The organism is Kitasatospora sp. NPDC002965 (genome assembly GCF_040611255.1).
Classification (GTDB): Bacteria; Actinomycetota; Actinomycetes; order Streptomycetales; family Streptomycetaceae; genus Kitasatospora.
Window position 1 is genome coordinate 1 of record NZ_JBEXNT010000026.1, and the last position, 56726, is coordinate 56726.

At 72.7% G+C, this 56726-nt stretch carries 50 protein-coding genes and 5 pseudogenes (1 of these 55 running past the window's edge); 40 read left to right on the forward strand and 15 right to left on the reverse strand.

Features of this window, described 5'->3' with window-relative positions; translation table 11 throughout:
* Positions 1 to 319: 319 nt before the first annotated feature.
* The 23 genes and pseudogenes from dop (at position 320) to ABZY91_RS13725 (ending at position 21787) form a co-directional block, all read left to right on the forward strand.
* The gene (dop, locus tag ABZY91_RS13615) at positions 320 to 1831 is read left to right on the forward strand and encodes a depupylase/deamidase Dop (RefSeq protein WP_329949752.1); all 1512 of its coding nucleotides are present in this window, start codon (positions 320 to 322) and stop codon (positions 1829 to 1831) included.
* Between the two features lie 173 nt (positions 1832 to 2004).
* A complete protein-coding gene (locus ABZY91_RS13620) occupies positions 2005 to 2223 on the forward strand; it encodes a ubiquitin-like protein Pup (protein ID WP_329874959.1) in 219 nt (72 codons plus the stop codon).
* A 144-nt stretch (positions 2224 to 2367) separates the two neighbouring features.
* Positions 2368 to 2445 (forward strand): annotated as a pseudogene (locus ABZY91_RS13625) (recombination endonuclease VII); the annotation flags it as partial.
* Positions 2442 to 3236, forward strand: coding sequence for a proteasome subunit beta (gene prcB / locus ABZY91_RS13630; RefSeq protein WP_329875040.1), 795 nt, complete (start codon positions 2442 to 2444; stop codon positions 3234 to 3236). The pseudogene ABZY91_RS13625 and the gene prcB, both read left to right, overlap by 4 nt.
* Positions 3237 to 3271: 35 nt before the next feature.
* The gene (gene prcA / locus ABZY91_RS13635; protein WP_329874961.1) at positions 3272 to 4039 is read left to right on the forward strand and encodes a proteasome subunit alpha; all 768 of its coding nucleotides are present in this window, start codon (positions 3272 to 3274) and stop codon (positions 4037 to 4039) included.
* Positions 4040 to 4162: 123 nt separating this feature from the next.
* Positions 4163 to 5524, forward strand: coding sequence for a Pup--protein ligase (gene pafA, locus ABZY91_RS13640; protein ID WP_329874963.1), 1362 nt, complete (start codon positions 4163 to 4165; stop codon positions 5522 to 5524).
* 168 nt (positions 5525 to 5692) lie between these two features.
* Positions 5693 to 6682, forward strand: a complete 990-nt coding sequence (locus tag ABZY91_RS13645) for an FKBP-type peptidyl-prolyl cis-trans isomerase (RefSeq protein WP_329874965.1) — start codon at positions 5693 to 5695, stop codon at positions 6680 to 6682.
* 219 nt (positions 6683 to 6901) lie between these two features.
* Positions 6902 to 8215, forward strand: a complete 1314-nt coding sequence (locus tag ABZY91_RS13650) for an FKBP-type peptidyl-prolyl cis-trans isomerase (RefSeq protein ID WP_355402190.1) — start codon at positions 6902 to 6904, stop codon at positions 8213 to 8215.
* 147 nt (positions 8216 to 8362) lie between these two features.
* Positions 8363 to 8743 (forward strand): FKBP-type peptidyl-prolyl cis-trans isomerase, encoded by a 381-nt coding sequence (locus ABZY91_RS13655; RefSeq protein ID WP_329874968.1) that lies wholly within the window; start codon positions 8363 to 8365, stop codon positions 8741 to 8743.
* A 169-nt stretch (positions 8744 to 8912) separates the two neighbouring features.
* Positions 8913 to 9893 carry a WYL domain-containing protein gene (locus ABZY91_RS13660; RefSeq protein WP_329949753.1) on the forward strand — a complete coding sequence of 327 codons (981 nt, stop codon included), beginning with the start codon at positions 8913 to 8915 and terminating at the stop codon, positions 9891 to 9893.
* Positions 9890 to 10846, forward strand: coding sequence for a WYL domain-containing protein (locus ABZY91_RS13665; RefSeq protein WP_329949754.1), 957 nt, complete (start codon positions 9890 to 9892; stop codon positions 10844 to 10846). Before ABZY91_RS13660 ends, ABZY91_RS13665 begins: the two co-directional genes overlap by 4 nt.
* 3 nt (positions 10847 to 10849) lie before the next feature.
* Positions 10850 to 11083, forward strand: coding sequence for a hypothetical protein (locus ABZY91_RS13670; RefSeq protein WP_329874972.1), 234 nt, complete (start codon positions 10850 to 10852; stop codon positions 11081 to 11083).
* A 95-nt stretch (positions 11084 to 11178) separates the two neighbouring features.
* Complete coding sequence (locus tag ABZY91_RS13675; RefSeq protein WP_329949755.1) at positions 11179 to 11358, forward strand: hypothetical protein; 180 nt, start codon at positions 11179 to 11181, stop codon at positions 11356 to 11358.
* Positions 11359 to 11701: 343 nt separating this feature from the next.
* Complete coding sequence (gene tatA / locus ABZY91_RS13680) at positions 11702 to 12013, forward strand: Sec-independent protein translocase subunit TatA (protein WP_329874977.1); 312 nt, start codon at positions 11702 to 11704, stop codon at positions 12011 to 12013.
* A 101-nt stretch (positions 12014 to 12114) separates the two neighbouring features.
* A complete protein-coding gene (gene tatC, locus ABZY91_RS13685; protein WP_329874979.1) occupies positions 12115 to 13056 on the forward strand; it encodes a twin-arginine translocase subunit TatC in 942 nt (313 codons plus the stop codon).
* A gap of 137 nt (positions 13057 to 13193) precedes the next feature.
* A complete protein-coding gene (locus ABZY91_RS13690; protein ID WP_355402194.1) occupies positions 13194 to 14366 on the forward strand; it encodes an FAD-binding oxidoreductase in 1173 nt (390 codons plus the stop codon).
* Positions 14367 to 14464: 98 nt separating this feature from the next.
* Positions 14465 to 14779 (forward strand): (2Fe-2S)-binding protein, encoded by a 315-nt coding sequence (locus ABZY91_RS13695; RefSeq protein WP_329874983.1) that lies wholly within the window; start codon positions 14465 to 14467, stop codon positions 14777 to 14779.
* 73 nt (positions 14780 to 14852) lie between these two features.
* On the forward strand, positions 14853 to 16271 hold the full coding sequence (locus ABZY91_RS13700) for an NAD(P)/FAD-dependent oxidoreductase (protein ID WP_355402250.1): 1419 nt from the start codon (positions 14853 to 14855) through the stop codon (positions 16269 to 16271).
* A 73-nt stretch (positions 16272 to 16344) separates the two neighbouring features.
* The gene (locus ABZY91_RS13705; RefSeq protein ID WP_329874985.1) at positions 16345 to 17253 is read left to right on the forward strand and encodes a dihydrodipicolinate synthase family protein; all 909 of its coding nucleotides are present in this window, start codon (positions 16345 to 16347) and stop codon (positions 17251 to 17253) included.
* A gap of 97 nt (positions 17254 to 17350) precedes the next feature.
* Positions 17351 to 18355 (forward strand): proline racemase family protein, encoded by a 1005-nt coding sequence (locus ABZY91_RS13710; protein WP_329874987.1) that lies wholly within the window; start codon positions 17351 to 17353, stop codon positions 18353 to 18355.
* A gap of 44 nt (positions 18356 to 18399) precedes the next feature.
* Positions 18400 to 19764, forward strand: a complete 1365-nt coding sequence (locus ABZY91_RS13715; RefSeq protein ID WP_329874989.1) for an aldehyde dehydrogenase family protein — start codon at positions 18400 to 18402, stop codon at positions 19762 to 19764.
* Positions 19764 to 20801: a proline racemase family protein gene (locus tag ABZY91_RS13720; RefSeq protein ID WP_329949758.1), complete on the forward strand. Its 1038-nt coding sequence runs from the start codon at positions 19764 to 19766 to the stop codon at positions 20799 to 20801. The genes ABZY91_RS13715 and ABZY91_RS13720 overlap by 1 nt, the downstream gene beginning before the upstream one ends.
* A gap of 113 nt (positions 20802 to 20914) precedes the next feature.
* Positions 20915 to 21787 (forward strand): ornithine cyclodeaminase family protein, encoded by an 873-nt coding sequence (locus tag ABZY91_RS13725; protein ID WP_329875044.1) that lies wholly within the window; start codon positions 20915 to 20917, stop codon positions 21785 to 21787.
* A gap of 265 nt (positions 21788 to 22052) precedes the next feature.
* On the opposite strand, the gene ABZY91_RS13730 is transcribed toward ABZY91_RS13725, so the two are convergent.
* The gene (locus tag ABZY91_RS13730; RefSeq protein WP_355402198.1) at positions 22053 to 22631 is read right to left on the reverse strand and encodes a TetR/AcrR family transcriptional regulator; all 579 of its coding nucleotides are present in this window, start codon (positions 22629 to 22631) and stop codon (positions 22053 to 22055) included.
* 107 nt (positions 22632 to 22738) lie between these two features.
* Between ABZY91_RS13730 and ABZY91_RS13735 the strand changes: the two genes are divergently transcribed.
* Entirely contained in the window at positions 22739 to 23683 is a 945-nt protein-coding gene (locus ABZY91_RS13735) for an NAD(P)-binding domain-containing protein (protein ID WP_355402200.1), read from the forward strand.
* 165 nt (positions 23684 to 23848) lie between these two features.
* Complete coding sequence (locus ABZY91_RS13740; protein WP_329874995.1) at positions 23849 to 24562, forward strand: GntR family transcriptional regulator; 714 nt, start codon at positions 23849 to 23851, stop codon at positions 24560 to 24562.
* 345 nt (positions 24563 to 24907) lie between these two features.
* Here the strand turns inward: ABZY91_RS13740 and ABZY91_RS13745 are convergent, their stop codons facing one another.
* Together ABZY91_RS13745 and ABZY91_RS13750 are read right to left on the reverse strand one after the other, a co-directional pair.
* Complete coding sequence (locus tag ABZY91_RS13745; protein WP_329949761.1) at positions 24908 to 25588, reverse strand: ABC transporter ATP-binding protein; 681 nt, start codon at positions 25586 to 25588, stop codon at positions 24908 to 24910.
* On the reverse strand, positions 25585 to 26661 hold the full coding sequence (locus tag ABZY91_RS13750) for an ABC transporter permease (protein ID WP_355402203.1): 1077 nt from the start codon (positions 26659 to 26661) through the stop codon (positions 25585 to 25587). The genes ABZY91_RS13745 and ABZY91_RS13750 overlap by 4 nt, the downstream gene beginning before the upstream one ends.
* A 165-nt stretch (positions 26662 to 26826) precedes the next feature.
* On the opposite strand from ABZY91_RS13750, the gene ABZY91_RS13755 reads away from it, so the two are divergent.
* The 3 genes from ABZY91_RS13755 (at position 26827) to ABZY91_RS13765 (ending at position 29803) form a co-directional block, all read left to right on the forward strand.
* Positions 26827 to 28044, forward strand: a complete 1218-nt coding sequence (locus ABZY91_RS13755; protein WP_329874999.1) for a sensor histidine kinase — start codon at positions 26827 to 26829, stop codon at positions 28042 to 28044.
* Positions 28041 to 28691, forward strand: a complete 651-nt coding sequence (locus tag ABZY91_RS13760; protein WP_355402205.1) for a response regulator transcription factor — start codon at positions 28041 to 28043, stop codon at positions 28689 to 28691. Before ABZY91_RS13755 ends, ABZY91_RS13760 begins: the two co-directional genes overlap by 4 nt.
* A 65-nt stretch (positions 28692 to 28756) precedes the next feature.
* Positions 28757 to 29803 (forward strand): nitronate monooxygenase, encoded by a 1047-nt coding sequence (locus tag ABZY91_RS13765; protein ID WP_355402207.1) that lies wholly within the window; start codon positions 28757 to 28759, stop codon positions 29801 to 29803.
* Here the strand turns inward: ABZY91_RS13765 and ABZY91_RS13770 are convergent.
* Together ABZY91_RS13770 and ABZY91_RS13775 are read right to left on the reverse strand one after the other, a co-directional pair.
* A complete protein-coding gene (locus ABZY91_RS13770; protein ID WP_329949765.1) occupies positions 29763 to 30173 on the reverse strand; it encodes a MerR family transcriptional regulator in 411 nt (136 codons plus the stop codon). The two genes, ABZY91_RS13765 and ABZY91_RS13770, sit on opposite strands and share 41 nt — an antisense overlap.
* Positions 30174 to 30316: 143 nt before the next feature.
* Positions 30317 to 31792, reverse strand: a complete 1476-nt coding sequence (locus ABZY91_RS13775) for an aminopeptidase P family protein (RefSeq protein ID WP_329949766.1) — start codon at positions 31790 to 31792, stop codon at positions 30317 to 30319.
* 274 nt (positions 31793 to 32066) lie between these two features.
* On the opposite strand from ABZY91_RS13775, the gene ABZY91_RS13780 reads away from it, so the two are divergent.
* Genes ABZY91_RS13780 through ABZY91_RS13800 form a run of 5 tightly spaced genes read left to right on the forward strand, consistent with a single transcriptional unit; the run spans position 32067 to position 37749 of the window.
* On the forward strand, positions 32067 to 33818 hold the full coding sequence (locus ABZY91_RS13780) for an ABC transporter substrate-binding protein (protein WP_355402210.1): 1752 nt from the start codon (positions 32067 to 32069) through the stop codon (positions 33816 to 33818).
* Between the two features lie 13 nt (positions 33819 to 33831).
* Positions 33832 to 34791, forward strand: coding sequence for an ABC transporter permease (locus ABZY91_RS13785; RefSeq protein WP_329875011.1), 960 nt, complete (start codon positions 33832 to 33834; stop codon positions 34789 to 34791).
* The gene (locus ABZY91_RS13790) at positions 34788 to 35774 is read left to right on the forward strand and encodes an ABC transporter permease (RefSeq protein ID WP_329875013.1); all 987 of its coding nucleotides are present in this window, start codon (positions 34788 to 34790) and stop codon (positions 35772 to 35774) included. The genes ABZY91_RS13785 and ABZY91_RS13790 overlap by 4 nt, the downstream gene beginning before the upstream one ends.
* On the forward strand, positions 35774 to 36775 hold the full coding sequence (locus tag ABZY91_RS13795) for an ABC transporter ATP-binding protein (protein ID WP_329949769.1): 1002 nt from the start codon (positions 35774 to 35776) through the stop codon (positions 36773 to 36775). Before ABZY91_RS13790 ends, ABZY91_RS13795 begins: the two co-directional genes overlap by 1 nt.
* A complete protein-coding gene (locus tag ABZY91_RS13800) occupies positions 36772 to 37749 on the forward strand; it encodes an oligopeptide/dipeptide ABC transporter ATP-binding protein (protein WP_355402213.1) in 978 nt (325 codons plus the stop codon). Before ABZY91_RS13795 ends, ABZY91_RS13800 begins: the two co-directional genes overlap by 4 nt.
* A gap of 190 nt (positions 37750 to 37939) precedes the next feature.
* Here the strand turns inward: ABZY91_RS13800 and soxR are convergent, their stop codons facing one another.
* Complete coding sequence (soxR, locus tag ABZY91_RS13805; protein ID WP_355402215.1) at positions 37940 to 38800, reverse strand: redox-sensitive transcriptional activator SoxR; 861 nt, start codon at positions 38798 to 38800, stop codon at positions 37940 to 37942.
* Between soxR and ABZY91_RS13810 the strand changes: the two genes are divergently transcribed.
* Positions 38779 to 40233, forward strand: a complete 1455-nt coding sequence (locus ABZY91_RS13810) for an MFS transporter (RefSeq protein WP_355402217.1) — start codon at positions 38779 to 38781, stop codon at positions 40231 to 40233. The two genes, soxR and ABZY91_RS13810, sit on opposite strands and share 22 nt — an antisense overlap.
* Positions 40234 to 40331: 98 nt before the next feature.
* Here ABZY91_RS13810 and ABZY91_RS13815 read toward each other — a convergent pair whose 3' ends face one another.
* Positions 40332 to 42689: an immune inhibitor A domain-containing protein gene (locus ABZY91_RS13815; protein ID WP_355402220.1), complete on the reverse strand. Its 2358-nt coding sequence runs from the start codon at positions 42687 to 42689 to the stop codon at positions 40332 to 40334.
* A 127-nt stretch (positions 42690 to 42816) separates the two neighbouring features.
* On the opposite strand from ABZY91_RS13815, the gene ABZY91_RS13820 reads away from it, so the two are divergent.
* Both ABZY91_RS13820 and ABZY91_RS13825 read left to right on the forward strand, forming a co-directional pair.
* Positions 42817 to 43290, forward strand: coding sequence for a MarR family winged helix-turn-helix transcriptional regulator (locus ABZY91_RS13820; protein WP_329949773.1), 474 nt, complete (start codon positions 42817 to 42819; stop codon positions 43288 to 43290).
* 86 nt (positions 43291 to 43376) lie between these two features.
* Positions 43377 to 44465 carry an LLM class flavin-dependent oxidoreductase gene (locus tag ABZY91_RS13825; RefSeq protein WP_355402222.1) on the forward strand — a complete coding sequence of 363 codons (1089 nt, stop codon included), beginning with the start codon at positions 43377 to 43379 and terminating at the stop codon, positions 44463 to 44465.
* Positions 44466 to 44532: 67 nt separating this feature from the next.
* Here the strand turns inward: ABZY91_RS13825 and ABZY91_RS13830 are convergent, their stop codons facing one another.
* Complete coding sequence (locus ABZY91_RS13830) at positions 44533 to 46626, reverse strand: prolyl oligopeptidase family serine peptidase (RefSeq protein WP_355402224.1); 2094 nt, start codon at positions 46624 to 46626, stop codon at positions 44533 to 44535.
* A 95-nt stretch (positions 46627 to 46721) separates the two neighbouring features.
* Here ABZY91_RS13830 and ABZY91_RS13835 point away from each other — a divergent pair, with 95 nt between their 5' ends.
* Positions 46722 to 47891, forward strand: coding sequence for an aminotransferase class V-fold PLP-dependent enzyme (locus tag ABZY91_RS13835; protein ID WP_355402225.1), 1170 nt, complete (start codon positions 46722 to 46724; stop codon positions 47889 to 47891).
* Positions 47892 to 48090: 199 nt separating this feature from the next.
* Here ABZY91_RS13835 and ABZY91_RS13840 read toward each other — a convergent pair.
* Together ABZY91_RS13840 and ABZY91_RS13845 are read right to left on the reverse strand one after the other, a co-directional pair.
* Positions 48091 to 48408: pseudogene (locus tag ABZY91_RS13840) on the reverse strand (metalloregulator ArsR/SmtB family transcription factor); the annotation flags it as partial.
* Between the two features lie 35 nt (positions 48409 to 48443).
* Entirely contained in the window at positions 48444 to 48818 is a 375-nt protein-coding gene (locus ABZY91_RS13845; RefSeq protein WP_329875033.1) for a hypothetical protein, read from the reverse strand.
* Between the two features lie 263 nt (positions 48819 to 49081).
* On the opposite strand from ABZY91_RS13845, the gene ABZY91_RS13850 reads away from it, so the two are divergent.
* The gene (locus tag ABZY91_RS13850) at positions 49082 to 51937 is read left to right on the forward strand and encodes a DEAD/DEAH box helicase (protein WP_355402252.1); all 2856 of its coding nucleotides are present in this window, start codon (positions 49082 to 49084) and stop codon (positions 51935 to 51937) included.
* A gap of 279 nt (positions 51938 to 52216) precedes the next feature.
* Here the strand turns inward: ABZY91_RS13850 and ABZY91_RS13855 are convergent, their stop codons facing one another.
* From ABZY91_RS13855 to ABZY91_RS13865, 3 genes and pseudogenes are all read right to left on the reverse strand, one after another.
* Positions 52217 to 52489 (reverse strand): hypothetical protein, encoded by a 273-nt coding sequence (locus ABZY91_RS13855; protein ID WP_355402256.1) that lies wholly within the window; start codon positions 52487 to 52489, stop codon positions 52217 to 52219.
* Positions 52486 to 52755, reverse strand: coding sequence for a hypothetical protein (locus ABZY91_RS13860; RefSeq protein WP_355402258.1), 270 nt, complete (start codon positions 52753 to 52755; stop codon positions 52486 to 52488). The genes ABZY91_RS13855 and ABZY91_RS13860 overlap by 4 nt, the downstream gene beginning before the upstream one ends.
* Before the next feature lie 151 nt (positions 52756 to 52906).
* Positions 52907 to 54334: pseudogene (locus tag ABZY91_RS13865) on the reverse strand (reverse transcriptase domain-containing protein); the annotation flags it as partial.
* Positions 54335 to 54377: 43 nt separating this feature from the next.
* On the opposite strand from ABZY91_RS13865, the gene ABZY91_RS13870 reads away from it, so the two are divergent.
* Positions 54378 to 55174, forward strand: a protein-coding gene (locus ABZY91_RS13870) for an IS5 family transposase (protein ID WP_355402254.1) whose coding sequence is annotated in 2 segments (ribosomal slippage) — positions 54378 to 54714 and positions 54714 to 55174 — 798 coding nt in all. Because the reading frame shifts where the segments join, the coding sequence is not laid out codon by codon here.
* An 11-nt stretch (positions 55175 to 55185) separates the two neighbouring features.
* Here ABZY91_RS13870 and ABZY91_RS13875 read toward each other — a convergent pair.
* Positions 55186 to 55536, reverse strand: a pseudogene (locus ABZY91_RS13875) (maturase); the annotation flags it as partial.
* A gap of 420 nt (positions 55537 to 55956) precedes the next feature.
* The gene (locus ABZY91_RS13880) at positions 55957 to 56412 is read right to left on the reverse strand and encodes an ATP-binding protein (RefSeq protein ID WP_355402227.1); all 456 of its coding nucleotides are present in this window, start codon (positions 56410 to 56412) and stop codon (positions 55957 to 55959) included.
* Between the two features lie 117 nt (positions 56413 to 56529).
* Here ABZY91_RS13880 and ABZY91_RS13885 point away from each other — a divergent pair.
* Positions 56530 to 56726: pseudogene (locus tag ABZY91_RS13885) on the forward strand (DUF5753 domain-containing protein) (its annotated part continues 196 nt past the right edge of the window); the annotation flags it as partial.

The following is a 56726-nucleotide window of genomic DNA, read 5'->3' on the forward strand; positions in this document are numbered from 1 at the left end:
GCGGATCGTCTTCATCCGGACCCTGGTCACCGGGAAGCAGGGTGCCGAGTCCGGCCGCTCGATCGACACTGTCGCCAACACCGGGCAGTACCTGTAACCGATCCGGTCCGGACCGTCGGCGGTCCCGGAACCCGCGCCCCGTCCGGCTGTGGTGCCTCGTGGCCCCGCAGCCGGACGGCGCGTCTCGGGGCCCGCCGGTCGGTGCCGCGTTCTAGGCTCGACCCACCGTTCGCAGGCAGACGGCCGGCGCCGGTGTTGCACAGCGGTACGTCAGCGTGTTCCGCCCGTCGGGGGCGGTACACCGGGCAAGGAGGGCCGCATGACCGTACGGCGCGTGATGGGCATCGAGACCGAGTACGGGATCTCCGTGCCGGGGCACCCCAACGCCAACGCCATGCTCACCTCGTCCCAGATCGTCAACGCGTACGCGGCGGCGATGCACCGGGCACGGCGGGCCCGCTGGGACTTCGAGGAGGAGAATCCGCTGCGCGACGCCAGGGGCTTCGACCTCGCACGGGACGTCGCGGACGCCAGCCAGCTGACCGACGAGGACATCGGCCTCGCCAACATCATCCTCACCAACGGCGCGCGGTTCTACGTGGACCACGCGCACCCCGAGTTCAGCTCGCCCGAGGTGACCAACCCGCGCGACGCCGTGCTCTGGGACAAGGCCGGCGAGCGGATCATGGCAGCCGCCGCACAGCGCGCCCTGGAACTGCCCAACGGGCAGAACATCCACCTGTACAAGAACAACACCGACAACAAGGGCGCCTCCTACGGCACCCACGAGAACTACCTGATGAAGCGGGCGACGCCGTTCGCCGACATCGTCCGCCACCTCACCCCGTTCTTCGTCTCCCGCCAGGTGGTCACCGGCGCCGGCCGGGTGGGGATCGGCCAGGACGGCTCGGCCAACGGCTTCCAGATCAGTCAGCGGGCCGACTACTTCGAGGTCGAGGTCGGCCTGGAGACCACCCTCAAGCGCCCGATCATCAACACCCGCGACGAGCCGCACGCCGATGCCGAGAAGTACCGCCGGCTGCACGTGATCATCGGGGACGCCAACCTCTCCGAGATCTCCACCTACCTCAAGCTCGGCACCACCTCCCTGGTCCTGGCGATGATCGAGGACGCCTTCATCGCCTCCGACCTGGCCGTCGACCAGCCGGTCCGCACCCTGCACCGGGTCTCCCACGACCCCACGCTCAAACACCTGATCACGCTGCGCAGCGGGCGCAGGCTCACCGCCGTCCAGCTCCAGCTGGAGTACTTCGAGCTGGCCCGCAAGTACGTCGAGGACCGTTTCGGCACCGACGCCGACGAGCAGACCGTGGACGTGCTGGCGCGCTGGGAGGACGTGCTGGGGAGGCTGGAGCGCGATCCGATGTCGCTCTCCCGCCAGCTGGACTGGATCGCCAAGCGGGAGATCCTGGAGGGCTACCGCAGCCGGGACGCCCTGGAGTGGGACAGTCCGCGGCTCCAGCTGGTCGACCTCCAGTACAGCGACGTGCGCCCCGAGAAGGGCCTCTACAACCGTCTGGTGGCCCGCGGGCGGTTCGACCGGCTGGTCACCGAGGACGAGGTCACGCGGGCCGTCACCAAGCCGCCGGAGGACACCCGGGCGTACTTCCGCGGGCGGTGCCTCGACCAGTACGCGGAGCACGTCGCGGCCGCCTCCTGGGACTCGGTGATCTTCGACCTGCCGGGGCGGGACTCGCTCCAGCGGGTCCCCACCCTGGAGCCGCTGCGCGGCACCCGGAACCACGTCAAGGAGCTGCTGGACCGCTGCCGCACCGCGGAGGACCTGCTCCGGGTCCTCTCCGGCGGGTAGTTTTCCGATCACCACGGGTGAACGCCCGGCGAATGGGAATCATCCGGGGTGGCAGCGGGTGTTGGACAGGATGCGCCCCGGCAAACCGGAAGCGGGTAGTCGCACCTTGTGTATAGGGTCGGTGCAGCAAGCAACGACCAAACCGTGCCAGACGATCGAGCGGGGTGAGGGAAATGGCGAGCAAGGACACCGACGGCGGCCAGCAGCGGGCGAACCGCTCCTCCGAGGAGGTCGAGGAGCAGGCCGCGGAAACGCAGAATTCCGACGAGCTCAAGGAACGCCAGGAAAAGCTGAGCGACGACGTCGACGCGGTTCTGGACGAAATCGACGAGGTCCTGGAGTCGAACGCCGAGGATTTCGTGCGGCAGTTCGTGCAAAAGGGCGGGCAGTAAGCCCGGCACCCCTCCGCGGGTATTCCGGAATTTCGCGGTTGCGACCGAGAACGGCGGGCGGGCGGCGTGAGCCGTCCGTCCGCCCCGGTCCGGCCCTCCGCCGCACTGGACAGTGATCGTCCGGCGGGTAGGGTGCGGGCAGCGCGCGCTTCAAGCTACCTGGAAGGAATCGTGTGGAAGCCAACACTCGTGGCACCGGGCGTCTACCGGCTGCCTTCCTGACCCCGGGGTCCTCGTCGTTCCTCGACTTCCTCGCCGACCACCAGCCGGAGCTGATCCCGGGCCGGCGCGGCCTGCCCGAAGGCATCGTCCAGGCCCCGCACGGGACGACCATCGTCGCGGCGGTGTTCGACGGCGGCGTGGTCCTCGCGGGTGACCGCCGGGCCACCATGGGCAACGTGATCGCCCAGCGGGACATCGAGAAGGTCTTCCCGGCCGACGAGTACAGCGCGGTCGGCATCGCCGGCACCGCCGGCCTCGCGGTGGAGATGGTCCGGCTGTTCCAGCTGGAGCTGGAGCACTACGAGAAGATCGAGGGCACCGTGCTCTCGCTGGAGGGCAAGGCCAACCGGCTCACCACCATGATCCGGGGCAACCTGGGCATGGCGATGCAGGGCCTGGCCGTCGTCCCGCTCTTCGCCGGCTACGACCTCGACCTCGGCCGCGGCCGGATCTTCAACTACGACGTCACCGGCGGCCGCTCCGAGGAGCGCGGCTTCGCCGCCACCGGTTCCGGCTCGGTCTTCGCCCGCGGTTCGCTGAAGAAGCTCTACCGCGACGACCTCACGGCCGAGCAGGCCTCCACCGCCGTCGTCCAGGCCCTGTACGACGCGGCCGACGACGACTCCGCCACCGGAGGCCCGGACCTCGCCCGCAGGATCTTCCCGATCGTGTCGCTGATCACCGAGGACGGCTTCCGCCGGCTCACCGACGCCGAGGTCTCCGACATCGTCGTCTCCATCACCGACCACCGCCTGGGCCGCCCCAACGGCCCGCAGGCCCCGCTGCTCTAGCCGCGCCACACCTACCAAGGAAGGGACGACCGCCGGTGTCGACACCGTTCTACGTCTCGCCCCAGCAGGCCATGGCGGACCGCGCCGAGTACGCCCGCAAGGGCATCGCGCGCGGTCGCAGCGTGGTCGTGCTCACCTACGCCGACGGCATCGTCTTCGTCGCCGAGAACACCTCCCGGGCGCTCCACAAGGTCTCCGAGATCTACGACAAGATCGCCTTCGCCGCGGTCGGCCGCTACAACGAGTTCGAGAACCTGCGCATCGGCGGCGTCCGCTACGCCGACCTGCGTGGCTACTCCTACGACCGGGCCGACGTCACCGCGCGGGGTCTGGCCAACGTCTACGCCCAGACGCTCGGCACCATCTTCTCCTCGGTCGGTGAGAAGCCCTACGAGGTGGAGCTCATCGTGGCCGAGGTCGGCCGCACCACCGACGAGGACCAGATCTACCGGCTCACCCCGGACGGCTCGGTCGTCGACGAGCAGAACTACGTGGTGGTCGGCGGCAACGCCGACTCCATCGGCAACTACCTGGGCCAGCGCCACCGCACCGGGCTCTCGCTCACCGACGCGGTGAAGGTGGCCGTGGACTCGCTCGCCCGCGACCCCAACGGCGGCAGCCCGCGCACCCTCACCCCCGAGCAGCTGGAGGTGGCGGTGCTGGACCGCCAGCGCTTCCAGCAGCGCAAGTTCAAGCGGATCCTGGGCGGCCAGCTCGCCCGGCTCCTCGACGGCGACGAGTCCGCCGAGACCGACGACGAGGAGAAGCCGGCGGCCACCCCGCCGGCCGCCTCCGACCAGTAGTGCCTGCGGGGTCCCCGCGGCGGCCGGCGAACGACCGCCGCAGGGACCCCGGTGCCCCTGCGGCGGCCCGGACGGCGCCGCGGAGGCGGTTTCGGACAGCTCCCATCAGAGAATGGATGGCCCATGGACCGCCGAATTTTCGGGCTGGAGAACGAGTACGGCGTCACCTGTACGTTCCGCGGGCAGCGCAGGCTGTCCCCGGACGAGGTGGCCCGGTACCTCTTCCGCCGCGTAGTCTCCTGGGGCCGCAGCAGCAACGTGTTCCTGCGCAACGGTGCCCGCCTCTACCTCGACGTCGGATCCCACCCCGAGTACGCCACCCCCGAGTGCGACGACGTCGTCGAGCTGGTGACGCACGACAAGGCGGGCGAGCGCATCCTCGAAGGACTCCTGGTCGACGCCGAGCGGCGGCTGCACGAGGAGGGCATCGCGGGGGACGTCTACCTCTTCAAGAACAACACCGACTCGGCGGGCAACTCCTACGGCTGCCACGAGAACTACCTGGTGGCCCGGCACGGCGAGTTCTCCCGGCTGGCCGACGTGCTGATCCCGTTCCTGGTGACCCGGCAGCTGATCTGCGGCGCCGGCAAGGTGCTGCAGACCCCGCGCGGCGCGGTCTACTGCGTCAGCCAGCGGGCCGAGCACATCTGGGAGGGCGTCAGCTCGGCGACCACCCGCTCCCGTCCGATCATCAACACCCGCGACGAGCCGCACGCCGACGCCGAGCGGTACCGGCGCCTGCACGTCATCGTGGGCGACTCCAACATGTCCGAGACCACCACCCTGCTCAAGGTGGGCTCCACCGACCTGGTGCTCCGGCTGATCGAGGCCGGCGTGGTGATGCGCGACCTCACCCTGGAGAACCCGATCCGGGCGATCCGCGAGGTCAGCCACGACCTCACCGGGACCCACCAGGTCCGGCTGGCCAACGGCCGGGAGGCCAGCGCGCTGGACATCCAGGAGGAGTACTACACGAAGGCGCTGGAGTTCGCCGACCGCAAGGGCATCAACACCGGCACCATCGCGCGCGTCCTGGAGCTGTGGGGCCGCACCCTGGAGGCCGTGAAGACCGAGCGGCTGGACGACGTGGCCACCGAGATCGACTGGATCATGAAGTACAAGCTCATCGAGCGCTACCGCGAGAAGCACCAGATGAGCATGAGCAACCCGCGGGTCGCCCAGATCGACCTCGCCTACCACGACATCCACCGCCGGCGGGGCCTGTTCTACCTGCTCCAGGCCAAGAACCAGGCGCTCCGGGTGACCACCGACCTCAAGACCTTCGAGGCCAAGTCGATCCCGCCGCAGACCACCCGGGCCCGGCTGCGCGGGGACTTCATCCGCCGGGCGCAGGAGCAGCGCCGCGACTTCACCGTCGACTGGGTGCACCTGAAGCTGAACGACCAGGCGCAGCGGACGGTGCTGTGCAAGGACCCGTTCCGGTCGGTCGACGAGCGGGTGGAGAAGCTCATCGCGGGGATGTGAGCGCGGGGCGGTGAGGTGAACGGGGGCGCCGCCGGGGTGCGGCGTCCCCCGCCGGTGTGATCTTTGCGGCGCCCGGGCCCGGTGGTGTCTACCGGGGCCGGGCACCGTCGGGGAATACGCTGTCCGTCGAGTCCGGAGAGCCGACTTTGACCGACAGTTAGGAACACCGTGCGCCGCACCGCCGGGTTGCTTCTCACCCTGCCCCTGCTGCTGGCGGTGGCCTGCAGCAGCTCCACCCGACCCGCCAGCCCGGCCACGCCCACGGCGTCGCCCAGTGTCGCCCCCACCGTGCCGACCCCGGTGAACGAGGCTTCGCCGATGCCGACGCTGTCCGGCGGCGGGTTCGGGAGCAAGGCCACCATCACCCTCCCCGAGGGCCAGCCGAGCGGCCAGTTCGTGGTGAACACCGTCAGCGAGGGCGACCGGTCGACGGTCAACAAGGGCGACTGGGTCACGGTCAACTACACCGCGAAGGACTGGTCGTCCGGCAAGGACCTGCCCAGCTCGTACGACGCGGGCGGCAAGCCGCAGCTCTACCAGGCCGGCAGCGGGCAGCTGGTGCCCGCCTTCGACCAGAGCGTGATCGGCAAGAAGGTCGGCAGCCGGCTGCTCGTGGTGGCCCCGCCGGCCGCCGCCTTCGGCACCCAGGGCAGCACCCAGCTCGGGGTGGGCCCGGGGGACACCGTGGTCTTCGTACTGGACATCATGGAGAGCCTGCCGCCGGACGCCACGCTCTCCGGCACCATGACGCCGCCGCCGGCGACCATGCCGCAGGTCAAGGACAACGGCAAGGCCGCGGTGACGATCACCGTGCCGCCGGGGCAGGCCCCGCCGACCGAGCTCCAGCAGGCGGTGCTGATCAAGGGCGAGGGCAAGCAGGTGAAGGAGGGACAGACCCTGGTGGTGCAGTACACCGGGGTGCTGTGGAGCAACGGCCAGCAGTTCGACTCCTCCTGGAGCCACGGGGGTGCCCAGGCGCTGCAGATCGGCACCGGCAGTGTGATCGAGGGCTGGGACAAGGGCCTGGTGGGCCAGACCGTCGGCAGCCGGGTCGAACTGGTGGTGCCGCCGGCCCTGGGCTACAAGGACCAGGCGCAGGGCGCGGTGCCGCCGAACTCGACGCTGGTCTTCGTGATCGACATCCTGGAGGCCGTGTAGCCTCCGCCGCGGCCTGGGAAAGGCCGCGGCGATTCCGTACGCTTGGGCGGGCGCTCGCACAGGGAAGCGCCCGCCCTCATCCTGACCTGTCATACTGCCCTCGCACTGTGGTAGGCGCCGCCGGCGTCCGGGGTCCGGGCGCGCAGTGCGACAGCACTCCGGCGCCCACCACGCCGGCCGTAGACCTCGAAGACCTCGTGGCGAGATGGATGGGGAGTCATGTCTGAGAAAGCGTCGAGCCCGGGCGGAGCCGGCACCGCGAACGGAAACTCCGCCGGTGACCCGGCAGACTCGCGGCCCGGCGGCCCGCTTCCGGGCGACGGCGAGTCGATCGTCGTACCGCCGTCGATCCTGAAGCAGCAGGCCGGCTGGGCCCAGCCCGGCGATGCCCCGCGGCCGACGGGCGCGACGAAGACCGACGAGACCCCGCAGATCTTCGCGTCGACCGTGCGCCGCCAGGACACCTCCGAGGCCGGGTACGACGAGAACCCGGGGAACGTCGGCAAGCTGGGCGTGATCCTCGGCACCGTGCTGTCCGTGCTGCTGATCGGCAGCGCCGTGACGCTGTACCTGGTGAACAAGGACGACGACTCGTCGGACAGCGCCGCCGCCAAGCCGGACGCCGCCAAGAGCGCCCCGGCCACGCCGACCGCCGACCCGGTCCCGCCGATCAAGGACACCGCCAAGGTGCTGCCGACGGTCACCGGCGATTTCGGCAAGAAGGCCACCATCGAGGTGCCCGCCGACCAGTCGGACGGCAACTTCGTGGTCAAGGTCCTCACCGAGGGCACCGGCCCCAAGGTCGAGAAGAACTCCTGGACCTCGGTCGACTACACCGGCAAGGACTGGAACACCGGCAAGGACATCCCCTCCTCGTACGACGAGAAGGGCAAGCCGCAGATCTTCCAGGCCGGCACCGACGCGCTGATCCCGGCGCTCGACCAGGCCGTGGTCGGCAAGAAGGCCGGCAGCCGGCTGCTGGTGGTGGCCCCGCCGGCCGCCGCCTTCGGGGCCCAGGGCAACCCGAGCATGTCGATCGGGGCGAAGGACAACCTGATCTTCGTCATCGACATCCGCAACAGCAACGCCCCGGACGCCGTGGTCAGCGGCACCGTGACCCCGCCGCCCGCGGACTTCCCGCAGGTCAAGGACAACGGCAAGAAGCCGGCCGACATCACGCCGGTGGCCGGCGCGGCCGACCCGACCGAGCTGAAGTCCCACGTCCTGATCAAGGGCGAGGGCCGCAAGGTCGAGAAGGGCGAGAAGATCCTCGTCCAGTACACCGGCGCGCTGTTCAAGGACGGCAAGATCTTCGACTCCTCGCTCAGCAAGGGCCAGGCGTTCTCCTTCCCGCTCGGCGGCGGCCAGGTCATCGCCGGTTGGGACCAGGGCCTGGAGGGCCAGACCATCGGCAGCCGCGTCGAGCTGGTCATCCCGGCGTCGCTCGGCTACAAGGACCAGGCCCAGGGCGACATCCCGGCCAACTCCACGCTGGTCTTCGTCGTCGACATTCTCGACGCCGGTCAGGGCTGATCCACTTTCGGGTGACAATGGTGTGCGTGTGACCTTCGGGCCGGGCCGCGTGGCCCGTGCCCGGACGGGCGGCGGGCGCCCGTACCGTGGTCCGGGAACGGACCGGGGGTGCGGGCGCCCGCCGCTTGGTCATGGACCGAACCAACCGTGAGAAGAGGCACAGTGAGCAAGCCTGAGATCGACTTCCCGGTCGGCGACCCGCCGGCCGAGCTCAAGATCCGCGACATCGTCGTCGGCACCGGCGAGGAGGCCAAGCCCGGCCAGGTCGTCGAGGTCCACTACGTCGGCGTGACCTTCGCGACCGGCGAGGAGTTCGACGCCAGCTGGAACCGCGGCTCGACGTTCAAGTTCCCGCTCGGTGGCGGCCGCGTCATCAAGGGCTGGGACCAGGGCGTCGCCGGCATGAAGGTCGGCGGCCGTCGCGAGCTGGTCATCCCGCCGCACCTGGGCTACGGCAACCAGTCGCCGACCCCGGCCATTCCGGCGGGCTCGACCCTGATCTTCGTGGTCGACCTGATCGGCGTCTGAAACCGGTCGTGACGCAGGGCCGCACCCCGGGAACGGGGTGCGGCCCCACGCGTTTCCGGACTCGGCTTTTGCACTGCGTACCGCTACCGGTACGGTCGGTCCCGCCGGGTCCCACGACGGCCCGGCGGGCACACCCCGCGCGCGGCGCGGCACACCGGAAGGGTCAGCGATGGCGATCGCCAAGGCAGAGCGGCTGATGAATCTCGCCCTGTGCCTGATGAACACCAGACGTCCGCTCTCCAAGAAGGAGCTGCGGGAATCCATCGAGGCGTATCGCGAGGCCTGGCAGAACAGCAGCGAGGAAGCCTTCAACCGGATGTTCGAGCGGGACAAGGACGACCTGCGCGAGCTCGGACTGGTCATCGACGTCGACGAGAACGCCCTCGACGGCGAGCTCGGCTACCTCGCCCGCGCCGACCGCAACCGGCTGCCGGAGATCGCCCTCGACGCCGAGGAGGCCGCCGCGCTCACCCTCGCGGCACGCGTCTGGCAGCAGGCCAAGATGTCCGGCGCCGCCAGCGGCGCGCTGCAGAAGCTCCGCGCGGCCGGCGTCCCGTTCACCGAGACCGAGGGCCGGCCGGCCCTGGAGCCGCGGATCCCGGCCCGGGAGGCCGCGTTCGAGCCGCTGCTCACCGCCGCCCGCGACCGCCGCCCGGTCACCTTCGAGTACCGCAAGGCCGGGGCCGCCGCCGCCGAGCAGCGCAGCGTCGAGCCGTGGGCCCTGGAGTGCTGGCGCGGCCACTGGTACCTGGCGGGCTGGGACCGCGACCGCGAGGACGCCCGGGTCTTCCGGCTCAGCCGGATCACCGGCAAGATCCGCGCCCGCTCCGGCGCCTTCCTGGGCACCGTGCCCGAGCACGTGGACGTCCGGGCCACCGTCGCCAAGTTCGCCGGCGAAGGGGCCACCGCCACGGCCGTGGTGAGGATCCGCCGCGGCGCCGGGTTCCCGCTGCGCACCAAGGCGCTCTCCACCCGGCGGTCCGACGAGGGCTGGGACGAGCTGGAGATCCCGTACGGCAACGGGCTCGGCGCCGACCTGGCGGAGTTCGGGCCGGACGTCCTGGTGGTCGGGCCGGAGGAGCTGCGGGCCGACGTGATCGACCGGCTGCGCGCGGTGGCCGGCACTGTGGTGGAGGGTGTGCGGGCATGAGCAACGCGATCGACCAGACCCGGCGGATGCTCTCGCTGGTCACCTACCTGCGCGAGCGCCCCGGCGCGGAGGTGGCCGAGGTCGCCCGTGCGTTCGGCATCACCGAGCGCGAGCTGATCGGCGACCTCAACGTGCTCCCGATGTGCGGCACCAGCTTCCGCGGCGGCGACCTGCTCGACATCGACACCGACGGCGAGCGGATCTGGTGGCACAACGTCGACGACGTCGCGCAGCCGCTGCGGCTGGCCGCCGACGAGGCGACCGCCCTGCTGGTCGCCGCCCGCGCGGTGGCCGGGCTGCCCGGCCTGCGGGCCGGTGACCGGGAGGCGCTCACCCGGGCCGTCGCCAAGATCGAGAACGCGGCCGGGGAGAACGCCGAGGGCAGCGCCCGGGTCGGCGTCACCTTCGAGGCCGAGAGCCACGTCTTCGCCGACATCGACCGCGCGCTCAGCGAGGGCCGACGGCTCTGGCTGCGCTACTACTCGCACGGGCGCGGTGGCATGACCGAGCGCGAGGTCGACCCGATCCGGCTGCTCACCGAGGGCCACACCTACCTGGAGGCCTGGTGCCGGACCTCCGAGGACCACCGGATGTTCCGGCTCGACCGGGTCGCCGAGATCCGGGTGCTGGACGTCCCCGCCGATCCGCCCAAGCGGGAGCCGCGCGACCTCTCCGGGGGGCTGGTCAACCCCTCGGCCGACGACCCCGAGGTGGTGGTCGAGGTGTCCTCCGGCGGTCGCTGGGTCGCCGAGTACTACACCCACGACCGGGCCGAGGAGCTGCCCGACGGCGGGCTGCGGATCACCCTGCGCAGCGCCGACCCCTCGCAGCTGCGCCCGCTGGCGCTGCGGCTGGGCCGGGACGGGCGGATCGTCTCCCCTCCGGAGCTCGCCGGGCAGGCACGGGCGGCGGCGCTGGAGGCCTTGGCCCACTACGGGGAGGGGCTGGTCTGAGCCGTGGAGCCCGCCGGTACCAGATTCAAGGTCTACTGCTCGGAGTGCCGGGAGAAGGTCGAGCTGCCCGCCGAGCAGTTCCGCCTCACGTTCGGCCGGACTCCGGCCCAGGCGCACTACAGCTTCGGCTGCCCGCTCTGCGGGGCGGCCGTGCGCAAGCCCGCGGGGGAGAAGATCGTCGCGGCGCTGACCGTGGCCGGGGTGCGCACCATGCGGCTGATGCCGGCCGAGGGCTGAGCGGGCAGCGGGGCGGCGCGCGCCCGGTGCCCGCACCGGGCGGGGCGGGGCCGAGCGGGGGAGGCGCGGCCCGCGGCGGCGGATAGGGTGGGGCCATGTCCTGGATGCTCGTCGCCGCCGTCCTCGTCGCCACCGCCGGCCTGCTGGTGCTCGGCGTCCTCGCGGTCCGGCTCTGGCTGGACGTGCGGGCGCTGGCCGAGGGAGTGGACACCGCCTCCCGGGCACTCGCCGAGGCGGCCGGCGACCTCGCGGCCTCGGCACCGGGACGTCCCTGACCCCGCGCCGTCGCGGATCGGCCCCGGCGCCCTCCCGGCGGCGGTGCCGGCTCCCGTCCGCGCCGTCCGTCCGGTCCCGCCCGCTCCGCTCCGCGCCGTCCGTCCGGTCCCGCCCGCGGTCGTCCGACCTCTTCCGGACCGGGCCGACCTGCCGGGATCGGCGGTCGGGGGTGCCGGGGGGCTGCTGTACGGGGGTACCGGCGCGTTACGCTCTCAGCAGGCTCCTGAGTGCGAGGGGGCCGCTGTCCTGTTCGGGCGGCCGTCGTCACGGTGTCATCCGCAGCGGTTACCATCCCCGCAGCGGGCGGCCCGCCGGTGCCGCCGAGACTGAAGGTGGTCGAGCATGCGGATCTCGCCGATCGCGATTCTGGTGGTCGTGGTCCTTGCCATTCTCCTCTTCGGGGCCAAGCGCCTGCCCGACCTGGCGCGTTCGCTCGGCAAGTCGATGCGGATCCTGAAGAGCGAGACCCAGGCGATGCGTTCGGAGGGGGCGGCGGACGCCTCGGCCCCGCCCGCGCCGGCGGTGGCCGACGACGTCGCCGCGAAGACCATCCAGTCCGCGCCGGGGGCGTCCGCGACCTCCCGGCCGGTGAGCGAGCAGCCCTCGGGACGGTCCGCCGGTGCTGCCGCGTCCGACGGCGGCCGGGCGCACTGAACACGTCCCGCCGTGAAGACGCGCACGCGGGGCACGCGACGCACGCGACCACTGGAGGCCCGCCGACCGGCGGGCCTCGACGCACGAGTTGAGGACCGGGGTTGAGCAAGCTCACCAAGGCGCAGAAGGCGCCCAAGGATCCCGAGGGGCGGATGGCCCTCGCCGACCACCTGCGGGAACTGCGGAACCGCGTGGTCAAGTCGGTCCTGGCGATCGTGGTGTTCACGATCGTCGCGCTGATCTACCACAAGCAGATCGAGTCGTTCCTGCTCAAGCCCCTGCCGCAGTGCACCCCCGAGGTCATCCTCGAATCCGAGGGCCGTTGCGCACAGGTCTCCACCATCGGCCTGACCGCGGGCTTCAACTGGATGCTGAAGGTCGCCCTGACGGCGGGTGTGGTCGCCACCGTGCCGGTCTGGCTGTACCAGCTCTGGGCGTTCGTGGCGCCCGGCCTGCACAAGCACGAGCGCAAGTACACGGTCATCTTCATGGTGTGCGGTGCGCCGCTGTTCCTGGCGGGTGTCGGGCTGGCGATCCTGCTGCTGCCGATGACCGTCGAGGTGCTGATCTCGTTCACCCCGAACGACACCACGCCGATCCTGCCGCCCGCGGACTACTTCGACATCGCGACCAGGCTGGTGCTGGTCTTCGGCCTGGCCTTCGAGTTCCCGCTGCTGCTGGTGATGCTCAACCTGGTGGGCGTCGTCACCGGTAAGCGGCTGCTCGGCTGGTGGCGCGGCATGGTGATGGGCATCACCGTCTTCGCGGCCTTCGCCACCCCGAGTGCGGACCCGCTGAGCATGCTGGCGCTGGCCGCGCCGATCTGGGCGCTGTACTTCGTCGCGGTGGGTATCGCGATGATCAACGACCGTCGCCGGGCCCGCCGCAACCCGGACCTGGAGCTGAGCGACGAGGAGGCGTCCCACGTCGACCTCACGGTGGCGCCGGTCTCCGGGGCCGAGGCGATCGAGGCCTCCGGCACGCCGACCGCCTCCGCGTCGGTGCCCGCGGCCCGGCACGAGCAGATGGACGACATCACCTGATCCGACCGGGCCGAGCGTCCCGGAAGCCCCGACCTGCCGCATCGCGGCGGGTCGGGGCTTTTTCGCGGGCGGTCCGCTCCCGGCGCGGCGGGGCGGGCGGTCTTGGCACGATGCATGGCATGTGACATATTACTGCCGTGTCCCACTCCCAGAGACTCCTCCCCGACGTCGTGGTGGTCGGCGCCGGTGTCGTCGGCGCCGCCTGCGCGTACTACGCCGCGTCCGCCGGCCTCGCGGTCGCCGTCGTCGACCGCGGCCCGGTCGCGGGCGGAACCACCGGCGCCGGCGAGGGCAACCTGCTGGTCTCCGACAAGGAGCCCGGTCCCGAGCTCGACCTCGCCCTGTACTCCACCCGGCTCTGGCGCGAGATCGCCGAGGAGCTCGGCACCGCCGTCGAGTACGAGCCCAAGGGCGGGCTCGTGGTCGCCTCCACGCCGGCCCGGCAGGACGCGCTGCGCGCCTTCGCCGCCGAGCAGACCGCCGTGGGCGTCACCTCCGAGGAGATCCCCGGCGAGCGGCTGCAGGAGCTGGAACCGCACCTCGCGCCCGGACTGGCCGGCGGGTTCCTGTACCCGCAGGACGCCCAGGTCCAGCCCGCGCTGGCCGCCGCCCACCTGCTGCGGGCCGCCCGGGCGGCCGGCGCCCGGCTGTACACCGGCGAGACCGTCCGGGCGGTGCGCCTGGCGGCCGACGGCACCGTGCGCGGCGTCGAGACCGACCGGCGGCGACTGGACGCGCCCGCGGTGGTCAACGCCGCCGGCACCTGGGGCGGCGAGCTGGCCTCGCTGGCCGGCGTCCACCTCCCGGTGCTGCCCCGGCGCGGCTTCGTGCTGGTGACCGAGCCGCTGCCGCGGATCGTCCGGCGCAAGGTGTACGCCGCCGACTACGTCGCCGACGTGGCCAGCGGATCGGCCGCGCTGCAGACCTCGGCCGTGGTCGAGGGGACCCCGGGCGGGCCGGTACTGATCGGCGCCAGCCGGGAGCGGGTCGGCTTCGACCGGACGCTCTCGGTGGAGGTGCTCCACCGGCTGGCCGTGCAGGCGGCGGCGCTCTTCCCGGTGCTGGCCGGAGTGAGCGTGATGCGCGCCTACCGGGGGTTCCGTCCGTACCTGCCGGACCACCTGCCCGCGATCGGCGCCGATCCGCGGGTGCCCGGGCTCTACCACGCCTGCGGCCACGAGGGCGCGGGCATCGGGCTGGCCCCGGCCACCGGGCTGCTGATCGCCCAGCAGCTCGTCGGCAAGGGACCCGAACTGGACCTCACGCCGTTCCGCGCCGACCGCTTCCCGGTCGCCGGCGGCCCCTCGTGACCTGCGCGGAGCGCTGACCGCAATCCGCACGGTGCCCGCACGCACCGGGACGACGGCGCTCGCGCGCCCCAGGATGAGCTGAACGGAGAACCCCACCCATGCGCCGTACCCCCGCCGACCTGGTCCGGGCCGAACCCGGGCCCGCGCACACCATCGAGTTCGACGGCCGGTCCGTGCCCGCACTGCCCGGGCAGACGATCGCCGCCGCGCTCTGGGCCGACGGCGTGCTCGCCTGGCGCACCACCCGGGTCGGCGGGAAGCCGCGCGGGGCGTTCTGCGGGATCGGCGTCTGCTACGACTGCCTGGCCACCGTCGACGGGCAGCCCAACCGGCGCACCTGCCTGCTGCCGGCCGAGCCCGGCACCACCGTCACCACCCAGGAGGGCCACGGCCGTGCCGACCTCGCCGTCTGAGTCCGCCGGAGCCGCGGGATCCCCCGCGGGCACCGGACCCGCCGAAGCCGCGCGGGCGCCGTACGACCTCGCGGTGATCGGGGCCGGGCCGGCCGGCCTGGCCGCCGCCGTGACCGCCGCTGACCTCGGGCTGCGCTGCGCCCTGCTCGACGCGGGAGAGCGCACCGGTGGCCAGTACTACCGCCACCCCGCGCCCGGTCTCGGCGCCGCCCGGCCGGACCGGCTGCACCACGGCTGGTCCGTCTACACCGGCCTCGCCGACCGGCTCGACGCCCACCGGGCGGCCGGGCGGGTCGAGCTGCTGGCCGGCCACCAGGTCTGGGCGCTGGAGCGGGCGGGGGACCGGGACTGGCGGCTGCACGCCACCACCGGACCCGCCGCCGACGACCGGGCCACCGTGCGGTCCGCGGCCGTGCTGCTCGCGACCGGCGCCTACGAGCGGCAGCTCCCCTTCCCGGGCTGGACGCTGCCCGGAGTGGTCACCGCCGGTGGTGCGCAGGCCATGCTCAAGGCCGGTCTGGTCCTGCCCGGCCGGCGGATCGTGGTGGCCGGCAGCGGTCCGCTGCTGCTCGCCGCGGCGTCCTCGCTCGTCACCGCCGGGGCCGAGGTGCCCGCGGTGGTCGAGGCCACGAACTACCTCGGCTACGCCCGGCGCCCCGGTGTGCTGGCCGCCGTCCCGGCCAAGCTGGTCGAGGGCGCCGGGCACGGTTCCGCACTGCTGCGGCACGGCGTTCGGCTGCGCCGCAGCAGCGCGGTGGTCGAGGCGCACGGCACCGACCGGGTCACCGCCGTCACGGTGGCCCGGCTGGATGCCGAGTGGCGGCCGGTGCCCGGCACGGAGCGGCGGATCGCGTGCGACGCGCTCGCCGTCGGCCACGGGCTGCTGCCGCAGATCGAGCTGGCCACCGAACTGGGGGCGGCGACCCGGACCACCCCCGACGGGACCGCCGCGCTCACGGTCGACGCCCGGCTGCGGACCACCGTGCCCGGCCTCTGGGCGGCCGGCGAGGCCTGCGGCGTCGGCGGCGCCGACCTCGCGATCGCGGAGGGCGAGCTGGCCGCGCACGCGGTGGCGGACCGTCCGGTGCGCACCGCGCTGCTGCGGCGGCGGACCCGGCTGCGGGCCTTCGCCGAGCTGATGGCCGCCTCCCACCGGCCCGGCCCGGGCTGGACCGGCTGGCTGCGGCCGGACACCGACGTCTGCCGCTGCGAGGAGGTGCCGGCCGGTGTCATCCGGGAGGCGGTGGAGGAGCTGGGCGCGGGAGACGCCCGCACCGTGAAGCTGCTGACCAGGGCCGGGATGGGCTGGTGCCAGGGCCGGATGTGCGGTCCGGCGGTGGCCTGCCTCGCCGGTGCCGGTGGTGGCGCCGGTGCCGGTATCGGCGAGGAGGAGGTGCGGCCGGACAGCCGCCCGTTCTCCTGCCCGGTCCCGCTCGGGCAGCTCGCGGCCGAACTGCACGGGGACGGGCCGCAGGGCTCGGACCTGGACTGAACTCGCCGGTCGGGGACTCTTGTCTCCACCGCGCGATCTCTAATAAAATGTCACACCTCACCAAGGAGAAGCTGTGTCCCACACCCCGCACGACACCACCCGCCCCTGGCGCGGCATCATGGTCGCCACCACGATCCCGCTGCGCGAGGACCTCTCCGTCGACTACGACGCCTACGCCGACCACGTCCGCTGGCTGATCGAGTCGGGCTGCGACGGCGTCGTCCCCAACGGCTCGCTCGGCGAGTACCAGACCCTGACCGCCGAGGAGCGCGCCCGGGTCGTCGAGGTCGCCGTCGAGGCCGCCGGTGACGGCTCCCGCGTCATGCCCGGTGTGGCCGCCTACGGCAGCGCCGAGTCCCGCCGCTGGGCCGAGCAGGCCGCCGAGGCCGGCGCCGGCTCCGTCCTCCTGCTGCCGCCCAACGCCTACCGGGCCGACCACGACGCCGTCCGGGCGCACTACGCCGAGGTGGCCAAGGCCGGCGTCCCGATCGTGGCCTACAACAACCCGATCGACACCAAGGTCGACCTCGTCCCCGCGCTGCTCGCGCAGCTGCACGGCGAGGGCTCGATCGTCGCGGTCAAGGAGTTCAGCGGCGACGTCCGCCGGGCCTACGAGATCGCCGAGCTGGCCCCGGGCCTCGACCTCCTGATCGGCGCCGACGACGTGCTGCTGGAGCTGGCCCTCGCGGGTGCGGTCGGCTGGATCGCCGGCTACCCGAACGCGCTGCCCGCGGCGAGCGTCGCGCTCTACCGGGCCGCCGTCGCACGCGACCTGGACACCGCGCTGCCGCTCTACACCTCGCTCCACTCGCTGCTGCGCTGGGACTCCAAGACCGAGTTCGTCCAGGCCATCAAGCTCTCCATGGACATCGCCGGCCGCCCCGGCGGTCCGGTCCGCGCCCCCCGCGGGCCGCTGACCCCGGAGGTCGAGGCGGCCGTCCGTGCGGCCACCGAGAAGGCCCTGGCCGAGGGCCACGCGTAACCGCCGCTCCGAACGTCCGGTGTCCGGGACGGCCGGCTGCGGGGGCAGCCGGCCTCCGGCCCCACCACTCACCCCCACCCCCACGGAGCTCCGCCAGATGCGCACCCGCCACGTCTTCCACGCCGTCGACTCGCACACCGAGGGCATGCCCACCCGGGTCGTCACCGGCGGGTTCGGCGTCATCCCCGGTGCCACCATGGCCGAACGCCGGGTCCACTTCCAGCAGCACCTCGACCACTTCCGCACCCTGCTGATGTACGAGCCGCGCGGCCACGCCGCGATGAGCGGCGCCGTCCTCCAGCCACCGACCCGGCCCGACGCCGACTTCGGGGTGCTCTACATCGAGGTCTCCGGCCTGCTGCCGATGTGCGGGCACGGCACCATCGGCGTCGCCACCGTGCTGGTCGAGACCGGGATGGTGCCGGTGGTCGAGCCGGTCACGACCGTCCGGCTGGACACCCCGGCCGGCCTGGTGATCGCCGACGTCGCGGTCGAGGACGGCGCGGCCACCTCGGTCACCATCCGCAACGTGGCGTCCTACTCCGTGGCGCTGGACCGCACGATCGAGGTGCCCGGGTACGGCACCGTCGGCTACGACCTCGCGTACGGGGGCAACTTCTACGCCATCCTGCCGCTCGCCGAGTTCGGGATCCCCTTCGAACGCGAGCGCAAGCAGGACATCCTGGACGCCGGCCTGGCGCTGATGGAGGCGATCAACGGGAGCCCGGACCGGCCGGTGCACCCGGAGGACCCGTCCATCCACAGCTGCCACCACGTCCAGCTGCTCGCCCCCGGCTCCACCGCCGAGCACTCCCGGCACGCCATGGCCATCCACCCCGGCTGGTTCGACCGCTCGCCCTGCGGCACCGGCACCTCGGCCCGGATGGCGCAGCTGCACGCGCGCGGAGAGCTGCCGCTCGGCCGGGACTTCCGCAACGACTCCTTCATCGGGACGACCTTCACCGGGCGCCTGGTCGAGGAGACCGAGGTGGCCGGACGGCCCGCGGTCGTCCCCACCGTCACCGGGCGGGCCTGGATCACCGGCACCGCCCAGTACTTCCTCGACCCCAGCGACCCGTTCCCGGCCGGCTTCCTGCTCTGAAGCCCGCCGCCTCATCCGCCGACCCCCCTGAAGGGCTTGTTGCCGTGACGATCCGTTCGTACAACCCCGCCGACCCCGCGGACCTCGTCGCCGAGGCGCCCGCCCCCGGTGCCGAGGCCGTCGAGGCCACCGTCGCCCGCGCCCGTGCCGCGCAGCCCGGTTGGGTCGCGGCCGGCGCCGGCGGTCGCTCGGCCGCGCTCACCCGGATCGCCGAGGTGGTCGAGGCGCACGCCGAGGAGCTGGCCGCGCTGATCGTGCGCGAGGTCGGCAAGCCGGCGGCCGAGGCACGTGGCGAGGTGGCCCGCACCGCCGCGATCTGGCGGTACTACGCGCAGGCGCCGTACGCGGCGTCCGGCTCCGTGCACGAGACCGCCGCCGGGCCCGGGCTGCTGCTCACCCGCCGCCGCCCGTACGGCGTGGCCGGGCTGATCACGCCGTGGAACTTCCCGCTGGCGATCCCCACCTGGAAGGCCGCACCGGCGCTGGCCGTCGGCAACACCGTGGTGCTCAAGCCGTCCTCGGAGGCGATCGGCTGCGCGAAGCGCCTCGCCGAGCTGGTCGCCGAGGCCGGGCTGCCGGACGACGTCTTCACCGTGCTGCCCGGCGGCGGGGCCGAGGGCGGGACGCTGGTCGGCGCCGCGGACGTGGTCTCGTTCACCGGCTCCACCGGGGTCGGCAAGCAGGTCGTCCGGACCGCCACCGAGCGGGGCACCCCGGTCCAGGCCGAGCTCGGCGGGCTGAACGCCGCGCTGGTCCTGCCGGACGCCGACTTCGAGCAGGCCGCCGCCCACCTGGCCGCGGCGATCGCCGGGTACGCCGGGCAGAAGTGCACCGCCACCAGCCGGGTGATCGCCGTCGGCGAAGCCTACGAGCCGCTGCGCGCCGCGCTGGTCAAGGCGCTGGCGCAGGTCGACGAGACGGCCTGCGGGCCGGTCATCAACGCCGCCTCGCGCGACCAGATCACCGAGGCCCTCGCCTCCGCCCGGGAGGCCGGCGCCGAGGTGCTGGCCGGCGGCGGCGTCCCGGACCGGGCCGGCTGGTACCTGGACCCGACCCTGGTCGCCGGGGTGCCGGACGGGCACCCGCTGCGGCGCGAGGAGTTCTTCGGCCCGATCGCCGTGCTGCACGCCGCGGCCGACCTGGACGAGGCGGTCGCGCTCGCCAACGACACCCCGTACACGCTGGCCGCCTCGGTGCACACCCGCAGCCTGGACGTCGCGCTCGCCGTCGCCGACCGGCTGGACGCGGGCATGATCCGGGTCAACGCGCCGTCCAGCGGCGTCGACTTCCACCTGCCGTTCGGCGGCGCCAAGGGCGCCAGCCACGGTGCGCGGGAGCAGGGCGAGGCCGCGCTCGACTTCTACACCCAGGGCCGCACGGTCACCCTGCTGCCGGCGGGCGGTGCCTGATGCGGGTCGATCACGTCGACACGGTCGACTACCACACGGCCGGCGAGCCGTTCCGGATCGTGGTCGGTGGCGCCCCGGTCGTCCCCGGGGACACCGTCGCCGAGCGGCGGGCGATCGCGATCGGCGCGGGCGGCACCGCCACCTCGCCCCGGCCCGGCCCGCTGGACGAGGTGCGCCGGCTGCTCACCCGCGAACCGCGCGGGCACGCCGGGATGTACGGCGGGTTCCTGGTGCCGCCGGACGACGACGAGGCCGACCTCGGCGTGCTCTTCTGGCACAAGGACGGCTACTCGACCGCCTGCGGTCACGGCACCATCGCGCTCGGCGCCTGGGCGGTGGACTCCGGGCTCGTCCCGGCGCCGGAGTTCGGCGTCGCCCGGGTGCGGATCGACGTCCCGTCCGGCCGCGTCACCGCGCTGGTCCACCGGAGCGGCGGGCGCACCACCGGGGTGACCTTCCGCAACGTCCCGGCCTGGGTCGGCGACCTCAAGGTCCCGGTCGCGACCTCGCGCGGGACCGTCGAGGTGGCCGTCGCGCACGCCGGGGCCTGCTACGCCTCGGTGCCGGCCGCCGCCCTGGGGCTCTCGGTCAGCCTCGACCGGCTGCCCGAGCTCACCGCGGCCGGGCGGGAGATCCAGGCCGCGCTGGCCGACGAACCCGCGGTCCAGCACCCGGTGGACCGCCGGCTGTCGGGCGTCTACGGCGTCATCCTGTACGACGAACTCCCCTCCGCCGACGGCGGGTTGAACCAGCGGAACGTCACCGTCTTCGCGGACGGGCAGATCGACCGCTCGCCGTGCGGCTCCGGCACCTCGGCCCGGCTCGCCGTGCTCGCCGCCGAAGGCAGGCTCCTGCCCGGGCAGGAGCTGCGGCACGAGTCGATCGTCGGAACGGTCTTCGGCGGCCGGGTCCTGGCCGGCGGCGACCCGTGGGGCGACGGGGTGGTCACCGAGGTGACGGGCCACGCCTACCGCACGGGGGAGCACCGGTTCCTGCTCGACCCCCGGGACGAGCTCGGCGTGGGGTTCCTGCTGTGACGGGCGAGCTCCGGGGCGGCCTCGGGCCGGTCGGCGCGGACGCCCCGCCGCCGCCCGCCGCGCCGGTCGGTGAGGTCGGTCAGGTCGGTGAGGTCGGGCAGGGCGCCGTCGGGCTGACCCCGGCCGAGGCCGTCGCCGCGATCGAGCAGGTGCTCCTCGACGGGCTGGACCCGGAGGCCGGGCCCGCCCGCTCGGCGATGCCGGTGCCGGCCGGCGAACTGCTGCTGATGCCGGCCGCCTCCGCCGCGTACACCGGGGTCAAGATCGCGGGAGTCGCGCCCGCCAACCCGGCGGCCGGGCTGCCCCGGATCACCGGCAGCTACCTGCTGCTCGACGGTCCCACCCTGCAGCCCGTCGCCCTGCTCGACGGCGCCGCGCTCACCGCGCTGCGCACGCCGGCCGTCACCGCGGCCGCGCTGCGCCGGCTGGCCGCGCCGGACGCCGCGCACCTGGTCCTCTTCGGGGCCGGCCCGCAGGCGTACGGGCACCTGGACGCGCTGCTCGGCGTCCTGCCGCTGACCCGGGTGACGGTGGTCGCCCGCAGCGAGCGGCCGGCCGAGGCGCTGGCCCGGTACGCCCGGGCACGCGGCCTGGCCGCGGCCCTCGGCACGCCGGCCGACGTGGCCGACGCCGACGTGGTGGTCTGCTGCACCACGGCGCGCACGCCGCTGTTCGACGGCTCGCTGGTGCCGGACCGCGCGGCGGTGGCGGCGGTCGGCTCGCACGAGGTGGACGCCCGCGAGGTGGACGAGCTCCTGGTCGGCCGGTCCGCGCTGTACGTGGAGGCGCGGTCCGCCGCGCTCCGGGAGGCCGGCGACCTGCTGATGGCGGGCGTCACGGCCGCCGACGAGCTGTGGAACCTGGCCGAGCTGGTGCGCGGCGAGGCGCCGGTGCCGGCGGACCGCCCCCGCTTCTTCAAGAGCGTGGGGATGGCCTGGCAGGACCTTGCCGTGGCGGCGGAGGTGCATCGGCGCGGTCTGCGCTGATCTTCCGCCGGGGTGCCCGGGCCGGCGGCCCGGGGCCCGGAGGTCCGGCACGTCGAGTGCGCCCGGTGCGGCCGGCGCGCTCGGCGTGCCGGGCGTCAAGTCCGTTTCCTCGGACACTGGTTGGTCGTTGGAGGGGTGGGCCGGAGCTGCGGCCGACGTACCGGGAGGGATCCCCGGTCGCGTCGGCCGCTTTCGCGTGTCCGGGCCGGTCGGCGGTGCGGTGCCTCGGCGGTGGGGTGCCCGGGTGTCGGGGGCCGGGGGCGTCCTACCGGTAGGTGGCGATCAGACGGGCCAGGTGGCGGCCGGTGAGGTGGAGCGGGTCCTCGCTGCGGGCCACCTGGGCGGCCAGCTCCGCACCCTCCAGGGTGTTGATGACGGTGGCGGCGAGTTCACGGGCGTCGGTGAGGCCGATCCCGGAGGTGTGCAGCTTCTCCTCGACGATCGCGCGCCAGTGCGCGAACGCCTCGACGACGGCCTCCTCGATGACCGGGGCCCGGCCGACCGTCTCCAGGGCGGTGGTGGTGATGGGGCAGCCGTCCTGCCACCCGGAGTCGCGCAGCGCGTCGGCGAGCAGGCGCGTGCACGCGATGACCGCCTCGGCAGGGTCGGCGGCGCTGTCCAGTCCGGTGCGGAGCAGCTCGGCGAACTCCTGGTCGCCGTGGCGGATCGCCTCGGCGGCCAGCTCCTGCTTGCCGCCGGGGAAGAAGTGGTAGACGGAGCCGAGGGTGGCCTCCGCCTCGCGGGAGATCTGTTTGATGCCGGTGCCCTCGTACCCCTGGCGCTGGAGCAGCCGGGAGGTGGCCCGGACGATCCGCTCGCGGGTGCCGGTGGTGGTCGTCTTCACGACGGCGAGTCTAGCCGGTCGAATAGATAGAGCGTTCGTTCTAGAGGCGTGCTAGCTTCCTCCTGGATAGAGCGTTCGTTCTAGCGAACCCTTCGGAGGGGATTCCCATGTCTGCCGCCCAGCCCGCCCGATACGCCCAGGACGCCGAGGGGGCGGCGAGGTCCGTCACCCTGATCGGTCTCGGCCCGATGGGCCGCGCGATGGCCGCCGCCTACCTGGACGCCGGATACGCCGTCACCGTGTGGAACCGGACCGCGGGCCGGGCCGGGGAGCTGGTCGCCCGGGGCGCCGTCCTCGCGCCGGGGGCGGCCGAGGCGGTGGCCGCCAACGACCTGGTCGTCCTGAGCCTCACCGACTACGACGCGGTGTTCGCCGTGTTGACCGCCGCCGAGTCGGAGCTGCGCGGCAAGGTCGTCGTCAACCTCAGCTCGGACACCCCCGAGCGCGCCCGGGAGGCCGCCCGCTGGCTCGCCGAACGCGGCGCCGCCCACCTGACCGGTGGCGTCCGGGTGCCGCCGTCCGGCATCGGCCGGCCGGAGTCGGACACGTTCTACAGCGGGCCGGTCGAGCCCTTCCGGGAGCACCGGCCCGCCCTGGAGGTGCTCACCGGCGCCGACTACCGGGGCGACGACCCCGGGCTGGCCCAGCTGTACTACCAGATCCAGATGGACCTCTTCTGGACCTCGCTGGCCGGCTACCTGCACGCCACCGCCGTCGCGGAGGCCAACGGCATCTCGGCCGAGGAGTTCCTCCCCTACGCCGCCTCGACGGCCGCCTCGATGCCCGGATTCCTGTCCTTCTACGCGCCCCGGATCACCGCCGGGCACCACGGGGGTGACGTCGACCGGCTCGTCATGGCCGCCGCCAGCCTCGATCACGTCCTGCACACCGTGGAGGCGTCGGGGGTGGACGGCACGCTGCCCCGGCTGCTGGCGGACACCTTCCGGCGCGGCGTCGAGGCCGGGCACGGAGGGTCCAGTGCGACCAGCCTGATCGGGCTGTTCAGGGGGGAGGGCGCGACGGAGGCGGGGGGAGGGGTGGCCGGGGAGTGACGCGGGTCCGGGGCCGCCGACCGTTGCCACCGGTCGGCGGCCCTGCCACGATGGGGTCCGGCGCAAGATCCGACCGCTGACGGGATCTCCGAATCGCGGACTGTTGCACACTCAACGTAACGTGACATTGTACGCTGGTGTTCTGCACCCACCCGGAGGAACACCATGGCCGACCTCAAACCCCGCACCCTGATCTCCGTCCAGGAGCGGCTGCGCGACCAGGTCGCCCACGCGCTCCGCGCCGCCCTGATCTCCGGTGAACTGCGCCCCGGCGTGGTCTACTCCGCGCCCGCGCTCGCCGCCGACTTCGGTGTCTCCGCCACCCCCGTCCGCGAGGCCATGCTGGACCTCGCCCGCGAGGGCCTGGTCGAGGCCGTCCGCAACAAGGGCTTCCGGGTCACCGAGCTGACCGAGCGCGACCTCGACGACTTCACCGAGATCCGCGCTCTGATCGAGGTCCCGACGGTCGGCCGGGTCACCCGCTCCGCCACCGCCGAACAGTTGGAGGCGCTGCGCCCGCAGGCCGAGGCCATCGTCGTCGCGGCCGGCAAGCACGACCTGATCGGCTACCTGGAGGCCGACCGCCAGTTCCACCTCGACCTGCTCGGGCTGGCCGGCAACGCCCGCCTGGTGGAGGTCGTCGGCGACCTGCGCAAGCGCTCCCGCCTCTACGGCCTCAACCGGCTCGCCGAGCGCGGCGAGCTGGTCTCCTCGGCGGAGGAGCACCTGGCGCTGCTCGACCTGATGATCTCCGGAGACGCCGACGCCGCCGAAGCCTGCATGTCCCGCCACCTCAGCCACGTCCGCTCGCTGTGGGCGGAGGGCCAGGAGGAGGCCGCGGAGGAGGCCCGCCCGGCGCTGCGCCTGCGCGCGCGGTAGGGCGCGGTAGGGCGGAGTCACCCGGACGGGTGCGTTCCGGCGTTCCGGCGATCGGGCCGGGGAACGGGCCCGGGTCCTTCGATGACGTTCCCGACATCGCCGGCACGTACGACCCGGCGGTGTTCCGCCTCGTCCTGGAGGTCACGTCGTCGAGCCTGAGTGACGACCTGGAGAAGAAGCCCTCCGCGTACGCGCCCGCCGGGGTGCCCGTCAGGGCGGCGACTGCCGCGTGCACGCCGTCCACCACCCCGGGCAGTCGTTCACCCTGCCCGAGTCGATCGGGGCCCCGGTGACGCTGTCGGTGGACGACGTGCTGGCGGCGAAGAAGGAGGACCCGTCAGGGGGTCAGACCGCCGCGGGGACGGTGAGGCGTCCGTCGTGGACCTCGGCGACCTGGTCGACCGCCGTCAGGTGGGTCCGGTCGTGGGTGACCAGGACGGTGGCCGTGGCACGCCGGTGGGTGAGCGCGGTCAGCAGGTCGAGGACGGCGGCCCCGCGTTCGTGGTCCAGGGCGCTGGTCGGTTCGTCCACCAGCAGCACGGTCGGATCGTTCATCAGCGCGCGGGCGATGTTGACGCGCTGGCGCTGACCGCCGGACAGCTGGTGCGGGCGGCGGGCCGCCTGCCCGCGCAGGCCGACCGCGTCCAGCAGGTCCAGCGCCCGGGGGAGCGCGGCACGCGGGGAGCGGCCGTCCAGGTGGGCCATCACCTGGAGCTGTTCGGCCGCGGTGAGCGAGGGCAGCAGGTTGGGCTGCTGGAAGACGATCCCGATCCGGTCCCGGCGCAGCGCGGTGAGCGCGGCGCGGCCCAGGCCGGCGGTCTCGGTGCCGTCCACCACCACCCGGCCGGAGTCCGGGGCGATCAGCGTCGCGGCGACCGCCAGCAGGCTGGACTTGCCGGAGCCGGACGGACCCACCACCGCCGTGACCGTGCCCTTCGGGACGGTCAGCGAGACCTCGTCCAGGGCGGTCAGCCGGCCGTCGCCGTCGGGGTAGGTGAGGGTGATGCGGTCGAGGTGCAGGCTCATCGGACGCTCCCCAGAGCGGTCAGCGGGTCGACGGAGGTGATCCGGCGGACGGACAGGGCCGCGCCGACCGCGCCGAGCGTGATCATCACGGCGGCCGGGACGAGCACGGTCGGCGCGTCCAGGACGAACGGCACGGCCGAGCCGATCAGCGCGCCGGCGCCGGCCGCGATCGCGGTGCCGGCGGCGGTGCCCAGGACGAGCAGCACCACCGCCTGGCCGAGGGCGTCCCGCAGCAGGTAGCGGGTGGAGGCGCCGAGCGCCTTCAGGACGGCGATGTCGCCGCTGCGCTGGATCGTCCACACCGTGAAGAACGCGCCGATCACCAGGGCCGAGATGGCGAACAGGAAGCCGCGCATCAGCTGGAGCGAGCCGTTCTCCGAGGTGTAGGAGCCGATCGCGGCGAGCGAGTCCGCCCGGCTGCGGGTCTCGGTGCCGAGGCGGGCGTCGGCGGCGGCCAGATCGGCACCGGAGGCGGTGGTGAGCGCGACCACGGTGGCGTGACCCGCGCCGCCCGGCGCGGTCTGCTGCCAGTCGGCGAGGCTCGCCCAGACGACCGGGGTGTGGCTGAACGAGGCGTCGCCCGCCACCGCCGCGACCTGGAGCGGCCGACCGGCCAGCGTGAACGCGTCGCCGGGGCGCAGACCGCCGAGGTCCTGTGCGGCGGTCTGCGACAGCACCGCCCGGCCGGGGCCGAGCAGCGCACCCTGCGGGGCCAGCGCCGAGCCGTCCGGCACCCCGAAGACGGAGAGCGCGGCGCTGCGCGGACCGGCCGCCGCCCTGGTGGTCGTGATGCCGAGCGGCTGCGCGGAGGTGACGCCCGGGACCCGCGCCCACTCCTGCCACTGCTCGGGAGTCAGCCGGGAGTCGGTGAAGGAGAGCTTCTGCCCGTCGGCCGGTCTGGCGAAGGCCAGGTGGTCGGCGGGCAGCCCGGTGACCGCCGAGACGTTCTGCCGGCCCAGCCCGGCGGTCAGCCCGGACAACAGGCCGACCAGCACGGTGATCAGTACGATGACGGTTCCCATCAGGGCGAACCGCCCCTTGGCGAACCTCAGATCCCTCCAGGCGACGAACACCTTCGGCCCTTCTTCCCGACGCGTTTTTCCGACACTGACGAGACTGGCCGGGGAGGGCGCCTCCGGGCATCGCACCGGGGTTGGGAACCTCCGCATCGAAGGGGCGAGGCGGAGCTCAATCCTTTGATTGATGCCGGATGCGGCCGAGGACCCTAGGCTGGACGGATGGCGACCGAACGACCACGAACCACCCCCGTCGCCCGCATGCTCCAGGTCTGCCTGCACCTGTCGGTGGCGGGCCTGCTGGCGCTGGCCGTCGCGCGGGCCGCGGTCGGCCGGGGCGGTGACCTCGCGGCCGTCACCTCCGCCGCCACCGCGATGGCCGCCGTCTACGCGGCCGGGCCGCTGATCGGCGCCGTCCGCCGCTCCCGCCGGGCCTCCGTGCTCTGGCTGGCCCTGCTCGGCGTCACCTGGGCGGGTGTCCTCGTGGCCACCCCGGACGGGGTCTGGGTGGCCTTCCCGCTGTACTTCCTGGAACTGCACCTGCTCGGACGCCGGGCCGGACCGGCCGCGGTGCTGCTCACCGCCGTCGCCGCCATCACCGCGTACTCGGCGCACGAGCACACAGTCAGCGTCGCCGCCGCGATCGGGCCGTTGCTGGGGGCCGCCGTCGCCGTCGCCACCGTCCTCGGCTACCAGGCGCTCTACCGGGAGAGCGAGGAACGCCGCCGGCTCATCGACGAGCTCACCGCCGCCCGCGCGGACCTCGCCGCCGCCCACCACGCGGCCGGCGTCCTCGCCGAACGCGAGCGGCTCGCCCGGGAGATCCACGACACCCTCGCGCAGAGCCTCACCAGCATCCAGTTGCTGCTCCGGGCCGCGCAGCGGGCGCTGCCGGAGCGGACCGGGGCCGTCGCCGAGTACGTGGAGCAGGCCCGGCAGGCCGCCCAGGACAACCTCGCCGAGGCGCGCCGCTTCGTCCGCGCGCTCACCCCGCCCGACCTGGAGAGCGGCTCGCTGCCCGACGCGCTGGAGCGGCTCTGCGCCACGACGTCGGTGCGCAGCGGACTGCCCGTGCGGCTGCACGTCTCCGGGGAACGGGTCCGGCTGCCCGTGCCGCACGAGGTGGCGCTGCTGCGGATCGCGCAGTCGGCGCTCGGCAACACGGTGCGGCACGCCGGGGCGACCCATGCGGAGATGACGCTCGGCTTCACGCCGGGAGAGGTCGCGCTGGACGTGGTGGACGACGGGGCGGGGTTCGACCCGGAGGCCCTGGCCGAGGCCGGTCCGGGCGACGGCGACCGAGGGTTCGGGCTGCCGTCCATGCGGGCCCGGGCCCGGTCGCTCGGCGGGACCTTCGCGGTGGAGTCGGCGCCGGGCGAGGGCACGGCGCTCGCCGTACTGTTGCCGGTGCCCGCTGCCACCCCGGAGGAGTCCGCATGACCGACGGCACGATCGGCCTGCTGATCGCCGACGACCACCCGGTGGTCCGGGCCGGCCTGCGGGCCGTCCTGGAGAGCGAACCGGGCTTCGTGATCGTCGCGGAGGCGGCCACCGCCGAGCGGGCCGTCGAACTGGCGGCGGACCCGGGTGTCGACGTGGTGCTGATGGACCTGCAGTTCGGGGCCGGCTCGGCGATGAACGGGGCCCAGGCCACCGCGGCGATCACCGCCCGGGGCGCGGGGGCGCCGCGGGTCCTGGTCGTCACCACGTACGACACCGATGCGGACACCCTGCCGGCGCTGGAGGCCGGGGCCACCGGCTACCTGCTGAAGGACGCGCCGCCGGAGGAGCTGGCCCGGGCGGTCCGGTCCGCGGCGGCCGGGCGGTCGGCGCTGGCGGCCACGGTGGCGGACCGGCTGCTGGAACGGATGCGGACGCCGGCGGCGGCGCTGAGCGTCCGCGAGACGGAGGTGCTGGGGCTGGTCGCGGACGGGCTGACCAACCAGCAGATCAGCCGGGAGCTGCACCTCAGCCAGGCCACGGTGAAGTCGCACCTGGTGCACGTCTACACCAAGTTGGGGGTCGAGTCGCGCACGGCCGCGGTACGGGCGGCGCGGGCCGGGGGACTGATCCGCCGGGGGTCGTAGACCGCCGGGGCGTAGGGTGGTGGCTGTTCGAACCGCTCTGCGACACCTCGGTGGAGGACCTCCGGATGGCCGTCCGACTCGACGCACTCGACCGACTCGCCGTGCCCGTGATCGCCGCGCCGATGGCGGGCGGGGCGTCCACACCGGAGCTGGTCGCCGCGGTGAACGGCGCCGGCGGGCTCGGCTTCCTGGCCGCCGGGTACCGGAGCGCCGCCGCGATGCTCGAACAGATCCACCGGGTACGGGAGACGACGGACCGGCCGTTCGGCGTCAACCTCTTCGTGCCCGCGGAGCCGGGTGACCCGGCGGCCGTCGCGGCCTACCGGGACCGGCTCCGGCCGGAGGCCGAACGGCACGGCGTGACGCTGCCGGAGACGATCGCGCCCGACCGGGACGACTGGGACGCCAAGATCGCCGCGCTGCTCGCCGGGCCCGCCCCCGTCCCGGTGGTCTCCTACACCTTCGGGCTGCCCTCCGCCGAGGAGGCGCGGGCGCTGCGGGCCGCGGGGAGCTTCCAGGTCGGCACGGTGACCACCCCCGAGGAGGCCCGGCGGGCCGAGGCGGTCGGGATGGACGCGCTCTGCGTCCAGGGTCCGGAGGCCGGCGGGCACCGGGCGACCCACCGGGTGGCGGACCGCCCGGGGGACCAACCGTTGCTCGAACTGCTGGCCGGCGTCCGGGCGGTGACCGGACTTCCGCTGATCGCCGCCGGCGGGCTGGCCGACGGCCCGGCCGTCGCGGGCGCGCTGCGGGCCGGCGCGGTGGCCGTCCAGCTCGGGACGGCGCTGCTGTGCGCGGACGAGTCCGGGGCGTCGGCGGCGCACCGGTCGGCGCTGGCGGAGTTCGAGGAAACGGTGGTGACCCGGTCGTTCACCGGGCGCCCGGCACGCGGCCTGCGCAACGCGTTCATCGACCGGTACGAGCCGTACGCGCCGGCCGCCTACCCGGAGGTGCACCACCTGACGCAGCCGCTGCGCGCGGCGGCGACCCGCCGGGGGGACACCGCGGCGATGCACCTGTGGGCCGGGACGGGCCACCGGGCGGCGCGCGGCGGGCTGGCGGCGGAGCTCGTCAAGGAGCTGTGGGAGCGGGCTCGGGCCGCGGGTCGGTGAGCACCGCGCGGTAGTGGCCGATCTTGGCCCGGATGCGGCCCTGCTGCCGTCGCAGATGGGCGATCTGCTCCTCGACCCGGGCGTCGTGTTCCTCCAGCACGGCGAGCCGCTCGGCGACCGTGAGGTCCCCGCTGCGTGCGAGTTCGGTGAAGCGGAGCATGCCGGCGATGGGCATGCCGGTGTCCCTCAGGCACCGCAGCATGCCGAGCCAGGCGAGGTCGTGCTCGCTGAACAGCCGCCGCCCGGTGCGGTCGCGCTGTACCGCGTCCAGCAGCCCGATCTTCTCGTAGTACCGCAGCGTGTCGAGGCTGAACCCCGACCGCGCCACCGCCTCCGCGGGCGACAGCATCTCCGTACCGGCTCCACTCATGCGGCCGATCATCCCACCGGACATGAGCGCGCCACCGGGGCGTGCGGCAGCGGAGGTCGAGGTCACGGTGCGGCAGGGGGATCGGACGATCAAGGTCGCCTGAGGCCCCCTGCCGCGGGGCGGGCCGGTCGGCCCGCCCGGGATCAGGCGAGGAGGTCGGCCATCCAGGACTCGATGCCGGCGACGGAGCGGGGCAGGGCGCCGGACATCAGGCGGGCGCCGTCGGCGGTGATGACGAGGTCGTCCTCGATCCGGATGCCGAGACCGCGCAGCTCCAGGGGGAGGGTCTCGTCGTCGGGCTGGAGGTAGAGGCCGGGCTCGACGGTGAGGACGTGGCCCTCCTCCAGGACGCCGTCGAGGTAGGTCTCGGCCCGGGCCTTCGCGCAGTCGTGGACGTCGAGGCCGAGCATGTGGCCGGTGCCGCAGAGGGTGTAGCGGCGGTAGAGGCCGCTGTCCTCGGCGAGGGCCTCCTCGGCGGAGACGCGCAGCACGCCCCAGTCGGCGAGGCCTTCGGCGATGACCCGCATGGCGGCGTGGTGGAAGTCGCGGAACCGGGCGCCGGGGCGCAGCGCGGCGATGCCGGCGCTCTGGGCGGCGAGGACGAGCTCGTAGGCCTGGCGCTGGACCGGGCTGAAGGTGCCGTTGAGCGGGAGGGTGCGGGTGATGTCGGCGGTGTAGAGGGTGTCGGTCTCCACGCCGGCGTCGAGGAGCAGCAGCGCGTTCGGGTCGATGGCGCCGTCGTTGCGGATCCAGTGCAGGACGCAGGCGTGCGCCCCGGTGGCGGCGATGGTGTCGTAGCCGATGCCGTTGCCCTCGGCGCGGGCGCGCAGGTTGAAGACGCCCTCGATCCAGCGCTCGCCGCGGTGGTGGCGCAGTGCGTCGGGCAGTGCGCGGACGACGTCCTGGAAGCCGAGCACGGTGTGGTCGACGGAGAGCTGGAGCTGCTCGACCTCCCAGGCGTCCTTGACCAGGCGCAGCTCGGAGAGGACGGCGGCCAGGGTGGCGTCGTTCTCGGCCCGGGCGGCGGCGCCGGGGCGGCCGGCGGCGGTGTCGAGTTCGCTGTCGATGCCGGCGAGCACGCGGGTGGCGGGCTGGGGGCCGGCGAGGAGCTTGTCGAGGTCGTCGAGGTGTTCGGCGCGGATGCCGGTGAGCCGGGCGGCCTCGTCGAGGTCGGGGCGGCGGCCGACCCAGAACTCGCCGTAGCGGCGGTCGCGGTAGAACTCGGCGCCGCGGACCGGGTCGCCGCCGCGGGGGGAGCGGGGGCGCAGGTAGAGGACGGGCTCGTGGCCGTCGGGACCGGTCGGTTCGAGGACGAGGACGTGGCCGACCTGGTCCTCGCCGGCGAGGCCGGTGAGCCAGGCGTAGGCGCTGTGCGGGCGGAACCGGTAGTCGACGTCGTTGCTGCGGACCTTGAGCCGGCCGGCCGGAACGATCAGCCGCTCGCCGGGGAAGGCGGCGGAGAGCCGGGCGTGGCGGCCCGGCAGCGCGGCGTGGGCGGGGACCCGGTTCGCGGCGGGGAGCGGGGTGGGGGCCCAGGAGGTGCCCATGAAGGCGTCGAGGGCGGGGGAGACGGGGAGGTCGTGGCTGCCGGTGTTGAGGCCGGTCTGACGGAGGGTCACCGGGGGTACTCCTAAGCGGGCTTCCTGGAACGGGATTTCCCTGATCAAGGCCCTTGCGGGTCGGGCTTCGGGCGATCGGGGCGCGGGGGCGGCACGGACACAGCTCGGTAACGGGTCGCGTCACCTCTTGTGCAGTGCAATTTCACATTACTATGTTACGGGTCACACCGAGGAGCGGCTAGACCCCTTGAGGTCGCCCTCCCGGCAGGACCCCGGATCACCCCGGGGCGGACGACGGGCCGGTCACGGTTGGCCCCCCACAGCGGAGTTGCACATGACCAGGCGTACCCAGGCTGCCCTCGCGGCGGCCATCGCGGCGACAATGACCCTCGGCCTCGGGGCCTGTGCCAAGGACAAGAGCGACACCGGCGGTGACGCCGCGCCGAGCTCCACCAAGGGTCCGGGCGCCGAGTCCGGCACGATCATCGGCGGCTCGCCGGTCAAGGGCGGCACCCTCACGGTGCTGACCAACCAGGACTTCGCCCACCTCGACCCGGCCCGCAACTGGGTGCTGCCGCACATGGACTTCGGCACCCGCCTGATCTACCGCACCCTGGTCACCTTCAAGGCCGAGCCGGGTGCCGCCGGCAACGAGATCGTCCCGGACCTCGCCACGGACACCGGCCGCCCCTCCGACGGCGGCAAGACCTGGACCTTCACCCTGAAGGACGGTCTCAAGTACGAGGACGGCACCCCGATCAAGTCCGCCGACATCAAGTACAACGTCGAGCGCTCGTTCTCCCCCGACCTCACCGGCGGCCCCGACTACGCCGTCCAGTACCTCGCCGGCGGCGAGAACTACAAGGGCCCGCTGACCGGCGAGCACCTGCCGAGCATCGAGACGCCGGACGACAAGACCATCGTCTTCCACCTCAAGCGTTCGGTCGCCGAGTTCGCCTACACCGCGACCCTGCCGACCTTCTCCCCGGTGCCGCAGGCCCAGGAGAAGGGCACCCAGTACGACATCCGCCCGTTCTCCTCCGGCCCGTACAAGATCGAGAGCTACGACCGCGGCAAGCAGCTGGTGCTGGTCCGCAACACCAACTGGGACGCCGCCAGCGACACGGTCCGCAAGGCCTATCCGGACAAGATCGTGGTGACCCAGGGCCTCAAGGGCGGCCAGGCCGACGACCGGATCATCGCCAGCGACGGCGCCGACGCCTCCGCCATCGAGATGCCGTGGATGCGCCCCGAGTCCGTGCCGAAGGTGCTGCCCAAGCCGGACGTCAAGGCCCGCATGGTCGCCGAGCGCACGGGTTGTACCGACAGCCTCTACCTGAACACCTCCAAGGCGCCCTTCGACGACCCGAAGGTCCGCGAGGCGATGATGTACGCCGTCGACCGGGAGAGCCAGGTCACCGCGTTCGGCGGCCCCGCGATGGCCGACGTCGCCACCTCCTTCCTGCCGCCGTCGCTGAACGGCGGCACCAAGGCCGACCCGCTGAAGATCCCGGCCACCGGAGACCCGGAGAAGGCCAAGGAGCTGCTGAAGGCGGCCGGCAAGACCGACCTCAAGCTCTCGCTCACCGTCTCGCTCGGTGACAAGACCCGCGGCGAGGCCCTCCAGCAGTCGCTGACCAAGTCCGGCATCCAGGTCACCGTCAACACCGTCGACCCGTCGGCCTTCGCCGACACGGTCGGCGACATCAAGAACGCCCCCGACCTGCTGATCCAGGGCTGGTGCCCGGACTACCCGTCCGCCGCGACCTTCTTCCCGTTCCTCTTCGACGGCCGGACCATCAAGGAGAAGGGCAACCAGGGCAACTACAGCCAGTTCCGTGACCAGGCCACGATGGACCGGATGGACCAGATCGCGGCCATGACGGACGTCAACGAGGCCAACAAGGCCTGGTCGCAGCTGGACGAGGACCTGATGAAGAAGGCCCCGGCCATCCCGCTGATGTGGCAGCGCCGCCCCCTGCTGGTCGGCACCAACGTGGCCGGCGCGTTCGGCAACTCCGGCTACGCAGGCATGATCGACATGGCCGTGATCGGCCTCAAGGACCCCGCGAAGAGCCAGGGCTGAGGGACCGTTCGCGATGAGTAGTACTTCCACTGAGCCCGCTGCCGCGCCCGTCGCGGCGGCGGGCCCCGCGAAGGCCGGGCGCGGGCCCTGGCGGCTGGTCTGGGACCAGCTCTGGGCCCGCGGCGCGGCCCGGTTCGGCCTGATCACGGTCGGGGTCCTGCTGCTGCTGGCAGCCCTGGCCAGTCCGCTGAGTGCCCTCGGCGGCTGGTCCCCCGAGGAGTTCGACAAGCGGGCCATCGACCCGTACATGGGCGGCGTGCCCATCGGCGACTTCGGCGGCATCGGCGCCCGGCACTGGTTCGGCGTCGAACCGGTCACCGGCCGCGACCTGTTCGCGCGCGTCCTGCACGGCGGCCAGGTCTCGCTGCTGATCGCCTTCACCGCCACCGCCCTGGTCGTGGTCGCCGGCACCCTCGCCGGCATCGCGGCCGGCTACTTCGGCGGCCGCGTCGACACGGTGCTGTCGCGGTTGATGGACCTCACGATGTCGTTCCCGTCGCTGATCTTCATGATCGCGATGATGTCGGTGGCCAAGGACGTCAACCGGATCCTGCTGATGACCGTGGTGATCGGCATGTTCGGCTGGCCCGGCATCGCCCGGGTGGTCCGCGGCCAGACCCTCTCGCTCAAGCACCGCGAGTACGTCGAGGCCGCCAAGGTCGGCGGCGCCCGCTCCTGGCGCATCCTGACCCGGGAGATCCTGCCGAACGTCTCCGGCCCGATCATCGCGTACACCACGCTGCTGATCCCCGGCATGATCGCCACCGAGGCCGCGCTCTCCTACCTCGGCGTCGGCGTCCGCCCGCCCACGGCCTCCTGGGGCCAGATGATCGCCGAGTCCATCGTCCACTACGAGATCGACCCGACGTACTTCCTGATCCCGACGGCCTTCCTCTTCACCGCCGTGCTCGCCTTCACCCTGCTCGGCGACGCGCTGCGGGACATCCTCGACCCCCGGGGAGGCCGGTCGTGATCCTCTACTTCGGCCGCCGGTTGATCGGCGTGGCCGGCATCCTGCTGACCATCTGCGCCATCACCTTCACCATCTTCTACCTGCTGCCCAACGACCCGGCCGCGGCCGCCTGCGGCAAGACCTGCAGCCCCGAGCGGCTCGCCGAGGTCAAGGCCGCGATGGGCCTCGACGCCCCGATCTGGGAACAGTTCGGCTCCTACCTCTCCGGCATCGTGGCCGGCCGCGACTACGGCAGCGGCCCGAGCGCCGTCCACTGCGGATTCCCGTGCCTCGGCTACTCCTACGAGTACTCGCTGCCGGTCTGGGACCTGCTCGTCGACCGCCTGCCGGTCTCCGTCTCGCTCGCCCTCGGCGCGTCCGTGCTCTGGCTGGCCCTCGGCCTCGGCGCCGGTGTCACCTCGGCGCTGCGCAAGGGCAGCCTCGCCGACCGCGCCCTGATGGTGCTCTCGGTCGGAACCGCCTCGCTGCCGGTCTACTTCACGTCGATCATGCTGATCTGGGGCGTCGTCCGGACCGCCGGCCTGCTGCCCTACCCGGCGTACCACCAGTTCACCGACGGCCCGCTCGACTGGGCCTCCAACCTGCTGCTGCCGTGGATCGCCCTGGCCCTGCTCAACGCGGCCATGTACGCCCGGCAGAGCCGCAACTCGATGATCGAGACCATGGCCGAGCCGTACATCCGCACGGCCCGCGCCAAGGGCCTGCCGGCCCGGACCGTCACCGTCAAGCACGGGCTGCGCTCCGGCATGACGCCGATCCTCACCATCTTCGGCATGGACCTCGGCGGCCTGCTGGCCGGAGCCGTCATCACCGAGTCCATCTTCGGCCTGCCCGGCGTCGGACGGCTCTTCTACGACGGCCTGCTCCGCTCCGACCAGCCCATCATCCTCGGCGTCACCCTGCTCGCGGCCTTCTTCATCGTGGTCGCGAACCTGCTGGTCGACGTGCTCTACGCGTACGTCGACCCGAGAGTGAGGTACTGATGACCGGTCTTCTGGAGGTTGACGACCTCAGGGTCGCGTTCAACACCCCGCGCGGCATCGTCCGGGCCGTCGACGGCATCAGCTTCGCCGTCGAGGCGGGGAGGACCCTCGGCCTGGTCGGCGAGTCCGGCAGCGGCAAGTCCGTCACCTCGCTCGCCGTCATGGGCCTGCACCGCGGCGCCAGCGTCACCGGCTCGATCCGGCTGAACGGCCAGGAGCTCAACGGCCTCGGCGAGAAGGAATTCGGCACCGTCCGGGGCCGGCGGATCGCCATGATCTTCCAGGACCCGCTCTCCAGCCTGCACCCCTTCTACACGGTCGGCGAGCAGATCGCCGAGCACTACCGGGTGCACTTCAAGGCCTCCCGCAAGGCCGGCCGGCAGCGCGCGATCGAGATGCTCACCGAGGTCGGCATCCCCGAACCGGCCCGCCGGGTCGACGAGTACCCGCACCAGTTCTCCGGTGGCATGCGCCAGCGCGTGATGATCGCCATGGCGCTCGCCTGCGAACCGGAGCTGCTGATCGCCGACGAGCCCACCACGGCCCTCGACGTCACCGTCCAGGCCCAGATCCTCGACCTGATCGCCCGGATCCAGCAGGAACGCGGCCTCGGTGTCGTGATGATCACCCACGACCTCGGCGTGGTCGCCCGGGTCGCCCACGAGGTCATGGTCATGTACGGCGGCCGGGCCGCCGAACAGGCCCCCGTGGACCGGCTGTTCGGCACCCCCGCGCACCCGTACACCCGAGGGCTGCTCGACTCGCTGCCCCGCCTCGACGACACCGACGACGCACCGCTGCGGGCGATCCCCGGCAGCCCGCCGTCGCTGATCGCCCCCGCCCCCGGCTGCTCCTTCGCCCCGCGCTGCGCCCGCACCGCCGCCGCCACCGCCGAGGAACACGCCCGCTGCCTGTCCGAGCGCCCGGAGTTCGGGCCGCTCGCCACCGGCCACCAGGCCGCCTGCCATCTGCCGCTGGTGCCGGAAGGAGTCCTCGGATGACCGAGCCCCTGCTGTCCGTCCGGGATCTCGTCAAGACCTTCCCGGGCCGGCGTACCCGTACCGGCCGGCCCGGTGCGCCGATCCGCGCCGTGGACGGGGTCAGCTTCGACGTCGGCGCGGGCGAGACCCTCGGCCTGGTCGGTGAGTCCGGGTGCGGCAAGTCCACCACCGGGCGCATGATCGTCCGGCTGGCCGATCCGACCTCCGGCACCGTGACCTTCGACGGCACCGAGATCGGCGCCCTGAGCCAGGCCCAGCTCCGCCCGCACCGGCGGGAACTGCAGATGGTGTTCCAGGACCCGTACTCCTCGCTCAACCCCCGGCAGACGGTGGCCCGGATCATCTCCGAGCCGCTGCTGGTGCAGGGCACCGGCGCGGCCGACGCGCGCAAGCGCGCCGGCGAGCTGATGGAACTGGTCGGGCTCATCCCCGAGCACCTGGACCGCTACCCGCACGAGTTCTCCGGCGGCCAGGCCCAGCGGATCGGCATCGCCCGCTCGCTGGCCACCTCGCCCCGCCTGGTGGTCGCCGACGAGCCGGTCTCCGCGCTGGACGTCTCCATCCAGGCCCAGGTGGTCAACCTGATGGAGCGGCTCCAGAAGGAGCTGGGGCTCGCGTACATCTTCATCGCGCACGACCTCTCGGTGGTCAAGCGCGTCTGCGACCGGGTCGCGGTGATGTACCTCGGCCGGATCGTCGAGATCGGCGACAAGCAGCAGGTCTACGGCAACCCGGCGCACCCGTACACCAAGGCGCTGCTCTCCGCCGTCCCGCTGCCGGATCCGGCAGCGGAGCGGACGCGCGAGCGGATCGTGCTGCTCGGCGACCCGCCGAGCCCGGCCGACCCGCCGCCCGGGTGCAGCTTCCACCCGCGCTGCCCGAAGGCCCAGGAGATCTGCCGGACCGAACGTCCGCTGCTGCAGATCGCCGGAACCGGCGGACGCGAGGCGGCCTGCCACTTCCCGGAGAACTGAGCCGGCCTCCGGGGCCGGGCCGGAGGCGCCGCCGTGCGCCGTCCGGCCGATCGAAGCCGCCGTACCGTCCGACCCCCACGGAGGACGGTACGGCACCACTTGCGCGAGGGTTCCGCCCTCGCGCGTCATGCCCCCGGTCGGGCGCGGCGGGGAACCTCACGAGGGCCGCGCCCGGCCGGGTCCACGCCGGTCACCGCTCGTCGGGACCGGTACCGGCGCCCTCGGGCCCGACGGGATCGGCGGATCCGTCGGGCCCGTCGGCGTCGTCCGGCAGGCTCGCGCCGCAGGGATCGCCCGAGGCTGCGGGGCCGAACGCGGGACCGTCGGGCCCGTCGGGGCCCGCGAGGTCGCCGATGCCGTCGGGATCACCGGGGTCGTCCGGATCATCGGGATCGTCCGGATCATCCGGGTCGAACTCGTCGTCGAGCAGGCGTCGCGGGCCCGGTCCGTCGGTGCCGAGCGAGTCCTGCGGGTTGAGCACCCGGCAGCGGCGCAGCGAGAGGCAGCCGCAGCCGATGCAGCCCGTCAGCTCCTGCTCCAGCCGCTCGATCTCCCGCCGCCGCGCCGTGAGCAGGGCCGCCCAGCGCCGGGAGATCCGCTCCCAGTCGCGCTTGTCGGGCATCCGGTCGGCCGGCAGGCCCTCGAAGACCTCGGCCACCTCGGCCAGCGGGATGCCGAGCCGCTTGGCGACCAGGATCAGCGAGAGCCGGCGCAGCACGTGCCGGTGGTAGCGGCGCTGGTTGCCGGCGGACCGTTCGGAGGCGATCAGCCCCTGGTCCTCGTAGAACCGCACGGCCGAGGGTGCCACGCCGGCCCGACGGGCCACCTCGCCCACGCTCAGCAGGTCGCCCGGCCGCCGGGTCGTGCCGGCCGCGGGGGCTGTGGGGGCTGCGGGGCTCGCGGAAGCTGCCGGGGTCGCGGGGGCTGCGGAAGCCGCGCGGGTCGTGGGGATCACGGGGAGCTTTCGGCGGTGCTGCGCATATCGCGTCCTTGACTTCAAGTTCTCTTGAACTACTAGCGTACCGAAGCGTGACCGACTCCTCGCATGCACCGACCGCCTCCGCCCCCTCCGACCAGGGCGATTACTCGCCGGAGGCAGGGCCGCCGGATTCCTCCGGCGGGTGGGGTGAACTGTTCTCCCGGCGATTCGCCGCCTCGGCGTCGATCCTCGCAGGCGGCGTCGCCCTGTACGCGATGAACCTCTACTTCACGGCCGCCCTGCTGCCCTCGATCGTCGAGGACATCGGGGGCGCCAAGTACTACGCCTGGGTCGCCACCGGCTTCCTGATGGCCGCCGTGATCGCCGCGATGCTGGTCAGCCGACTGCTGGCGCGGCTGGGCGCCTCCCGCGCCTACCTGACCGGGTTCCTGGTCTTCGGGGCCGGTGCGGCGCTGACCGCGGCGAGCCCCTCGATGGAGACGCTGATCGTCGGGCGGGTGGTCCAGGGCTTCGGCGGCGGGCTGGTGGCCGGTCTCGGCTACGCGGTGATCCGCACCGCGCTGCCCGAGCGGCTCTGGACCCGTGCGGCCGGCCTGGTCTCGGCCATGTGGGGTGTGGGCACGCTGGTGGGGCCCTCGCTCGGGGGGCTCTTCGCGGAGCTGGGGATCTGGCGCGGGGCGTACCTGCTGCTGCTGGTCGCCGCGCTGGTCCTGGCGGTCCTGGCCCGCCGCTCGCTGCCGGGGCCGTCCGGTACGGGGCAGCACACCGAGCCGCTGCCGCTGCCCTCGCTGGTGCTGCTGACCCTGTCGGCGGCCACGTTCAGCATCAGTTCGACGGTGCCGCGCGGCTGGGCGACGGCGCTCTGCATCGGCGCCGGCCTGGTGCTGCTGGCCGGCTTCGTGCTGGTCGAGCGCGGCGGTTCGGCGACCGTCCTGCCCAAGCTGACCTACCGGCGGGGCAACCACCTGAAGTGGATCTACCTGACCGTCGCGGTGTACTGCGCCGGCGTGATGACCGAGACCTTCATCCCGCTGTTCGGGCAGGAGTTGGGCGGGCTGAGCCCGCTGGCGGCCGGGTTCCTCGGGGCGACGGTGTCGGCCGGCTGGACGTCCGCCCAGCTGTTCAGCGTGAACATGGATTCGGCCCGGGCCCGCGAGCTGGCGATCCGGATCGGCCCGGCGGTGCTCACGGCCGGGCTGCTGGCGTACGGGCTGCTCCAGACCGATTCGGCGTCGACCGGCCGGATCCTGCTCTGGGCCGCCGTGCTGATCGTCGGCGGTACGGGCATCGGCATCGCCTTCCCGCACCTGAGCGTCTCGGCGATGCGCAGCACCGACGACGAGGTGGAGGGCTCCAAGGCCGCCGCGGGCCTCAACACCACCCAGCTGATCGCCTACTCGGTGAGCTCGGCCCTGGCCGGCACGCTGGTGAGCGTCGGCGGTGACTCGCGGCTGGACGCGGCCCGGTACATGATCTTCGGTCTCGGCGGGCTCACCGTGTTCGGTGTGCTCACCGCCGCAATGAGCCTTCGGAAGGCGCGGTAGGTCACGCGCGGAGCCGCCCCGGTCCTCCGTGTGGGGGAGGGCCGGGGCGGCCTACCTGCTACCTGTCCTTCGCGGGGGCCGGCGTCAGAGCGCCGGGGTCAGGACGCCGGGCTCACCCGGACAGTGGTGATCTTCCCGCCCTGGGACTCGCGGACCACCTCGATCTTGGTGTTGGTGTCCGGGACCTTCACCCCGAGCTGCGGGGTGGCCGGGTCGCTGTAGACGCCGGTCCGGTCGTTGAACGCCGGGACGGCCGGCCTGGAACCGATCCGGACCGGGACGCCGGCCTTGTGCAGCGTGAACGCGGTGGTCGGCTTGAGCGAGAAGGTCGCGTCGTAGGTCTGGGCGCGGCCGTTGACCAGGGTGCCGTCGGCGAAGCGGATCGGCGTCGGGTGGGCGTCGATCGGCAGGATCAGGCCGCCGCCCGGGTGGTCCTTGGTGTTGTTGTCGCCGTACCCGGTGTCCCAGAGCCAGATGAGCACGCCCTCCTGGTAGGGGTAGGTGTCGACGATGTCCTTCTTGCCCTCGACGCCGGTGTAGCCGAAGTTGTACGGGCCGGTCTTGAGGAAGGCGCCGTAGCCGGTGTAGCGGCGGTTCTCGACGAGGTAGGCCCGGGGGTGCTGCTTGACGGCGGTGCGGCCGGTGACCACCTCGAAGCCGGTGGCGGTCCAGCCGTTGAGGCCGTTCTCGGCGCCGTCGGCGAACAGCTCGGTGCCGCCGGCGGTGATCTTCACCGCGTCGACCAGCACGCCCTTGCCGTGCGTGTTGCCGTCCGAGGTGACGTGGAAGCGCAGCCGGACGTTCTGCCCGGCGTAGCCGTCGAGCGGGATGTGCAGCTGCCGGAACGCGCCGGACGTGCCGCTCAGGCCCGGGGTGTTGGCGGTGGTGTTGCCGATCGGGGCGCCGTCCACGGTGCCGCCGAGGGACTTCCAGCTCTTGCCGCCGTCGGTGGAGGCCTCGACCGAGAGGAAGTCGTAGTCCTGCTCGATGTCGTACCAGACCGCCGCGTCGAGGGCGGCCGGGCCGGTCACCGCGCGCAGGTCGACCTCGCGGGCCAGCGCGTTGTCCAGGTTGTCGCCGGTGTCGCTCCACCACTGCTTGGAGCCCTCGCGCGGGTCGGCGAGGTCCGTGCTGGTGGTGCCGTCCGGCAGGTGGACCAGGACGGCCTGGGCCTGGTCGGTGTTGTAGCCGCTGACGCCGAGCGCGTGGCTGGAGCGGGTGGCGGCCTGCGCCTCGTCGTAGTTGAGCCAGCCGAACTGCAGCTTGCTCCAGGCGTCGAGGTCACCGGGGTAGCCGCCGGTGGTGTTCTTGCCCTTGCCCAGGTACGAGCCGGAGGACATCAGCGACCAGAAGTTGACGCTGTTGTCGCCGCCGGAGGTGCTGTACAGGTCGGGCAGGCCGAGGTTGTGGCCGAACTCGTGGGCGAACAGGCCCACTCCGCTGTTCTCGCCGGCCTGGACGTAGTCGTAGACGAACAGGCCGCTGTCGCCGACCGGGGCGCCGCCGATCTTGTTGCCCACCGGGCCGACCTGGCCGGCCGGGTCCGGGAAGGTCCAACTGCGGTGCGCCCAGAGCGCGTCGGCGCCCTGCGTGCCGCCGCCCCAGGTCTCGTCGACGCCGGCGTGCACGACGATCACGTTGTCGAGGTAGCCGTCGGGCTGGCTGAACTCGCCGTTCTTGTCGTGGTCGTAGCGGTCGTAGACGTCGTACTGGGCCAGTTCGGCCTTGATGGCGGCGGCCGGCCTGCCCTTGGCGATCTGGCCGTCGTACCAGGCCTTGACCGCGTCCCGGATGAACTCCTGGCCCTGGGTCCAGGCACCGGAGCCCTGCGGGCCCTTGTTGCTGCCGTACCGGGCCTCGTTGTACGGGAGGGTGACCCAGTTGCTGACGGTGCCCTCGATGTCGTACCGGCCGGAGGACTGGGTGCGGTAGTAGTTGCGCATCGAGACCGCGCCGGGCGAGTCGTCGAAGAACATCTTCTGGTAGTAGTCGCGGCTGAAGTCCTCGGTCCAGAGCGTGTGGTTGTCGCTCTTGCCGGGCTTCGGGATGGTGTTGTGCCGCGGGCCGGGGGTGCCGCCGTAGCGGGGCTGGCCGTTGTGCTGGGTGGTGGTGTCGACCTCGTCGCCGAACTGGGCGAGGATCACGAAGACCTTGTCCTTGCGCTGCTGCGCGAGCTGGACGTAGTCGTTGCCGATCCGGACCTTGGCGGGGGCCCGCCGGTCCGAGGTCTTCGCCGCGACGCCCTTGTTGACCTGCTCCAGGGCCTTGGTGCGGAGCGACTGGCGCTCGCGCTCCTGGGGTGCGAGCGGGCCGGACGGGGCCTCGGCGCCGCCGGCCTCGGCGGCGATGGTGAGGGAGGGGGCGGGGGGAGCGGCCTGGGCTGGGGAGCCGAGGAGCGTGGCCGCTATCGCGCTCGTGGTGAGCGCGGCCGCGAGTACCGCGGACAGTCTGCGCAACTGACCGGTCCTTTCCGGACGGTGGGTGGTCTGGTGAAGCGCAGGTAATATTTCACATGTCATGGGTCACACGGAAGATGTCGGCACGGCCGTCCGGTGGATCGGGCGGATCGGTAGCATCTGCCACATGGGTGAGCGGGCGGAGTGGCTGGACGAGCGCGAGGACGAGGTCTGGAACGGCTTCTTCGAGACCCAGGTGCTCTTCTGGCGCCGCCTCGCCCAGCAGTTGCAGCAGGAGACCGGCCTCTCCGAGCCGGACCTCGCCATCCTCCAGGCGCTGCTGGCCGCCCCGGACGGCCGGCTGCGGCAGTACCGGCTCGGTGGCGTCACCCAGTTCGAGAAGAGCAGGCTGCACCACCACCTGAACAGGATGGCCGGCCGCGACCTGGTCGCCCGCGAGTCCTGTCCGGACGGTGAGCGCGGCGCCGTCATCGCGCTCACCGAGCACGGCCGGGCCGCCGTCACCGCCGCCCTGCCGCGCCGGGCGGCGCACATCCGCCGCTGGCTGACCGACCCCCTGACCGGGCGTCAGCAGGAGGCGCTGGTCGGGATATCCGCCGTACTGCTGGCCCGGCTGAAGGGCGAGAACCCGGCCGGCTGAACCCCCGGGAGCGGGTTGACGCGTCAACCCGGTGCGCCCATGCTGGGGTTGACACATCAACCCGATGGCACCCCGGGGGGACCGCCATGCGCTTCCTGCTCCTGCCCCACGTCCCCGACCAGTCCAAGTCGGACCGTGAACAGCTCCGCGAGCTCGTCGACTACGCCGTCTTCGCCGAGGAGGTGGGGTTCGACGCCTACGGTATCGGCGAGCGCCACGACCGCCCCGCCGTCTCCAGCGCGCCGCCCGTCCTGCTCTCCCACATCGCCGCCGTGACCTCGCGGATCCGGCTCTTCACCGCCGTCACCACGCTCGGCATGCTCGACCCGCTGCGCGCCTACGAGGACTACGCCACCCTGGACAACCTCGCCGAGGGGCGGCTCGACCTGATCGTGGCCAAGGGCGCCTACCCGCGATCCTCCCGGCTGTTCGGCGTGACCAAGGAGAACCAGTGGGAGCTCCTCCAGGAGAACTACCGGCTGTTCCGCACCCTCTGGCGTGAGGAGAAGGTGACCTGGGAGGGCCGGCTCGGCCGCTCGCTGGAGGACGCCGAGCCGCTGCCCCGCCCGTACCAGCCCGAGATCCGGATCTGGCACGGAGCCGGGCACAACCCGGATTCCGCCGACTTCGCGGCCCGCCACGGGGACCCGGTCTTCTCGCCCAACGGCGCGGGCCCGATCGGCCCGTACGCCGAGATCGTGCGGCACTACCGGGAGCGCTGGGCGGCGTACGGGCACGATCCGGCCCGCGCCCTGGTCGGCGCGGGAACGGCCGGCTACTTCGGGGCCCGCACCTCGCAGGAGGCCGTCGCGCGCTACCGCCCGGTCTTCGAGGCCCGGTTGAAGGTCAACCGGGCCTTCGACGGCAGCTCGCTCCGGTTCGACGAGGTCGAGGACCTGATCGAGCACGGCTCGGTGCTGGTCGGCAGCCCGCAGCAGATCATCGAGAAGGTGCTGGGTCAGCACGCGCACTTCGGCCACGAGCTGCTGCACCTGCACGTGGACGGCGAGGTGCTCGACCGCGCCGACTACCTCGGCACCCTGGAGCTCTTCTTCTCCGAGATCGCCCCGGTGCTCCGCCGCGAGCTGCCGAGCCGCCCGATGGACGCGCCCGCGGAGGCGCCGTCGGCCGCCCCGGGGGGCGACGGGCGGCCGCGGACGGCGCCGGCGGTGTGACGCGGGGAAGGCCCGGTCGCGCACGCCGCTGCCGCCGCGGATCCCGTGGAGGACCTCGGTGCCGTGCCTACTGAAGCCCCAGTGCCTGCTGCAGGAAGGCGAGTTCGGCTTGGGACAGCTGCTCGTTGACCCCGCCCGGGGTCATGTGGGTGATGCCCGGGAGGGCGAGCAGGTTGTGCGGTCGGCCCGCCCGGGTGAGGGCCTGGGAGAGCAGCAGGGTGTGCGAGGGGTGCACGTTGTCGTCGGCCAGGCCGTGGATCAGCAGCAGGGGGCGGCTGAGCCCGGGCGCGTCGTCCACCAGGCAGTCCGCCGCGTAGCCGTCCGGGTTCTCCCGGGGCAGACCGAGGTAGCGCTCGGTGTACGCGGTGTCGTAGTGGCGGAAGTCGGTGGGCGGCGCGCCCGCACAGGCGGCGTGGAAGACGTCCGGGCGGCGCAGCACGGCCAACGCCGCGAAGTAGCCGCCGTACGACCAGCCGCGGACGCCGACCCGGGCGAGGTCGAGGTCGGGGTGGAGCTCGGCGAGTGCGTGCAGCGCGTCCACCTGGTCGTCCAGGGCCACCTGGGAGAACCGGCGGAAGATGGTCCGGGAGAAGTCGGGGGAGACGAACGGGGTGCCGCCGTTGTCGGTGGTGACGACCGCGAAGCCCTGGTCGGCCCACCACTGCTTGAGCTGCCAGCGGCGCGGTTCGTTGGCCACCGCCTGGTAGCCGGGCCCGCCGTAGACGTCGAGCAGCACCGGCAGCCGCCGGCCGGGGACGTGGTCGCGCGGGTACACCACGGCGCTGGGCAGCCGGCGTTCGGTGACCCGGGCGAGCTGCGGTTCGACGCGGAACGGCAGCGCGGCGCAGCGGTCGTCGAGGGTGAGCCCGCCGCCGGGGCCGAGGGTGCGGCGACGGATGCCGTCCGGCCCGGCCGTGGTGAGCAGGACGGTCTCGCCGGCGGCCAGTGCGGAGTGCGTGCCCGGGCCGTCGGAGAGCCGCTCGGGCGCCCCGCCGTCCGGGTCGACCAGGTGGACGTGCTGGTCGTACGGGTCGCCCTCGCCGGTCTCGCAGAGCAGCCGGCCGCGCAGCCGGCCGACCACCCGGCGGATCTGCAGGCCGGTGGTGTCCAGCGGCTTGCCGTCGAGCGCGAGGCCGCGGGCCCCGGGGGTGTCGTGCACGGTGAGCAGCCGGCCGTCGGCGAGCCGGGCGGGTGTGCCGGGCAGGTCGTCGACCCAGAACTCGTCGCTGGTGCGGGAGAGTTCGCGGGTGGTGCCGGTGGCCGGGTCGGCGCTCAGCAGCAGGACGTGCTGCTGGAGCCGGTCGGCGACGGTGAGCAGCAGCTCGTCCTCGCCGTCCCACCCGGCGGCGCAGACGTACGGGAAGGCCTCGGCGTCCCAGTCCAGGCGGGTGCGGGCGCCGTCGAGGCCGAGCACCCAGAGCTGGACGTCGGCGTTGGGGCCGCCCGCCTGCGGGTAGGCGAAGTGCTCGGGCTCGCGGGTCGGCCGGGCCGGGTCGGCGAAGTGGACCGCGGGCAGGGCGGACTCGTCCACCCGGGCGGCGAGGACGGCGCCGCCGTCGGGGCGCCACCAGTGGCCGCGGGCGCGGCCCAGCTCCTCGGCTGCGGCGAACTCGGCGACGCCCCAGCGGGCGCCGTCGGCCGGGCTGAGCCGGAGCGGCGCGGGCGGCTGCCCGGGCGCGGCGGTGACGTAGAGCGCGTCGTCGGCGACGTAGGCGACGCGTTCGCCGGTGCGGGGCTCGGGGCGGGGATCGAAGGCGGGCCCGGCGGTGGGGAGTTCGACCGTCAGGCCGGTGGCGGTGTCGGTGCGGAAGAGTCGGCCGTCCAGGGCGAAGGCGGCGACGGCCAGGTCGGCGGTGGCCGCGTAGGTGCCGATGCCGGCGGCGACGAGCCGGGTCCGTTCGCGCAGCCGGCGTTCGACGGCCGGGAGGTCGTCCCGGTCGCCGGTGCGGTCGGGGGCGAGCGCGGTGGGGTCGGCGACCTCGCGCTCCTCGCCGGTGGTCAGGTCGAGGAGGTGGAGCCGGTCGACCGGGTCCTCGGGACCGCTGGAGCGGAGCAGCAGGAGCCGGGTACCGTCCTGGTTGAGCGAGATCGCTCGCGGGGCACCGAAGCCGAAGCGGCCGGTCCGGGCGCTGAGGGAGAGGTAGGGGTCGGTGATGGTCACCGCCCGATGGTCGCCGTGCGGCGGCCTCGCGGGCCAGTAGGGCGACATGTGAAATGTCACACACCACATTGATGCGTATATCAGGAGGAGACGCAGTGACCGATCATTCGCGGACCGTCGGACCCCCCGAGCCGCTGGCCGGAACGGACGAGCTGTTCTCACTGGACCGGGCGGTGCTCCACCTCAACCACGGCTCCTTCGGCTCCGTGCCCGTCCCGGTCCAGCGGATCCAGCGGCGGTTCCACGAGGAGCAGGAGGCCGACCCGGACGGCTTCTACGCCGACCTGCCCGAGCGGGTCGCCACCGCCCGCACCCGGATCGCCGCCGCCCTGGGCACCGACGCGGACCGGCTCGCCCTCGTCCCCAACGCGACCGACGCGATCGCCGTCACCCTCGCGTGCGTGCCGCTCGCCCCCGGGGACCAGATCCTGGTCACCGACCACGGCTACGGCACGGTCACCCAGGCCGTCCGGCGGCGCGCCGAGGAGACCGGCGCGGAGCTGCGCACCGTCACCCTGCCGCTGGACACCCCGGACGGCGTGGCCGTCAGGGAGACGGTCCTGGCCGAGGTCACCGACCGCACGGTGCTCGCCGTGCTCGACGGCATCACCTCGCCCACCGCCCGCCGGATCGCCACCCCGGACCTGCTCGCCGCTCTGCGCGGGCACGGCGTGACCACCGTCGTGGACGCCGCGCACGAGCCCGGCATGCTGGCCGGCCCCGTCCCCGCCGGCGCCGACTTCTGGTTCGGCAACCTGCACAAGTGGGCCTTCGCCCCGCGCGCCACCGGCGCCCTGGTGGTCGGCCCGGAGTGGACCGGCAAGGTCCGCTCGCTCGCCCTCTCCTGGGAGGACTACCGGGGCTTCCCGCACAACGTCGAGTGGCGCGGCACCTACGACTACACGCCGTACCTGGCCGCCCCGGCCGGCCTCGACCTGCTGCACGAACTCGGGGCCGACCGGGTCCGCCGGCACAACGAGCAGCTCGCCGCGTACGGCGCCGCCCTGCTCGCCGAGCGCGCCGGGCTGACCCCGCTGCCGGTCTCGGCCGGTCTGTCGATGCGCGCGCTGCGGCTGCCGCCCGGGGTGGCCGAGACGCTCCCGGAGGCGCAGGAGCTGATGGCCGGGATGTGGCGGCGGCACGCCGTCCGCACGGTGGCGCGCCCGTGGCCGGGCGGCGGGGTGATGCGGGTCAGTGCGCAGGTGTACAACCGGGCGCACGAGTACGAGGTCCTGGCGGCGGGGGTGGCGGAGCTGCTGGGCTGACCGGCCCGTCCGGCGCCGTGGGCGTCGCGGGCGCGGTGGGCGCGGTGGGCGCGGTGGGCGCGGCTCGTGGAGCGAGGGCGGTGGGTTCGGCGGGCTCGGCCGGTGGTGGCGCCGTCGCCGGGTCCGCCGCCGCTTCGCCGGCCGCCCGGTCCGCCGCCGCGGGCTCCGCCGCCCGGTCCGTGGGCGGGTCCGCGGTGGCGCGGAGTTCGGCGAGCAGCACGCTCTGGTCCGAGATCAGACCCGTGAGGATCCGGCGCGCCGCCCGGAGCAGGTCGGCCACGTCGCCGCCGGCCAGCGCGTACACCACCGTGCTGCCCTCGCGGGTGGCCGTGACGATGCCGGACCGGCGCAGTACCGCGAGCTGCTGGGAGAGGCTGGACGGTTCGACCGCCAGCTCGGCGAGCAGGTCGCGGACGGGCGTCGGTCCGGCCTGCAGCAGCTCCAGTACCCGGATCCGGACGGGATGGCCGAGCATCCGGAAGAACTCGGCCTTGGCCTGGTACAGCGCGACCGCCACAGCGATCCCTCCCTGGTGCCGTCCGTTCCGGTCCCTCAGATCTCCAGCGAGATCTCGATCCGCTTCAGCTGGTGGCGGGCCATCGCCAGGTTGGCGCGGTTGCGGTTGAGCGCGAGGAAGAGGAAGAGCCCCCGGCCGGTCTGCGTGGTGAGCGGGCGGACCAGGTGGTACTGGCTGGTGAGGCTGACCAGGATGTCCTCGATCTCGTTGTCGTGCAGGTTGAGCAGTTCCATCGCCCGCATCTTGGCCCGGACCACGTCGGTGTTCCCGGCCGCGGCGACGTTGAGGTCCAGCTCGCCGCCGTCGCCGAGGGTGCCGAGTGCCATGCCGCTGCCGTAGTCGACCAGGGCGACGCCGATCGCGCCCTCGATCGCCATGGCCTCCTTGAGTGACGTCTCCAGGTTCGCCATCGTCTGTTCCTCCCGTGCGTCCGGTGGATGCGGACGGTGGGTGCCGGCCGCGACACCGAATGTAGGCAGGCCGGAGGGCCTGCCACCCGGGATGACCGGAGACGTTCGCAGTCGGTGACTTTCCGATCACTTGAAGACATTTGCAACTATGGATGTGAGAGAGATCTGATCCGACGCCCGGGAAAAACGGTGCTATCGATGTCAGTCCTGCCGGGTAACCTCTCGCTGAGATGCGAGATCACACCAACGACCCCCGGACGGCGATGAACACCCCTGAGCCCGAGCCCTCCGACGACCGGGACCTCAGCCCCGCCGAGGCGTACGCGGCCTTCCGGCAGCGGGCCAAGGAACAGGCCACCGCCCTGTACGGCTTCCAGCAGCTCTACGACTTCCCGCTGGACGACTTCCAGCTGGAGGCCTGCCGGACCCTGGAGGCGGGCGAGGGCGTCCTGGTCGCCGCTCCCACCGGCTCCGGCAAGACCATCGTCGGCGAGTTCGCCGTCCACCTCGCCCTCCAGAGCGGGCGCAAGTGCTTCTACACCACGCCGATCAAGGCCCTGTCGAACCAGAAGTTCGGCGACCTGGTCAAGCGCTACGGCGCCGCCAAGGTCGGCCTGCTCACCGGTGACAACACCGTCAACGGCGACGCCCCGGTCGTGGTGATGACCACCGAGGTGCTCCGCAACATGCTCTACGCGGGCTCCAGCACCCTCGACGGCCTCGGCTACGTGGTGATGGACGAGGTCCACTACCTCGCCGACCGCTTCCGCGGAGCCGTCTGGGAGGAGGTCATCATCCACCTCCCCGAGTCGGTGACCCTGGTCTCCCTCTCCGCCACCGTCTCCAACGCCGAGGAGTTCGGCGACTGGCTCGACACCGTGCGCGGCGGCACCAAGGTGATCGTCTCCGAGACCCGCCCCGTGCCGCTCTGGCAGCACGTGATGGCCGGGAACCGGATGTACGACCTGTTCGCCAACCCGGACCGCGACGGCCGCCCCAAGGACGCGCCGCGCAACCCGGCCAAGGCCGTCAACCCCGAGCTGGTCCGGCTCGCCCGTTCGGAGCTGGACCGCAACCCCCGCGACAAGTTCGGCCGGGGCCGCGGGCGGTCCATGCCCAACGGCCGCCCCGGCAAGATCTGGACCCCGGGCCGGGTCGACGTCATCGACCGGCTCGACGCCGAGGGCCTGCTGCCCGCCATCACGTTCATCTTCAGCCGGGCCGGCTGCGAGGCCGCCGTCCAGCAGTGCCTCTCCTCCGGCCTGCGGCTCAACAAGGAGGGCGACCGCGGCCGGGTCCGCGCCATCGTCGAGGAACGCTGCGCCGACATCCCGGACGAGGACCTGCACGTCCTCGGCTACTTCGAGTGGCTGGACGGGCTGGAGCGCGGCATCGCCGCCCACCACGCCGGGATGCTGCCCCGGTTCAAGGAGGTCGTCGAGGAGCTCTTCGTGAAGGGCCTGGTCAAGGCCGTCTTCGCGACCGAGACCCTGGCGCTCGGCATCAACATGCCCGCCCGCTCGGTGGTCATGGAGAAGCTCGTCAAGTGGAACGGCGAGACCCACGCCGACATCACCCCCGGCGAGTACACCCAGCTCACCGGCCGGGCCGGCCGTCGCGGCATCGACATCGAGGGCCACGCCGTGGTGCTCTGGCAGCGCGGCCTCGACCCGGAGGCGCTCGCCGGCCTGGCCGGCACCCGCACCTACCCGCTGAAGTCCTCGTTCCGGCCGTCCTACAACATGGCCGTCAACCTGGTCTCGCAGTTCGGCCGGCACCGCTCCCGCGAGCTGCTGGAGACGTCCTTCGCGCAGTTCCAGGCCGACCGCTCGGTGGTCGGCATCGCCCGCCAGGTCCAGCGCAACGAGGAGGGCCTGGACGGCTACCGCGAGTCCATGACCTGCCACCTCGGCGACTTCGACGAGTACATGGCGCTGCGCCGCCAGCTCAAGGACCGGGAGAACGAGCTCGCCCGCGAGGGCAGCAGCCAGCGCCGTGCGGCGGCCGTCGAGTCGATCGAGCAGCTCAAGCCGGGCGACGTCATCCACGTCCCCACCGGCAAGTTCGCCGGCCTGGCCCTCGTCCTCGACCCGGGCCTGCCGCCGGTCGTCCGCTCGCCGCGGGGCGGCCCCCGCCACCCCGACTTCCAGGACGGCCCGCGCCCGGTGGTCCTCACCGCCGAGCGGCAGGTCAAGCGGCTCGCCATGATCGACTTCCCGCACCCGGTCGTCGCCATGGACCGGGTGCGCATCCCCAAGTCCTTCAACCCCCGCAGCCCGCAGTCCCGCCGCGACCTCGCCTCCGCGCTGCGCACCAAGGCCGGCCACCTGGAGCCCGAGCGGTTCCGCAAGGGCCGCGCGGCCGCCGCCGACGACCCGGAGATCACCCGGCTCCGCACCGTCCTGCGCCAGCACCCGTGCCACGGCTGCGACCAGCGCGAGGACCACGCCCGCTGGTCCGAGCGCTACCACCGGCTGCACCGGGACACCGAGCTGCTGGAGCGCAAGATGCGCTCCCGCACCCACACCATCGCCCGCACCTTCGACCGGGTCTGCGGGCTGCTCACCGACCTCGGCTACCTCAGCGGGGACACCGTCACCGACGACGGCCGACGGCTCGGCCGCCTCTACGGCGAGCTCGACCTGCTCGCCTCCGAGTGCATCCGCGAGGGCGTCTGGAACGGCCTGGCCGCCGCCGAACTGGCCGCCTGCGCCTCGGCGCTGGTCTACGAGTCCCGCCAGTCCGACGACGCCACCGCCCCCCGGGTGCCCGAGGGCGGGGCCAAGGAGGCGCTCGGCCAGATGGTCCGGATCTGGGGCCACCTCGACGCCCTGGAGGAGCAGCACCGGATCAACACGGCCGAAGGCGTCGGCCAGCGCGAGCCGGACCTCGGCTTCGCCTGGGCCGCCTACCGCTGGGCACTCGGCCACTCGCTCGACCAGGTGCTGCGCGACGCCGACATGCCGGCCGGTGACTTCGTCCGCTGGACCAAGCAACTGATCGACGTGCTCGGCCAGATCCAGGACGCGGCGGGCGAGGACGTCGAGTTGCGCAAGACCGCCCGCAAGGCCGTCGACGGCCTGCGCCGCGGCATCATCGCCTACTCCTCGGTGAGCTGAGCCCGCTTCCGCTGCCGTGATGCCGGCCTTCGAGACTCCTCTCGAAGGCCGGCATCGTCCTGTTCCGGGCCCGCATCACCGCGCGCAGGAAGTCGGCCGGTCCGACTTCCCACTCCAAAGCCGCAGGCTGCCGTCACCCAAGGACGCTCGGCCTGGCGGGCAGTGCTCGCGGCGGCCCCCGCTCGACCCGAGCGAGGAGCGCCAACCACGACGTCTTCGTCCCGTCACCGCGCGGGGACGGCCGCGTGCCTCGTCGGGGCGATCCGACGAGGCGCGCGGTCAACGGCTATGGGATATGCGGTGGCGGCCACGGCTCCGCCGGTCGGGGGCCGGGTTGGTCTCGGGGCTGAAGTGGCCGGCCTGGCGGGCGATCCAGGCGTACTCGGTGCTGCCGTCGGGAAGGCGGCGCAGTTCCCAGCGGCCGTGGCGGGTGATGGGCGGCGGGGGCGGGGTGTCCTCGATGCGCAAGCTCGTGACCACGCCGACGACGACGGTCGTGATGGCGAGCGCGAGGAGGACGGCCAAGGCGGTGCCGACGAGGAAGCTGCTCATTGGGAGCGGGCGTGCCTCTCGGTGTCGCGGAGGAGATTGAGGAGGTTCAGGAGGTTCAGGAGGGTCGAGACGGGCGCGTTGCCGAAGTCGACGAGGAGGCGGCCCTCGACGGTGGTGCCGTTGGTGGCGGCCGATCCCCACTGGATGCCGAACGGGCGGCCCGCTTCGTGGAGTTCGCGGAGGAGCGCGGCGACCTCGGACTCGGTGTAGGTGCGGAGGACGGGGTCGTGGGGCGTGAGCGGGGCGGGGTGGTGGTGGTCTCTCACGCGGCGGCGTCCAGTGTGAGGTGGGCCGCCGGGCGAGGTACCAGCGCGTGAGCTGGTCCTTTTCCCAACGGCCTCCTCCCGAACCCGTCGTGCGGCGTTGACCGCAACGGGCTCTCCAGTGACGTCCGCGAAGTGCGCTTTCGCAGTCAACGTGGATGCCTTCATGGCAGGTCGGGCAGACCACGAGGGTCTTGCGCCGTCTCCTGGCCATGAGGGCGGCCCAGTTGGGTTGTTCCTGACCGTGGTGGTCGAGGTCGGCGAGCTTGCGGATCTGGTGGACCGCGATGTTCTCGGTCGCTCCGCAGAGCTCGCAGAAACCGGCCAACAGCCTTCTGACCAACTCGCGTTGGCGTGGTGCGGAGACTGCCCGGGCAGGATCGCGGTCTTTGAGGACCGCGGCCTTTCTGCGTTGAAGTGGGATCCCGCCGAACCTGGCGACCAGTGGCTTGCTGTTCGGGGCACGGGTGATGCTGACCTGGAGGCACTTGCGTGGCCCGACTGGGGTGTCGACGGTGGCCTTGTACTTGCGGGCCGTCTTCGACACGGTCGAGCGGTGCTTGTCCGCCAGGGAGCACAGCAGCGAGGACTGCATGACCCAGTGCAGTCGGCTCAGTCGGTGGACGTCGCCGGCCAGCAGGTAGTACTGGACGATCCCGCGATACCTGGCGCCGAAGATGCTGACGAGGTTGTAATCGTCGTGTTTGTACATCGACGGCTGGTGCGCGGGTTTCCCGCGTGCCAGGTAGGGTGCGCATTTGGCCTTGATCACGTCTTTCGGGACATGGAGGGCGATGGTTCCGTTCACCGAACGGCGGAGCCGTCGGCTTCCTTTCTTCCGTTCGGACCTCCGGTCGTCCCGCTGAGTCCTGATCTCGTAGCCGAGGAATCTGGCAGCTTGTGTTCTGGCATGGGTGACCAGGGTTTTCTCCTCGGACAGTTCCAGCTTGAGGTCGTCGCGCAGGAACTGCGTGAGGCGCTGTTTGATCTCGTCGGCTTCGGCCTTGGGTCCGGCGAACCCGAGGAGGGTGTCGTCGGCGTATCTCACATAGCGCAAGCGGCGGTATCCCGAGTCGTTCATGTCCTGACTCGGGAGAGAATGAAGCCGTTTACGCAGGGTATGGGCGCAGGCGCGGTCTTCGCGCCTGCGAGCACGCGCGATAGCCGCCTCGACCCTGCGATACTCGGGGTTCCTCGCCCTGAGTTTTCCTCGGGTGTACTCCGGCACGAGGACTTTCTCGACGAAGGTGTCCAGCCTGTGCAGGTAGATGTTGGACAGGATGGGCGACAGGACGCCGCCCTGTGGAGCGCCGCTCAGTGTGGCGTTCCAGTTCCAGTCCTCCAGGTATCCGGCTTTGAGCATGTTTCGTACAAGCCGCAGGAACCGGTTGTCGTGGATCTTCTCGGCCAGTGTTTCGAGCATCACCCGATGGTCGAGCGCGTCGAAGCACTGGGCAATTTCGCCCTCGATGAACCAGCTGGTCCCGGTCCAGGTCAGTGCCACGTCGCGCAGTGCGGTGTGGCAGCCCCGGCGGGGACGGAAACCGTGGGAGTGGTCGGAGAACTGCGGTTCGTAGTAAGAAGACATCTCATTTGGGTGGGTTGAGTAGACTCCGAGTGTGCTGATCGTTGAGCGGCTGGTGCCGGATGAGCTGTGGGAGTTGTTCCAGTTGGTCGTGCCGGACGCTCCGGTGCGCCCGCAGGGTGGTGGCCGGAGGCGCCACGGGGATCGCGAGGTGCTGGCGGCGATCGTGTTCGTCGCGACGTCCGGGTGCACCTGGGCCCAACTGCCGCCATGCTTCGGCCCGTCCGGCCCGACCGCCCATCGGCGGTTCACCGAGTGGAGCAGGGCCCGGGTCTGGGCCAAGCTCCACCGGGTGGTCCTGGAGGAGCTCGGCGCGCGAGGTGAGCTGGACTGGTCGAGGTGCGCGGTCGACTCGGTGAACATGAGGGCCCTGAAAAGGGGGAGCTGACAGGTCCGAATCCTGTCGATCGGGGCAAGTGCGGGTCGAAGATCCACCTGCTCACCGTACGTACCGGTTTACCCCTCTCGCTCGCGATCTCCGGGGCCAACCTCCACGACAGCCAGGCCCTGATACCGCTTGTCGACGCCATTCCGCCGATCCGCTCACGGCGCGGACCGCGACGCCGTCGTCCCGGCAAGCTGCACGCCGACAAAGCCTACGACCACCGCTTCATCCGCGCCTACCTGCGACGACGGCAGATCCCGGCCCGCATCGCCCGCCGAGGCGTCGAGTCCTCCCATCGCCTCGGCCGCCACCGTTGGGTGATCGAGCGCACCGTCGCCTGGCTCGGCGGCTTCCGCCGGCTGCACCGCCGCTACGAACACAAGGCCGACCACTTCGCAGCCTTCGCCAGCATCGCCGCGGCCCTCATCTGCATCCGACGGCTATCCAAATGAGATGTCTTCTAAGCCTCCAGCAGGAGACGCATCACCTCGCCGACCAGCTTGTCCGACCACGACGGCAGGCCCAGCGGCCTTCGCTTCCCGTTCTTCTTCGGGATGAAGACCCGCTTGACCGGCTTGAACCGGTGGTGCTCGTGGCGCATCGCGTCAATGACGCGTCCGATCTTCGCCAGCGACATGCCGTCCGCGGTCTCCCCTGTCGCCCCGGGTGTCATCGCCCCCTTGTTGGAGTAGATGCGCCCGTAGGCCATGAGATACAACTGCGGGTTGAACATCTGCCGATAGAGCTCGTTGCACGGCAGGCCCTGCCTGCCGCGTTCACGGAGGATATCAAGTACCGCTTCGGCGTTCTGCATTACGCATACCTCCCGGTCTCATTGATATCCGGTCACCTGTGCCCCTTGGCCCTGTGGACGGCTTTCCCGTCCTACCTGGCAGGTCGTGACTCCTGCGACTACTACGGGCACTCCGTCACCATGGGGCTCGCGCCCTTTAGGTGATCCCCTGTTCGTCCTGGTTGTACGTTTCTAGCGCGACTTAGGCGCCCCACTCATCTCCTTGAATACCCTCACTGGGCATCGTCCCGCTCCCCGGAGATGCACCGGTGTGCGAAAGTCAATACAGGGAGCGGCGCCGGTTTCGGATATCTTTCCGGCGGATCTATCTTTGAATCGACTGGGGATTGGGGTTCAGGTAATCCAGCTTTCGCCATATCGCGCGGGTCCCGCGATGCACCGTCCCTGATATCTGGACCCGGTCACCGCTTCACTGGCATGCTACGGTCCCCTTTGTCCTTCAACGCCAGGTAAGCCATCGGACCCAGGAATAACCTCCGAATTCCTCCCGGCTATACCGGGGATACAACCAGGCGCTTTCAGGGCGCACTCGTACCAGACGACCTTGCCGTTCTTGGTGGGGTCGGCGCCGAAGCGGTGGGTGAGGGCGCGGACGAGGTGGAGGCCCCGGCCGGACACCTCGTAGGGGCCGGAGGAGATGGGGGACTCGGGGAGGGTGGGGTTGTCGTCGCAGACGCACACGCGGAGGGTGCGGGGGAGGAGGGTGACGATGACCAGCGGCGCCTGGCAGCCGGCGTGCCGCCAGGCGTTGAAGTAGAGCTCGTGGAGTGCGAGTTCGGCGTCGTGAATGGTGTCCGGGGGCCAGCCGGAGGAGGTGAGGGCGCGACGCAGTTCTTTACGGGCGGCGGACCAGTCGGGCGGGTTGAAGGCACGCATAGGAGACCTCCGTGGAGAGAGGCAGGGGCAAAGGAAGCGAGTCGGCGGACGTGCCGCCGTGAGGGAGGCCAGACCTGAAACTGGCGGCTCTACGAAGCTGGGCAGCAGTCGCCTACCGCCCTCTCCAGCTATGAGACTTTGCTGCTCCCCGGGCTCCTTCAAGTGTCCAGCTACAGCGACACCATCCTCAGTGGTGACCAGAGGAAGGTCGAGTTCCGCCGTACCCGCCAACGGGCCGTAGGTGGTGAGGGGGCACTCCCCCTTCACTCCGTGATCCACGAAGCGGCGCTGCATACGCGATTCGGCGGCCCCGC

Coding starts and splice junctions, on each gene's coding strand:
- ABZY91_RS13620 (WP_329874959.1), top strand. CDS start 2,005: ATGGCGAGCAAGGACACCGACGGCGGCCAGCAGCGGGCGAACCGCTCC.
- ABZY91_RS13880 (WP_355402227.1), bottom strand. CDS start 56,412: ATGCGTGCCTTCAACCCGCCCGACTGGTCCGCCGCCCGTAAAGAACTG.
- dop (WP_329949752.1), top strand. CDS start 320: ATGACCGTACGGCGCGTGATGGGCATCGAGACCGAGTACGGGATCTCC.
- ABZY91_RS13820 (WP_329949773.1), top strand. CDS start 42,817: ATGGGTGAGCGGGCGGAGTGGCTGGACGAGCGCGAGGACGAGGTCTGG.
- ABZY91_RS13785 (WP_329875011.1), top strand. CDS start 33,832: ATGAGTAGTACTTCCACTGAGCCCGCTGCCGCGCCCGTCGCGGCGGCG.
- ABZY91_RS13665 (WP_329949754.1), top strand. CDS start 9,890: ATGAGCAACGCGATCGACCAGACCCGGCGGATGCTCTCGCTGGTCACC.
- ABZY91_RS13855 (WP_355402256.1), bottom strand. CDS start 52,489: ATGAGCAGCTTCCTCGTCGGCACCGCCTTGGCCGTCCTCCTCGCGCTC.
- ABZY91_RS13695 (WP_329874983.1), top strand. CDS start 14,465: ATGCGCCGTACCCCCGCCGACCTGGTCCGGGCCGAACCCGGGCCCGCG.
- ABZY91_RS13740 (WP_329874995.1), top strand. CDS start 23,849: ATGGCCGACCTCAAACCCCGCACCCTGATCTCCGTCCAGGAGCGGCTG.
- ABZY91_RS13765 (WP_355402207.1), top strand. CDS start 28,757: ATGGCCGTCCGACTCGACGCACTCGACCGACTCGCCGTGCCCGTGATC.
- ABZY91_RS13825 (WP_355402222.1), top strand. CDS start 43,377: ATGCGCTTCCTGCTCCTGCCCCACGTCCCCGACCAGTCCAAGTCGGAC.
- ABZY91_RS13755 (WP_329874999.1), top strand. CDS start 26,827: ATGGCGACCGAACGACCACGAACCACCCCCGTCGCCCGCATGCTCCAG.
- ABZY91_RS13800 (WP_355402213.1), top strand. CDS start 36,772: ATGACCGAGCCCCTGCTGTCCGTCCGGGATCTCGTCAAGACCTTCCCG.
- ABZY91_RS13770 (WP_329949765.1), bottom strand. CDS start 30,173: ATGAGTGGAGCCGGTACGGAGATGCTGTCGCCCGCGGAGGCGGTGGCG.
- ABZY91_RS13710 (WP_329874987.1), top strand. CDS start 17,351: ATGCGCACCCGCCACGTCTTCCACGCCGTCGACTCGCACACCGAGGGC.
- tatA (WP_329874977.1), top strand. CDS start 11,702: ATGCGGATCTCGCCGATCGCGATTCTGGTGGTCGTGGTCCTTGCCATT.
- ABZY91_RS13660 (WP_329949753.1), top strand. CDS start 8,913: ATGGCGATCGCCAAGGCAGAGCGGCTGATGAATCTCGCCCTGTGCCTG.
- ABZY91_RS13795 (WP_329949769.1), top strand. CDS start 35,774: ATGACCGGTCTTCTGGAGGTTGACGACCTCAGGGTCGCGTTCAACACC.
- ABZY91_RS13735 (WP_355402200.1), top strand. CDS start 22,739: ATGTCTGCCGCCCAGCCCGCCCGATACGCCCAGGACGCCGAGGGGGCG.
- pafA (WP_329874963.1), top strand. CDS start 4,163: ATGGACCGCCGAATTTTCGGGCTGGAGAACGAGTACGGCGTCACCTGT.
- ABZY91_RS13650 (WP_355402190.1), top strand. CDS start 6,902: ATGTCTGAGAAAGCGTCGAGCCCGGGCGGAGCCGGCACCGCGAACGGA.
- ABZY91_RS13675 (WP_329949755.1), top strand. CDS start 11,179: ATGTCCTGGATGCTCGTCGCCGCCGTCCTCGTCGCCACCGCCGGCCTG.
- ABZY91_RS13780 (WP_355402210.1), top strand. CDS start 32,067: ATGACCAGGCGTACCCAGGCTGCCCTCGCGGCGGCCATCGCGGCGACA.
- ABZY91_RS13845 (WP_329875033.1), bottom strand. CDS start 48,818: ATGGCGAACCTGGAGACGTCACTCAAGGAGGCCATGGCGATCGAGGGC.
- ABZY91_RS13745 (WP_329949761.1), bottom strand. CDS start 25,588: ATGAGCCTGCACCTCGACCGCATCACCCTCACCTACCCCGACGGCGAC.
- ABZY91_RS13850 (WP_355402252.1), top strand. CDS start 49,082: ATGAACACCCCTGAGCCCGAGCCCTCCGACGACCGGGACCTCAGCCCC.
- ABZY91_RS13720 (WP_329949758.1), top strand. CDS start 19,764: ATGCGGGTCGATCACGTCGACACGGTCGACTACCACACGGCCGGCGAG.
- ABZY91_RS13760 (WP_355402205.1), top strand. CDS start 28,041: ATGACCGACGGCACGATCGGCCTGCTGATCGCCGACGACCACCCGGTG.